Annotated in this window: 47 protein-coding genes and 1 pseudogene (1 of these 48 running past the window's edge); 27 read left to right on the top strand and 21 right to left on the bottom strand. The window is 64.2% G+C overall.

The annotated features are described in order from the left end of the window. Nucleotides 1–94: 94 nt before the first annotated feature. Entirely contained in the window at nucleotides 95–2,926 is a 2,832-nt protein-coding gene (locus U9J33_RS24835; protein WP_132468872.1) for a TonB-dependent receptor plug domain-containing protein, read from the bottom strand. A gap of 224 nt (nucleotides 2,927–3,150) precedes the next feature. Between U9J33_RS24835 and U9J33_RS24830 the strand changes: the two genes are divergently transcribed. The 5 genes and pseudogenes from U9J33_RS24830 to U9J33_RS24810 all read left to right on the top strand — a co-directional run bounded on the left by U9J33_RS24830 (nucleotide 3,151) and on the right by U9J33_RS24810 (nucleotide 10,448). Continuing rightward, complete coding sequence (locus U9J33_RS24830) at nucleotides 3,151–5,115, top strand: isoaspartyl peptidase/L-asparaginase (protein WP_324699541.1); 1,965 nt, start codon at nucleotides 3,151–3,153, stop codon at nucleotides 5,113–5,115. 1 nt (nucleotide 5,116) lies between these two features. After that, nucleotides 5,117–5,560 (top strand): Lrp/AsnC family transcriptional regulator, encoded by a 444-nt coding sequence (locus U9J33_RS24825; RefSeq protein ID WP_054441845.1) that lies wholly within the window; start codon nucleotides 5,117–5,119, stop codon nucleotides 5,558–5,560. Between the two features lie 187 nt (nucleotides 5,561–5,747). Further along, complete coding sequence (locus U9J33_RS24820) at nucleotides 5,748–7,802, top strand: TonB-dependent receptor domain-containing protein (RefSeq protein WP_324699540.1); 2,055 nt, start codon at nucleotides 5,748–5,750, stop codon at nucleotides 7,800–7,802. 116 nt (nucleotides 7,803–7,918) lie between these two features. Then, the gene (locus U9J33_RS24815) at nucleotides 7,919–9,106 is read left to right on the top strand and encodes an acyltransferase family protein (protein ID WP_324699539.1); all 1,188 of its coding nucleotides are present in this window, start codon (nucleotides 7,919–7,921) and stop codon (nucleotides 9,104–9,106) included. A gap of 158 nt (nucleotides 9,107–9,264) precedes the next feature. Continuing rightward, nucleotides 9,265–10,448: pseudogene (locus tag U9J33_RS24810) on the top strand (MFS transporter). Nucleotides 10,449–10,476: 28 nt separating this feature from the next. Here U9J33_RS24810 and U9J33_RS24805 read toward each other — a convergent pair. Further along, nucleotides 10,477–11,481, bottom strand: coding sequence for an MBL fold metallo-hydrolase (locus U9J33_RS24805; RefSeq protein WP_207906100.1), 1,005 nt, complete (start codon nucleotides 11,479–11,481; stop codon nucleotides 10,477–10,479). Nucleotides 11,482–11,581: 100 nt separating this feature from the next. On the opposite strand from U9J33_RS24805, the gene U9J33_RS24800 reads away from it, so the two are divergent. The 4 genes from U9J33_RS24800 (at nucleotide 11,582) to U9J33_RS24785 (ending at nucleotide 17,551) form a co-directional block, all read left to right on the top strand. Beyond that, nucleotides 11,582–13,906, top strand: coding sequence for a TonB-dependent receptor (locus tag U9J33_RS24800; protein ID WP_207906101.1), 2,325 nt, complete (start codon nucleotides 11,582–11,584; stop codon nucleotides 13,904–13,906). A 152-nt stretch (nucleotides 13,907–14,058) separates the two neighbouring features. Continuing rightward, entirely contained in the window at nucleotides 14,059–15,681 is a 1,623-nt protein-coding gene (locus U9J33_RS24795) for an ATP-binding protein (RefSeq protein ID WP_324699538.1), read from the top strand. Then, entirely contained in the window at nucleotides 15,678–16,283 is a 606-nt protein-coding gene (locus U9J33_RS24790) for a response regulator transcription factor (protein WP_054441840.1), read from the top strand. Before U9J33_RS24795 ends, U9J33_RS24790 begins: the two co-directional genes overlap by 4 nt. 128 nt (nucleotides 16,284–16,411) lie before the next feature. Continuing rightward, nucleotides 16,412–17,551, top strand: coding sequence for a hypothetical protein (locus U9J33_RS24785; RefSeq protein ID WP_132468875.1), 1,140 nt, complete (start codon nucleotides 16,412–16,414; stop codon nucleotides 17,549–17,551). Between the two features lie 13 nt (nucleotides 17,552–17,564). Here U9J33_RS24785 and U9J33_RS24780 read toward each other — a convergent pair whose 3' ends face one another. Next, on the bottom strand, nucleotides 17,565–19,757 hold the full coding sequence (locus U9J33_RS24780; protein ID WP_054441838.1) for a putative bifunctional diguanylate cyclase/phosphodiesterase: 2,193 nt from the start codon (nucleotides 19,755–19,757) through the stop codon (nucleotides 17,565–17,567). 411 nt (nucleotides 19,758–20,168) lie between these two features. Here U9J33_RS24780 and U9J33_RS24775 point away from each other — a divergent pair, with 411 nt between their 5' ends. Continuing rightward, entirely contained in the window at nucleotides 20,169–21,191 is a 1,023-nt protein-coding gene (locus U9J33_RS24775; protein ID WP_054441837.1) for a UbiA family prenyltransferase, read from the top strand. Between the two features lie 10 nt (nucleotides 21,192–21,201). Here the strand turns inward: U9J33_RS24775 and U9J33_RS24770 are convergent, their stop codons facing one another. The 5 genes from U9J33_RS24770 to U9J33_RS24750 all read right to left on the bottom strand — a co-directional run bounded on the left by U9J33_RS24770 (nucleotide 21,202) and on the right by U9J33_RS24750 (nucleotide 26,139). After that, the gene (locus U9J33_RS24770) at nucleotides 21,202–22,068 is read right to left on the bottom strand and encodes a sulfotransferase (RefSeq protein ID WP_132468876.1); all 867 of its coding nucleotides are present in this window, start codon (nucleotides 22,066–22,068) and stop codon (nucleotides 21,202–21,204) included. Beyond that, nucleotides 22,065–23,090 (bottom strand): hypothetical protein, encoded by a 1,026-nt coding sequence (locus U9J33_RS24765; RefSeq protein ID WP_054441835.1) that lies wholly within the window; start codon nucleotides 23,088–23,090, stop codon nucleotides 22,065–22,067. The genes U9J33_RS24770 and U9J33_RS24765 overlap by 4 nt, the downstream gene beginning before the upstream one ends. A 32-nt stretch (nucleotides 23,091–23,122) precedes the next feature. Then, the gene (locus U9J33_RS24760; protein WP_221937295.1) at nucleotides 23,123–24,484 is read right to left on the bottom strand and encodes a polysaccharide ABC transporter ATP-binding protein; all 1,362 of its coding nucleotides are present in this window, start codon (nucleotides 24,482–24,484) and stop codon (nucleotides 23,123–23,125) included. Beyond that, the gene (locus tag U9J33_RS24755) at nucleotides 24,391–25,158 is read right to left on the bottom strand and encodes an ABC transporter permease (RefSeq protein WP_054441833.1); all 768 of its coding nucleotides are present in this window, start codon (nucleotides 25,156–25,158) and stop codon (nucleotides 24,391–24,393) included. Before U9J33_RS24755 ends, U9J33_RS24760 begins: the two co-directional genes overlap by 94 nt. 72 nt (nucleotides 25,159–25,230) lie before the next feature. Further along, on the bottom strand, nucleotides 25,231–26,139 hold the full coding sequence (locus tag U9J33_RS24750) for an NAD-dependent epimerase/dehydratase family protein (RefSeq protein ID WP_054441832.1): 909 nt from the start codon (nucleotides 26,137–26,139) through the stop codon (nucleotides 25,231–25,233). A 182-nt stretch (nucleotides 26,140–26,321) separates the two neighbouring features. Between U9J33_RS24750 and U9J33_RS24745 the strand changes: the two genes are divergently transcribed. Together U9J33_RS24745 and U9J33_RS24740 are read left to right on the top strand one after the other, a co-directional pair. Then, entirely contained in the window at nucleotides 26,322–27,527 is a 1,206-nt protein-coding gene (locus tag U9J33_RS24745; RefSeq protein ID WP_054441831.1) for a glycosyltransferase family 4 protein, read from the top strand. Next, complete coding sequence (locus U9J33_RS24740) at nucleotides 27,524–28,636, top strand: glycosyltransferase family 2 protein (RefSeq protein WP_054441830.1); 1,113 nt, start codon at nucleotides 27,524–27,526, stop codon at nucleotides 28,634–28,636. The genes U9J33_RS24745 and U9J33_RS24740 overlap by 4 nt, the downstream gene beginning before the upstream one ends. A 30-nt stretch (nucleotides 28,637–28,666) precedes the next feature. On the opposite strand, the gene U9J33_RS24735 is transcribed toward U9J33_RS24740, so the two are convergent. Further along, nucleotides 28,667–29,470, bottom strand: coding sequence for a hypothetical protein (locus U9J33_RS24735; RefSeq protein ID WP_324699537.1), 804 nt, complete (start codon nucleotides 29,468–29,470; stop codon nucleotides 28,667–28,669). A 221-nt stretch (nucleotides 29,471–29,691) separates the two neighbouring features. Further along, nucleotides 29,692–30,456: a mechanosensitive ion channel family protein gene (locus U9J33_RS24730; protein WP_054441827.1), complete on the bottom strand. Its 765-nt coding sequence runs from the start codon at nucleotides 30,454–30,456 to the stop codon at nucleotides 29,692–29,694. A gap of 95 nt (nucleotides 30,457–30,551) precedes the next feature. Here U9J33_RS24730 and U9J33_RS24725 point away from each other — a divergent pair, with 95 nt between their 5' ends. The 5 genes from U9J33_RS24725 to U9J33_RS24705 are packed head-to-tail and all read left to right on the top strand — an operon-like array spanning nucleotide 30,552 to nucleotide 32,962. After that, entirely contained in the window at nucleotides 30,552–30,734 is a 183-nt protein-coding gene (locus U9J33_RS24725) for a hypothetical protein (RefSeq protein WP_324699536.1), read from the top strand. Beyond that, the gene (gene narI / locus U9J33_RS24720; protein ID WP_185999593.1) at nucleotides 30,734–31,531 is read left to right on the top strand and encodes a respiratory nitrate reductase subunit gamma; all 798 of its coding nucleotides are present in this window, start codon (nucleotides 30,734–30,736) and stop codon (nucleotides 31,529–31,531) included. The genes U9J33_RS24725 and narI overlap by 1 nt, the downstream gene beginning before the upstream one ends. Then, complete coding sequence (locus U9J33_RS24715) at nucleotides 31,528–32,433, top strand: peptidylprolyl isomerase (RefSeq protein WP_324699535.1); 906 nt, start codon at nucleotides 31,528–31,530, stop codon at nucleotides 32,431–32,433. Before narI ends, U9J33_RS24715 begins: the two co-directional genes overlap by 4 nt. 2 nt (nucleotides 32,434–32,435) lie before the next feature. Continuing rightward, nucleotides 32,436–32,759, top strand: coding sequence for a hypothetical protein (locus U9J33_RS24710; RefSeq protein WP_054441825.1), 324 nt, complete (start codon nucleotides 32,436–32,438; stop codon nucleotides 32,757–32,759). 2 nt (nucleotides 32,760–32,761) lie between these two features. Further along, a complete protein-coding gene (locus U9J33_RS24705) occupies nucleotides 32,762–32,962 on the top strand; it encodes a hypothetical protein (protein ID WP_185999592.1) in 201 nt (66 codons plus the stop codon). 69 nt (nucleotides 32,963–33,031) lie between these two features. On the opposite strand, the gene U9J33_RS24700 is transcribed toward U9J33_RS24705, so the two are convergent. The 5 genes from U9J33_RS24700 to U9J33_RS24680 form a co-directional block, all read right to left on the bottom strand. Beyond that, nucleotides 33,032–33,829 (bottom strand): MetQ/NlpA family ABC transporter substrate-binding protein, encoded by a 798-nt coding sequence (locus U9J33_RS24700; RefSeq protein ID WP_054441823.1) that lies wholly within the window; start codon nucleotides 33,827–33,829, stop codon nucleotides 33,032–33,034. 8 nt (nucleotides 33,830–33,837) lie between these two features. Beyond that, entirely contained in the window at nucleotides 33,838–34,503 is a 666-nt protein-coding gene (locus U9J33_RS24695) for a methionine ABC transporter permease (RefSeq protein ID WP_132468882.1), read from the bottom strand. Beyond that, nucleotides 34,500–35,465 carry a methionine ABC transporter ATP-binding protein gene (locus U9J33_RS24690; protein ID WP_054441822.1) on the bottom strand — a complete coding sequence of 322 codons (966 nt, stop codon included), beginning with the start codon at nucleotides 35,463–35,465 and terminating at the stop codon, nucleotides 34,500–34,502. Before U9J33_RS24690 ends, U9J33_RS24695 begins: the two co-directional genes overlap by 4 nt. A 203-nt stretch (nucleotides 35,466–35,668) precedes the next feature. After that, complete coding sequence (def, locus tag U9J33_RS24685) at nucleotides 35,669–36,208, bottom strand: peptide deformylase (protein WP_185999591.1); 540 nt, start codon at nucleotides 36,206–36,208, stop codon at nucleotides 35,669–35,671. 158 nt (nucleotides 36,209–36,366) lie between these two features. Then, the gene (locus U9J33_RS24680; RefSeq protein WP_324699531.1) at nucleotides 36,367–37,296 is read right to left on the bottom strand and encodes a LysR family transcriptional regulator; all 930 of its coding nucleotides are present in this window, start codon (nucleotides 37,294–37,296) and stop codon (nucleotides 36,367–36,369) included. A gap of 76 nt (nucleotides 37,297–37,372) precedes the next feature. Here U9J33_RS24680 and U9J33_RS24675 point away from each other — a divergent pair, with 76 nt between their 5' ends. After that, a complete protein-coding gene (locus U9J33_RS24675; protein ID WP_324699529.1) occupies nucleotides 37,373–38,083 on the top strand; it encodes an SDR family oxidoreductase in 711 nt (236 codons plus the stop codon). A 16-nt stretch (nucleotides 38,084–38,099) separates the two neighbouring features. On the opposite strand, the gene U9J33_RS24670 is transcribed toward U9J33_RS24675, so the two are convergent. From U9J33_RS24670 to U9J33_RS24660, 3 genes are read right to left on the bottom strand one after another with little or no spacing between them, the layout of a single operon-like run. Next, nucleotides 38,100–39,314 (bottom strand): histidine-type phosphatase, encoded by a 1,215-nt coding sequence (locus tag U9J33_RS24670; RefSeq protein WP_132468884.1) that lies wholly within the window; start codon nucleotides 39,312–39,314, stop codon nucleotides 38,100–38,102. Nucleotide 39,315: 1 nt separating this feature from the next. Beyond that, a complete protein-coding gene (locus tag U9J33_RS24665) occupies nucleotides 39,316–40,461 on the bottom strand; it encodes a Ca2+-dependent phosphoinositide-specific phospholipase C (RefSeq protein WP_231636224.1) in 1,146 nt (381 codons plus the stop codon). After that, the gene (locus U9J33_RS24660; RefSeq protein ID WP_243692616.1) at nucleotides 40,461–43,142 is read right to left on the bottom strand and encodes a TonB-dependent receptor; all 2,682 of its coding nucleotides are present in this window, start codon (nucleotides 43,140–43,142) and stop codon (nucleotides 40,461–40,463) included. Before U9J33_RS24660 ends, U9J33_RS24665 begins: the two co-directional genes overlap by 1 nt. Before the next feature lie 54 nt (nucleotides 43,143–43,196). On the opposite strand from U9J33_RS24660, the gene U9J33_RS24655 reads away from it, so the two are divergent. The 9 genes from U9J33_RS24655 (at nucleotide 43,197) to U9J33_RS24615 (ending at nucleotide 50,496) form a co-directional block, all read left to right on the top strand. Beyond that, nucleotides 43,197–43,382, top strand: a complete 186-nt coding sequence (locus U9J33_RS24655; RefSeq protein WP_132468885.1) for a hypothetical protein — start codon at nucleotides 43,197–43,199, stop codon at nucleotides 43,380–43,382. A 65-nt stretch (nucleotides 43,383–43,447) separates the two neighbouring features. Continuing rightward, nucleotides 43,448–43,777, top strand: a complete 330-nt coding sequence (locus U9J33_RS24650; protein ID WP_324699527.1) for a hypothetical protein — start codon at nucleotides 43,448–43,450, stop codon at nucleotides 43,775–43,777. Nucleotides 43,778–43,906: 129 nt separating this feature from the next. Continuing rightward, on the top strand, nucleotides 43,907–44,191 hold the full coding sequence (locus tag U9J33_RS24645) for a hypothetical protein (protein WP_054441819.1): 285 nt from the start codon (nucleotides 43,907–43,909) through the stop codon (nucleotides 44,189–44,191). Further along, nucleotides 44,191–46,689 carry a glycoside hydrolase family 2 TIM barrel-domain containing protein gene (locus tag U9J33_RS24640; RefSeq protein ID WP_324699525.1) on the top strand — a complete coding sequence of 833 codons (2,499 nt, stop codon included), beginning with the start codon at nucleotides 44,191–44,193 and terminating at the stop codon, nucleotides 46,687–46,689. The genes U9J33_RS24645 and U9J33_RS24640 overlap by 1 nt, the downstream gene beginning before the upstream one ends. Nucleotides 46,690–46,829: 140 nt before the next feature. Next, nucleotides 46,830–46,958 (top strand): hypothetical protein, encoded by a 129-nt coding sequence (locus U9J33_RS24635; protein WP_324699524.1) that lies wholly within the window; start codon nucleotides 46,830–46,832, stop codon nucleotides 46,956–46,958. A 7-nt stretch (nucleotides 46,959–46,965) separates the two neighbouring features. After that, complete coding sequence (locus tag U9J33_RS24630) at nucleotides 46,966–47,775, top strand: sterol desaturase family protein (protein WP_324699523.1); 810 nt, start codon at nucleotides 46,966–46,968, stop codon at nucleotides 47,773–47,775. Nucleotides 47,776–48,244: 469 nt separating this feature from the next. Continuing rightward, nucleotides 48,245–49,078 carry a hypothetical protein gene (locus tag U9J33_RS24625; RefSeq protein WP_132468887.1) on the top strand — a complete coding sequence of 278 codons (834 nt, stop codon included), beginning with the start codon at nucleotides 48,245–48,247 and terminating at the stop codon, nucleotides 49,076–49,078. Then, a complete protein-coding gene (locus U9J33_RS24620) occupies nucleotides 49,078–49,791 on the top strand; it encodes a class I SAM-dependent methyltransferase (RefSeq protein ID WP_324699522.1) in 714 nt (237 codons plus the stop codon). Before U9J33_RS24625 ends, U9J33_RS24620 begins: the two co-directional genes overlap by 1 nt. 81 nt (nucleotides 49,792–49,872) lie before the next feature. Then, nucleotides 49,873–50,496, top strand: a complete 624-nt coding sequence (locus U9J33_RS24615) for a TetR/AcrR family transcriptional regulator (RefSeq protein ID WP_082370587.1) — start codon at nucleotides 49,873–49,875, stop codon at nucleotides 50,494–50,496. A gap of 70 nt (nucleotides 50,497–50,566) precedes the next feature. Here U9J33_RS24615 and U9J33_RS24610 read toward each other — a convergent pair whose 3' ends face one another. The 3 genes from U9J33_RS24610 to U9J33_RS24600 all read right to left on the bottom strand — a co-directional run. Further along, nucleotides 50,567–53,071, bottom strand: coding sequence for a TonB-dependent receptor (locus tag U9J33_RS24610; protein WP_324699521.1), 2,505 nt, complete (start codon nucleotides 53,069–53,071; stop codon nucleotides 50,567–50,569). A 136-nt stretch (nucleotides 53,072–53,207) separates the two neighbouring features. Then, nucleotides 53,208–54,785 (bottom strand): cytochrome P450, encoded by a 1,578-nt coding sequence (locus U9J33_RS24605; protein ID WP_324699520.1) that lies wholly within the window; start codon nucleotides 54,783–54,785, stop codon nucleotides 53,208–53,210. 59 nt (nucleotides 54,786–54,844) lie between these two features. Beyond that, a protein-coding gene (locus tag U9J33_RS24600; RefSeq protein ID WP_132468888.1) for a 2Fe-2S iron-sulfur cluster-binding protein crosses the window boundary here: on the bottom strand, nucleotides 54,845–54,868 show its 3' end. 297 nt of this gene lie beyond the right edge of the window; 24 of the gene's 321 nt are visible here — the last part of the coding sequence; its start codon lies off the right edge, out of view — the gene reads right to left on this strand; the stop codon is at nucleotides 54,845–54,847.

The following is a 54,868-nucleotide window of genomic DNA, read 5'->3' as shown; positions in this document are numbered from 1 at the left end:
GCTTTGGACGGGCAACCAGCCCGCCCGGCAGCCGCTTTGGCCCGATATGTTCGCCATTCCGGTGCCTCGCAGGCGTGATTAATGGGTCAGGACCCTAGAAGCCCTTGCCTCCGATCTTCCACGTCATCTCAAGGTAGATGCTGCGGCCCACGCTGTCGAACCAGCTGATGTCGTAATAGGGATAAGCCGCGTAGCTGCGGTCCTTCACGGGGTTGCGATCCAGTACGTTGTTCACCGTCAGCGACCCGCGCAGATGGTCGGTGAAATCGTACTGGATGCTGGTGTTGAACAGGTAGCTCGCCTTGATGTAGGCGTCTTCGTCGTAATTGGGCAGCTTGCCCAGCCGCGTTCCCGAAACGGTCCAGGTAAGCTGTTCGAGGTTCCAGCTTACGCTGGCGGTCGATTTGTCGCGCGGGATGTCATAGCCGCTGTCGTAAGCCAGCTTGTCGATCGAAGCGTCGCCCGGATATTGCCGGAAGCTGTGCTTGAACACGTGGGTGTGCGATCCGGTCAGCGAAAACAGCCCGAAACCGGTGGGCAGGTTCGCGTGGAGTGCCACGTCGATGCCGCTGGTCTTCTCGTGCGCGATGTTGATCGGGTTGATCGAGACGGAATCCAGCTCGCCCTCGTTCACGCCGCTGGCATAGCGCTGCACGCGGGCGATGGCGTCCTGGCAGGTCGGCGAATTGATATCGACCGGGCTGCCCGAATTGGTCTCGCCGATGCGGCAATCGGCCTCGTCGCGCAGGAGCTGGTCGATCGAGAGATCCTGCACCTGGTTCGACAGCGATACGCGGAAATAGTCCACCGAGACGTCGAAACGCGGGCTCGGCTGCCAGACGAAACCGGCGTTGAGCGACTTGCTGGTTTCCGGCTTCAGGCTGCGGTTGCCGTTGCGCTTGGCGACGATGCCTTCGTCCGAGTAGGAGCAATCGCCGATTTCCTCGTCGGGCTCCTCGGTCCGGCAGAGGTAATAGTCGGTCGCTGAAGGGTGGGTATTGCCGGGGCCGGTAAAGACATAGTGCAGGTCCGGCGCGCGGAAGCCCGTACCGTAGGCGGCGCGCAGCAGAAGCGTGCGCATCGGGCGGACTTCCAGCCCGCCGTTGTACGTGAACCGGCCGATGGTGTTGCCGGCAAAGCGATAGCCGTCATAGCGCGCCGCGCCGGAAAGCTGGAGGAAGCTCGTCACCGGCACGCGCAGTTCGCCGCCGATCGCCCAGTGGCTGCGCGAACCGTGCCCGTCGCTGTCCTTGAGGCCATAGTAGTAATCGGTCAGCGCCAGCGGGTCCGGGTTGAGATCGTAGCCCTGCTTTCCACCTTCGGCCACGGCGGCGAAGCCCACCGGCCCGGCGGGCAGTTCGAACAGGCTCGTGCTGGTGAGCGTTGCCTGGAGATTGTCGGTCCAGCTTTTCGGCCGGTAGACCGAATAGGCGGTGATGCTCTCGTACTCGGACTGGGTGAGCGGCGTGTAGAGGCGCGAGGGATCGGCGTTGAAGATCGGATAGCCGCTGTCCTCGTCCGTGCCGATCTGCTCGCCCAGGAACAGCGCATTGGCCTTGGCCGCGATGACTTCGGGAAACTCGACCCTGGCGCGGTATTCGCTGTGATTGAACGAAAGCTCGTAGGACCACTTGTCCGACAGCGCGCCCTTGATGCCCGGCGTCACGCTGAAGGTGGTCTGGCGATTGCGCGTCATGACATTGTGGAAACCGCCGGATTCCTCGGGCGTGAACTGCCGGTACCAGTCATCCAGCCGGTTGTCGTAGGCATTGTAGAAGGTCGTGTCGCTGCTGCCCGAGGAGTCCTGGAAACCCCATTCCAGCACGTCCGGCATGAGCGCCACCTTGCTGATGCCGAACTGGGCATCGACGAACAGCTCCGCCGCGTCGGACAGCTTGAAGCCCGCCGAGGCGAAGCTGTTGAAGCCTTCGCGCCGGGATATGATCGTGCCGTAGCCGATCGAGGTATTGCTGCCGCAGAAGTATCCGGGGCCGTAATCGTCAAGGTCCGGATCATAGGCGCCGTAGCGCGGGCGCGAGGCGTAATAGGTCGAGCCACCGTTGAGATAGGACAGCCCCGCGCACGTCGACGCGCCGGGATCGACATATTCGTCCGCATCGGGATCGTAGCGCAGGAACGTGCGGCGGGCGAGCGGGCTGGCGGTGGTGGGATTGTCCGCCGTGCTGTCCTGGATCCTGCGCTGCGATGCCCAGATCGGACGCTGCAGCAGATACTCCACCCCGCCCACGATGTGGAAACGGTCGTTCGACCAGCCGCTCGTCACGGAAAGGCGGTGCGACATGCCCCCGCCCTGCTCGGTGCGGCCGTGGCGATAGTCTATCGTCGTGCCGTCGGCCTTGTCCTTGAGCTTGAAGTTGATGACGCCCGCCATGGCGTCCGATCCGTAGATAGCCGAGGCGCTGCCGCTCAGGATCTCCACCTGGTCGATCATGCTGACCGGGATGTTCGAGATATCGGTGAAGTTGCTGCGTCCCTGGAACGGCAGCGGGAAATCGGCGATGCGGCGGCCGTTCACCAGAACCAGGGTATGGTTCGGCCCAAGGCCGCGAAGGTCCACCTGCTGCGCGCCGGGCGTGAAGCTGGCGCCGCTGAAGGACTGCTGGCTCTGCGTCTCGCCCCCGTTCTGGGTGACGGCGCGCAGGATGTCGGGCACGCTGGCATAGCCGTTCTCGAGAATGGTGGAGGAACTGATGACGGTGACCGGCGCCGGCCCCTCGGTGGCGACGCGCGGAATGCGCGAGCCGGTAACGACGATGGGCGCCCCCTCCGGTTCGGGAGGTTGCAGGGTTTCCTGCGCCTGCGCGCTCATCGGGGCGCATATCGCCGCACACATCGACACACTCAGGGCCGCGATCCCGCACCCCGATATCCAGACATGACGGCGGCGGTACGAAGCAGAATCCATGAAGCCCCCACGATAGGCGACGGACACGCCCCCTTGCGTGGCCTGACGCTTTCGACACATCAAAGAAACACAATATGAAGAACGGCTCAATCCAGTTTGACATTTTGTTTCTTCATATTGCAGATTAGTGTGCGCAAAATGTCGCATGTCAGACGTCACGGCTTTGCAGGGCAATCACCGCTCTGCCGGGTAAGGCGCGCGGCCGGCAAACCGGAGTTCGCATCTTGAAGTTTCGCGCAAAGCATCGCCCTGTCATGACACTCGCCATGGTCCTGGGCGGGGCGGCACTGGCCGCCGCATCTCCCGCATCGGCGGGACCGGGCTACCGGCACTTCGCGATCGGAGACGTCAACGCGCCCGCCGCCGCGACCCATTCGGGCGGCCTGCTGCTGATGGGCGGCGGAGACCGCAACATCGATGCGATGAAGTGGTTCTTCGCACACGCCGGGCAGGGCCATATCGTGATCCTGCGTGCCTCCTACGGACCGGAGATCGGGGAAGAATTCTACCGTCAGATCGGCGGCATCAGCTCTGCCGAGACTTTCGTCTTCAAGAACCGCAAGGCCGCCTACGATCCCAAGGTCCTGGAAGCGCTGCGCAAGGCCGACGGCATCTTCATCGCCGGCGGCGACCAGTCCAACTATGTGCGGTTCTGGCGCGGCACGCCGGTGGCCGAAGCGCTCGATGCCCATGTCGCCGCCGGAAAGCCGCTGGGCGGAACCAGCGCCGGCCTCGCCATGCTGGGCGAGAAGCTTTACGGCGCGATGGACGGCGGCAGCCTGACCAGCGGCGAGGCTCTGGCGGATCCCTTCGGTCCCGCAAACACGATAGAGGGCGATTTCCTGCACATCGCCGCGTTGAAAGGGATCGTCACCGACACCCATTTCAAGGAGCGTGACCGCCTCGGACGGCTCTTCGCCTTCCTTGCCAAGGCCCAGAAGGAACGCGCGCCGCAGGCCCCGCCGATGTTCGGGCTCGGGGTGGACGAAAGCGCGGCGGTGGCGGTCGAGGCGGACGGAACCGGCCGCATCTATGCCACCTCGCCGGACGGCGGCGCATGGCTGGTAAACGGCGCGGGCCTTCGCGCCGATGCTCGCAACCAGATCGAGACCGGCATCCCGCCGCGCCCCTTCTCCGCCGATCACGTCCGGGTGACCGGCATCGGCGCGGGCTCTGTCGTGCACTTGCCGGCGGGGACGGTGGAGAACCCCACGTTCCAGCGGAACTACGCCGTGCGCGGGGGCAAGGCGGTGGAAGTGCCGCTATGGTCGCTCGCCATTCACGGCGGCGCGGGGATCATCGAACGCGGCTCGCTCTCGCCCGAAAAGGAAAAGGCCTACCGGGCCGGGCTCGATGAAGCCCTGCGCGCCGGGGCCGCCGTGCTGGACAAGGGCGGCGCCTCCCTGGACGCGGTGGCTGCGGCCGTGCGCGTGCTGGAGGACAACCCGCTGTTCAATGCCGGGCGCGGCGCCGTCTTCACCTCGGAAGGGCGCAACGAACTCGATTCCGCGATCATGGACGGCAGTTCCCAGAAGGCCGGCGCCGTGGCCGGCCTCACGCGCACCCGCCATCCGGTGGACGCGGCCCGCGCAGTGATGGATCACAGCCCACACGTGATGCTGATGGGTGCCGGAGCCGACGCTTTCAGCGCGCAGCAGGAGCTGGAGCAGGTCGATCCGTCGTGGTTCCGCACGGAGGAGCGCTGGCAGCAGTTCCTCAAGTGGAAGGGCAACCACCAGGCCGTGCTGGACCGCACGCACCTGTTCGGCACAGTGGGCGCCGTGGCGCTCGACGCGGACGGAAACCTCGCCGCCGCCACCTCCACCGGCGGCATGACCGGCAAGCGCTGGGGCCGGGTCGGGGATTCGCCGATCATCGGTGCGGGCACTTACGCCAAGAACGGCGAATGCGCGGTTTCCGCGACGGGATCGGGCGAATTCTTCATCCGGGAAAGCGCCGCGCGGCAGGTCTGCGACCGGGTCGGCTACCTCGGCCAGCCGCTCGCCGCCGCAGCGCAGGACACCATCATGTCCGTGGGCGCGATCGGCGGCGACGGCGGCCTGATCGCCATGGGGCCGGACGGCGTGCCCGCGTTTGCCATCAACGACCTGGGAATGTATCGTGGCCGCATCGCGGCGGGTTCCGCTGCCGCAACGGCGATCTTCGCGGACGAACGACCGGGAGAATGACGTGCATTCCGGTGGCCGGCTCGATGAAACGGATGACGGATTGCTGGCGCTGCTGCGGCAGGACGCGCGGCAACCGATCGCCCATCTCGCCAAGGAACTGAACATCTCCCGCAGCCAGCTCTATTCCCGGCTGGCAAGGCTGGAGGAAGCCGGCGTGGTGGCCGGCTACACGGTGCGCCTTGGCGAGGCGTTCGCCGCCAGCCGCATCCGCGCGCACATGATGATAAAGACGGTGCCGCGCTGCCACCGCGACGTGGAAAGCGCGCTGGAACAGATCACTCGCGTTCAGGCCGTCCACGCGATCAGCGGCGAATTCGATATCATCGCCATGCTGGAGGCGGACGACAGCCGCCAGCTGAACGACCTGATCGACGATATCGGACTGCTCGACGGGATAGAGCGGACCAGCACCAGCGTGATCCTTGCCACCAAGCTGGAAAGATAGGCTTTTTCGAACTCGGCAGAGAGTTGTGGCGCCGCCCGTTGATACTTATTGCAAATCGTTCGCAACTAACTAAACGGCTCGATCATGTCATCCGCAAGCAGCCTTCCTGTCGCCGCCCAAGGCGGCGATCCGGCGCCGGTTCACGGGCCGGAAGTGCCGTGTCTCCCCGCATGATGAAAGCGCCCCGATGAACGCCCTCTCCTTCCTTGCCGCCGGCGTCGCGGCCGCGATCTTTCCGCCCGACGAAACCCGCACCAGCGAACCGGCAGGACAGGAAACCCCGCCCGCCATCGTCCCGGCGGGACCGGACCCGGTCTACCCGGCCGATTTCTACAAGCCGTTCCAGCCCCAGACCGCGCTCGACATGCTCGAACGGACCCCCGGGTTCCTGCTCAGTGAAGGAACCTCGGTGCGCGGTTTCGGCGGCGGCGCGGGCAATGTCCTGATCGACGGGCAGCGCCCCACGGTGAAGGGCGGCGGCATCACCGAAGTGCTGCGCCGGATCGCCGCTTCGCGGGTGGAGCGCATCGTCCTGCTGCGCGGAAGCGACGCTGCCGAAGCGCAGGGACAGACCCTTGTCGCCAATGTCGTGCTGCGTGTGGACGCGGGGGGCTCCGGGAATGTCTCGGCGACGTTCAGCCACACTTCTGATGGCTTTGTGTCGCCTTCTGTCCGCGCCAGCCACGCACGCCGGATCGCGGGCTGGCAGACCAGCATCGAACTGTCCGGCGAAGTGACGCGCTACCCCGACGAGGGCATCTATTTCGACCGGGATGCCGCAGGAAACCTCAGTTCCACCCGCAAGGAAAGCATATCCGCGAAGGCCCCGGAATATGGCCTTGCCCTGTCCACTTCGGGTGCGCTGGGAGGCGGCACGCTGACTGTGAACCTGCGGCTCAACAAGGAAGGCTACTCCTCCGATCGCGCCATCGACATCTTCGCCGCCGCCGACGAAACGCCGGATTCCCGCCGCGATATCGCCTATGACGAGAAAGGCCGCAGCGGCGAGCTCGGCCTGGACTGGACCCGCCGCATTGGCTCCGGCTGGACCACCAAACTGGTCGGTCTCGGCCGGGCCGAGCGCTTTACCACCGACGAGGATTACGTGGAAGCGGACTATCGCGGGCTGTCCTCGCAGGTCCAGAAACCGATGGAACTGGTCGGACGCGGCACCGTCACGCGTGAGGGCGATCACCCGATACGCCCGGAATTCGGTGCCGAAGTGGCTTACAACCGCCTTTCCAGCCTGCTCAACTACGCAGAGGATACCGGCGGTGGGCTGGTCGCGGTGCCCCTGGCCAATGCGGCCACCCGCGTTTCCGAACTGCGCGGCGAAGCCTTCGCCAACCTCACCGTCAAGCTCTCCCGCAAGCTCAATCTTGAAGCGGGAATAGCGGCCGAAATCTCGCAGATCCGGGTTACGGGAGAAGCGGCGCAGGAACAGACCCTGTCCTATCTCAAGCCCTCTGCCGCACTCGTCTGGTCGCCTTCCGGCAAGACCCAAGTGCGGTTCGGAATGCGGCGCACCGTAGACCAGCTCGACTTCGGCGACTTCGCCGCATCGGTAGACCAGGCCGACGGGCGCCCGCTCGGCGGCAACTCGGGCCTGCGCCCCGCGCGCATCACGCGGGCGCTGGCGCGGATCGACCACCGCTGGGGCGAGGGCGGCGCCATCGCCGTGGAGGCCTATCACCAATGGCATACCGGACTGCTCGGCTATCTCGTCCTGCCAACGGGAGAGGAAGCGCTGGGAACGATCGGAAACGCCCGGCAATGGGGCATCTCCACGCAGGGCACGCTCCCGCTCGACGCCGCGCTCAAGGGCGCGCGCCTGACTCTTGACGGCACCTGGCGCGGCTCGCGGCTACGAGACCCGGTAACCGGCAGAAACCGCGTCATGGACGACATTTCCCCGCGCAGCATCACGGCCGAATTCCGTCACGATGTTCCCGCTTTCAAGTCCTCGTGGGGCGTGAACTGGACCGCGGCGGTACACGGCGATGTCTTCTACACGGGCGAAGTCCTGCGCTGGCGCGATCACGCGCTCTGGGGCGCCTATGTCGAGACAACCGCCATCGCAGGCTTCAAGACGACACTGACGGTCAAGGCGATCAACGGGCAGGACTTTTCCCGCCTGCGCCGCTTCTATTCGCCCAGCCGCGCCGGTTCGTTCAGCGGCAGCGAGCAGCGCGCACAGCGCGAAGGCGCGATCGTCTCGCTCTCGCTCGCCCGAAGCCTCTAGCTCGTAAAAACCTCGCCTCTCAGGCATTGCCCTGACCAAATGGGACATGATCGGCAATTTGGCATCAGCCTTGAGAGTAATTGTCTGACGTGGCGGTTTGCCGCAAAAAAGCATCCATGGGGAATGTCCGTATAGCGTCAGCGCCCGATGGCGCTCTTCTGCACCCGAGCCGCGAACATCATCTGGACGCCGTGCGCGCCTTTCTGATGTTGCTCGGCATTCCTTTTCATGCGGCGCATCCCTTTCGCGATGACGGGCAGTCCTGGATCGTCCTCTCCCGCGACAGATCGCTGCCACTCACGCACCTGATGGAATTCCTGCACTTGTTCCGGATGCAGGGATTTTTCCTGATCGCGGGTTACTTCACCGCGATGCTGCTCCTCAAACGGCAACCGGCAGCCTACCTGCAAAGCCGCCTCGTCCGGCTGCTCCCGCCACTGGCGGCCGGGCTGATCGTGATCGTACCGCTCATGAACCTGGCAGCCGACCTGCAAACCTCCAGCGACGCGGAAACGGCGTTCGCTTTCTGGGCCCGACAGCTTCTGACGATGGGGCGCGAGACGACCGGACACCTCTGGTTCGTCATCGTCCTCATCTATTTTTCCTGCGCCTCCGCGGCCCTCGCCCTCGTGCCCTCGGCCAGAACCTACCGGCTGGACCGCGCAGACAGTCAGGGCGCGCGGTTCTTCACGCTCACGATGATCGCCATCGGCCTGTGCGTGGGGGTATATGAAGTGGCGCTGCTGAAGCTCGGGCCGTTCATTCCCGACCTTCTGCAGAATCCTTTGTCCCTGGGCTTTTCCCTTGAATATGCGCCCTATTTCGCGCTGGGCGCGCTGCTCAACCGAGCACCCGAAATGAACGGAAAATTCAACCGCTTCTCCTGGGCGGTGGCCTTGATCGCCCTCTGCACAGCACTCGTCGCGGTCGGCGCGCCCGAGCTTCCCAAGTATACACGCCCGGTACTGAAAGCCGTCGCGGCCATCTGTCTCATCCAGACCATCATCGCCGGCGCTCGGTCCCTTTTCCACACGGAGTCCAGAAAAGTCCGGGAACTGGTGGATGCGTCCTTTGTCGTCTACCTTCTGCACCTGCCGATCATCATCGCGACTTTCTGGCTGATCGATGCGATGCCGGTGCCTTATCCGCTGCGCTATCTCGCGCTCGCGCTGGCCGCGCTCGTCGTTTCATTCGCAGGCTGGGCCGTGGTGAAACGGTCGCCATGGCTGCTGTTCTTCATGAGCGGCGTCCAGATCAAATCCGCCAAGGCCATCGCGGAACCTGCTGCGCAGAGCCTCCGCTAGCATCCCGCAATGACTAATCCACCTTTGCGCCAGACGCAAAGATTCTTCGCGCTAATCGACGCTACCCGGCCAGTTCGAAAGCGGCCATTTATGCCTCCGACATTCCTGTCGCTCATGCGGGCACTTCGGCCCGAAGGCGGCTTGTCTGAGGACTTTCGATGAAGATGAACCCCGGGCTCCTTGCTCTTTCCGTCGGCGCCTTCGGCATCGGCGTCACCGAATTTGCGCCGATGGGACTTTTGCCGGTCATCGCCGGAGACCTCGGCGTATCGATCCCGACCGCGGGCATACTGGTCAGCGCCTATGCGCTGGGCGTCGTCGTCGGCGCCCCCTTGATGACACTGACCACCGGCCGCATGCCGCGCCGTACCCTGCTGATCGCACTGGCCGGCATCTTCACGCTCGGGAACCTGCTCGCGGCCATGTCGGGCAGCTACGCGATGCTGCTGGGCGCGCGGGTGCTCACCTCCTTCAATCACGGCGCATTCTTCGGCGTCGGCTCGATCGTGGCCGCCAGCCTCGTGCCGCCCCAGCGCCAGGCCGGCGCGGTAGCCGCCATGTTCATGGGTCTCACGATCGCCAATGTGGTGGGCGTGCCGCTGGCCACCTGGGCGGGCGAGCATCTCGGCTGGCGGGCATCCTTCTGGGTATCGCCGTGCTTGGCGCGGCGACGATGGCCGCCCTGCGCCTGACCCTGCCCGCATTGCCCGCGCCGCGCAAAGGAAACGCGCTTGCCGAACTCAAGGTCCTCACCCGCAAGCCGGTGCTCGGCGCGCTGGCCCTGACGGTCGTGGGGTCCAGCGCGATGTTCACCGTGTTCACGTACATCACGCCGATCCTGCACGATGCGACCCATGCCTCACTGGGCTTCGTGACAGCGATGCTGGTGACTTACGGCCTCGGTCTGACCGTGGGCAACTGGCTAGGCGGCAAATTCGCGGACCGCTCGGTCGACCGGACGCTGATCGTGACGCTGGGATCGCTTGCCGCAATCCTCGCCGCGTTCGCGATGACGATGAGCCACGCCGCGCCGACTGCGGTGCTCATCTTCCTCTGGGGCATCGCCAGCTTCGCCCTCGTGCCGCCCCTGCAGGTGAGGGTGATGAAGGCTGCCGCCGACGCTCCCAACCTTGCCTCATCGGTGAACATCGGCGCGTTCAATCTCGGCAACGCGCTCGGCGCCGCGCTGGGCGGCGGCGTCATCTCCCTCGGCCTTGGCTATCCGGCCGTGGCACTGGCTGGCGCGGCGACCTCTGCCGCGGGCCTGATCGCAGTGCTGTTTGCGGCGGCCCGGCCCTCTCCCGAAACCACCGCCGCCTCGACATGCGAAGCCTTGTCCTGAACCGGGAGCCCTGAGGCTCCGACCGGCCTCAGAGCTCCAGGGCTTTACCCTGCTCTGCGAGAATGTAGCGCACGGGGGGCGAGCCGCCTTCGGCCAATTGCCGCATGATGGCTGAAACGGCGGGCTCGGCCCCGTCAATCGAAGGCTTGATGTGACCGATGACGACCGGCAGGCCCTTCAGCCTGTCGGCGCCGCCAGCAGCAGCCGCAAGCCGCCCGAGTTCGGCGCGAAGCCACTTCGGCGTCAGGTGACCGTAAAGTTCGGTATCCTTTCTCGGATCGGGATAGGATGTCTCGACGATGATGGCACGCAGGCGCCCAGCCCTCACCAGCGGCGCGATCGCCTGCCACAGGGCTTCGAGCCGCGCCGAATGCTCCACGGCATCGGGTCCGGTGTCGCCCATGCAGAGCAGCGCGTCCTCGCCGGAGCGGATCAGGAAGGCGGTGGACAGGCTTCCGCCGTGCGAAAGCGGATAGGCCGTCACGCTCAGGCCCGTGTCCCCGACCGGCACCGGCTTTCCGCCTGCGACGAGATCCTCGTAGCGATAACGCCGCAGCATGGGCGGCTGGCCGCGATCGCCCATGTTGGGCCAGGAGCTCCAGTTGAAATAATGCGCTGAAAGCGCGGCGTTGACCTCCGGCAAAGCGAGGATCGGCTTGGCGCTGTCGTCCGGCGAGGCCATGACCAGTCCTGCAACGTGATCGAGATGGGGGTGGGTTATCAGGTAGGCCCCGATCCCTTCGTGAAGCACATCGCTGGCCCGGCTTCCGGCAGGAAATCCACCCTTCGCAATGGCCGCCCTGATGCCCGGCACCAGCGTTCCGGCATCGCAGGCCAGCCCCTTGCGACTTCCGCTTGCCGCAATGAACCAGGCGGTGGTGGCCCCCTCCACGACACCGCCTTCAACGCCAAGCGGAACAAGGTCGAAAGCGGCCTTCGCCGGAGCGGCCGAAACCGGCCCGGACATGGCCGCGACGGCCCCCAGCAAAGTGATGCCAAAACGACACAGGGTGATCACTGTCTTTGTAAACATGGCCATCTCCCTATGGTTTTCTGTGGGCTGGCGAAACATCAATATCGAAATTGTCACATTGCAGGGTTAGAGGCCCGCGCTCGGCAAGGCGGTCAGGTGCGTGGCCATTCCTGCCGACTACGCGCGGTTTTCCGGCGTCAACATCCATACGCACCGGCTTACCGTTAAGGGGTGCAAGATGAAGATGAAGACGTATTGGCTGGCCAGCGTGCCGGCGCTCCTCGCCGGCGCGGCGCCTGCCCTGGCGCAGGACGCAGCCGCCAGGCCTGGTGCCGCCACGGCTGACACCCTGGACGCTTCCGCCGACATCGTCGTCACCGCCCAGCGCCGTCCGGAAAACATCCGCGACGTGCCGATCGCGGTCTCCGTGCTGAGCGGAGACAAGATCAGCGCAGTCTCCGAGGGCGGCGCCGACATTCTCTCGCTCGCCGGCCGCACGCCCAGCCTCTATGTCGAAAGCTCGAACGGCCGCTACGCCCCACGTCTCTACATTCGCGGTCTCGGCAACGTCGATTTCGACTTCAACGCTTCGCAGCCGGTTTCCGTCGTGCTGGACGACGTCGTGCTGGAGAACGTTTACCTCAAGGGCTTCCCGCTCTTCGACCTTGACAGCGTGGAAGTGCTCAAGGGCCCGCAGGGCACCTTGTTCGGCCGCAACACGCCCGCCGGTGTCGTCAAGATGGACACCCGCCGCCCCGGCGACCATGCCGAGGGACAGGCCCAGTTCACTGTGGGCGAACTCGGCACCGTGCGCGGCGAAGTCGGCGTGACGATCCCTGCCACCAGCACCCTGTCGTTCCGTGTCGCCGGCCTCGTCAACCACCGCGAGAACTGGGTGAACAACGCTTACGACGCCTCGTTCACCAAGCCGGGCAAGGACCTTGGCGGGTTCGACGACGTTGCCGGCCGCCTCCACGCCCTGTGGAAGCCGGACGATCGCCTTTCCGTGCTGCTGACCCTCCAGGGCCGCCACTATGAAGGCACCGGCACGCTCAACCGGGCCAACGTGCTGACCACCGGCTCGAACAAGCTGAACGACCGATACGACCGCGACACCGTCTACTACGACGGCGGCCGTAACAACCCGCAGACGCAGGACACCACCTCGCAGGCGCTTCATGTCGATTACGACCTCGGCGGCGCAACGCTGACCGCGATCGTCTCGGCCTATCAGGGCAGCAGCTCGGGCCGCGGCGACATCGACGGCGGCGTGCTCGGCACGACGGAGGGAAGCGGCACCGTACCGTTCCGTTCGGAAACCGGCACCCTGTCGAGCGACCTCGACCAGCAGACCTACGAAATCCGCCTCGCCAGCAATGGCGATACCCGCTTCGGCTGGCAGGTCGGCGCGTTCTACTGGCATGAAAAGTTCGAGCTTATCTCGGCCAGCTGGGACGGCATCGGCGGGATCGATCCGCTGGTCATCTCCGAACTTCGCCAGAAGAGCGACAGCTGGTCGGTCTTCGGCCAGCTCCATTACGACGTAACCGACCGTCTGCGGCTGACCGGCGGTGCCCGCTGGACCCGCGACAAGCGCGACCTCGATGCGGCCCGCACGCTGGGCGCGCCCTTCGCGGATTCGCGTTCGGTCAAGGATGACCAGCCGAGCTGGGACGTCAGCGCGCTTTATCGCTTCAGCCCGCAGGTCAGCCTCTTCGGCCGTATCGCGCACGGTTATCGCGGCCCCTCCATCCAGGGCCGCATCGCCACCTCGAACATCCTGACGACGGCGGATTCCGAAACGATCACGTCCTATGAAGCAGGCATCAAGGCTGCAACGCCGGACAACCGTTTCCGCGTCGACCTGACCGGCTACATCTACGACATCAAGGACCCGCAGTTCACCGCCATCGGCGGACAGGGCAACTTCAACCAGCTCATCAACGCCAAGCGCGGCAAGGGTCGCGGCGTCGAGTTCGAGGCCACCGCCAACCCGGTTCGCGGCCTGCAGTTCAGCGGCGGCGTCTCCTACAACTTCACCAAGATCGACGATCCGGACCTGCTGGTCGCATTCTGCGGAGCCGCCTGCACCGTGCGCGATCCGATCGTGACCGTGGGCACCACACGCCGCGCCTCGATCGACGGGAATCCCTTCCCGCAGGCCCCGCGCTGGCTGTTCAACTTCAACGCCTCCTACACTTACGAGCTGGCGAGCGGCAGCAAGCTCTATGCCCAGACCGACTGGGTCGCGCAGAAGGACTTCAATCTGTTCCTTTACGATGCGACCGAATTCCACGTAGGCACCAACTTCGAAGGTGGTCTGCGTGCAGGCTGGCGTTCGCCGTCCGACGCCGTGGACCTCTTCGTCTTCGCCCGGAACATCACGAACGAATCGAACGTGATCGGCGCAATCGACTTCAACAACCTGACCGCTTTCGTGAACGATCCGCGCGTGATCGGCGGCGGTGTCGGCTTCCGCTTCTGAAGCTGACGCCCGATCGGGATAGACGAGGAAGGCGGGCGGACCACGGTTCGCCCGCCTTCCTCTTTTTTTGACCGATGATATGGACGCGGCCCGTGCGCACCCGGGAAATTTCCGGGTTACGCCGGGCAGGCAGCGGGTGCAGATGGCAAGGGATGCCTCTGAACACCAAGCGCTATTTCATGGCCGAAGCGATGCCTTCTGCTGCCGCACCCGCAAAGGCGCGCCTGTGGTGGCTGGTCGTCTACGGCGCGGGTTTCTGGCTGCTTCACGCCGCCGCCGCGCCATGGGGCGGCACCGGATTCTTCTCACTCTGGTATCCTGCCGCCGGCTGGCGCTTCGCCGCGATATGGCTGGCCGGCGCGGGAGTAGCACCGTGGACAGGCCTGACCGAGCTTGCCGTCGACCTGGCGACCGGAACGATTGACCTGCACGGCCCGCGCCCCCTGCTCGATGCATGGGGCGTGTTGCGGCCATCGATCGCCTATGCCCTCACGATCCATGTCGTTCGCCGCCTGACTGCCGGCTCGCTGAAGTCGGCACAGATGAATCTCGGGATCTCGGCCGTCATCTGCCCCGCCGCGATGGCGTCTCTCACGCTTGCCACTGCCGTGCTATGGCCGGAATTCCAGAAGACGGGCACCGGCGCGGAACTCGTGCTATCCCTCACCGGCCTGACAGTCGGTGACCTGCTCGGCGTGCTCGTGCTCGCGCCGCCGCTGCTCTGGGTTGCAAGCCTGCTTCGCGCTCCCGGCAAATCCTCCCGGCGCGCTTTACCGCTCGCATGGAGACCCTTGGCGGGTCCCCTCATGCAGGACACCGCCATACTTGCGCTCGGCCTCGGCCTGACGTGGCTGCTATGGCAGGCCGGGCTCGGTCTTCAGCCCATGCCGACCCTGCTTGCGGGCGCATGGATCGGCCTTTGCCACGGCCGCGTCGCGGCCTGGCTCGCGATCATCGCCATTCTCGTTCCGGCGCTGCCCTACTCCCTCCAGAACCTGTCGCAGATCGAACGCCTTGAACTGCATCTCGCGCTGGTGGCGATCGTGGTCGTAGCCTGGCTGGCCGGCAGCTTCGCCGATGCCCAGCGCGCCGCTCACGACACGCTGGAGAAGCGCAATCGCCTGCTGTTCCAGGCCGAACGCCTCAAAACGTTGCGTGCCATGTCAGTCGCGGTGATCCACGAGATCAGCCAGCCGCTTTCCACTCTTGCCATCGAAGCCAGCCATCTGCGCGAACGCACGGCCGGGCTCGACGAGGACATTGCCGAAAGCGCCGCCCTTGTGGACCGCAAGGCGCGCACGCTTTCCGATCTCGTGCGCCGCCTGCGCCGCTTCGGCGGAAAGAGCGCCGACGAGCCTTCGCAAGTTCCCGTGCGGCTCCTGCTGAACACCGTGGAACAGATGCTTCGCCCCGAACTGCGCGCGCGAGGATGCCGTCTGGTCTGCGGCGAGATCGACCCCGACCTGATCGTCCATATCCAGGAAATCGAACTGACACAGGCGCTCGTCAACCTCGTGCGCAACGGGATCGCCGCGACTGCGGACAGCGTCGTGCGCATAGACATCGCCGCCGATGCCGACGAACTGGCACTGCACGTCAGCAACCGGAGCCATGCAACGCCCATGCCCTCTGCTTCCGAACATGCCGGCATGGGCGTGGGCCTCATCATCGCGCGCACGATCGTCGAAGCGCACGGCGGATCGCTCCTGCGCACCGACCGCAGTGAAAACGTGTGCTTCACCCTGCGCCTCCCGCTTGCCGGAAACGACACATGACAGCTCCCGCCCGATCCCCCGCTCCGCTGGTTGCCGTGCTCGACGACGATACCGATCTCGCGCATACGGTGGCCCGTCTGCTGGCCCGCCACGGCTTCCCGGCAACGCCGTTCACAGCCCCCGCCGAACTGCTCGCGACCCTGGACAGCCAGCGGTTCGACTGCGTGGTCAGCGATATCCAGATGGGGGAAATGGACGGCTTCGCCTTTGCCGACCGCCTGCGCGCAGCCGACGGCGCCGTGGCGCTTGTCTTCATGACCGCCTGGCCCACGACGTCCCACGCCGTCGACGCGGTGCGCCGCCATGGCGGGCTCGACTATCTCGAAAAGCCGATCGACGAGGAGCGTCTCGTCGGGGCGGTCTGCGAGGGCCTGGCATGGTCCGCCCGCGAGCGCCGGATCGCAAGCGCCACAGCGGAACTCTCCCGCCGGGAACGCGACGTTTTCGACTTGCTGGTGCGCGGACACAGCAACAAGGAGGTCGGCGAGCGACTGGGCATTTCGGCAAGGACAGTGGAGGATCACCGTGCAGCGATCGTGGCCAAGACGAGAACCAATGGCCTTGCCCAACTGATCGCCCTTAACAAGGGAGAAACCATTTAATTGATTGAGTAGACGATTAAATAGGCCGTTACCCCGGGAAGTTCCCGGATCGACCGTCAACGATGGAGGTAGAAAAAGAATATCCGGTCAATCACGCAGCCGCCCTGAATGGCGGAAGGGAGCGTCCGGTGTTTCTATCGCGCATTTTCAACGTCTACGATCTGGTCCGGGCCGAAAGCACGGGAGCGTTTCCAGGCAATCCGACGTCGCTCGACAGTCTCCTGAGAAGCCGCGAAGGCGCGCGCGAGATGGGACTGGGCGGGGCGGGCATCTACGCATTCCTGTTCGAAGACGAACTCCTCCACATCGGCAGCTATGCAGGCCGCCCCGAAGCCCCTTTCGGAGGATGCGCACTGCGCGAGAAGTGGATCATGGAACTCGGCTCGATAACCATGCGTGGGCGGCAGGCCTCGATCCCGCAAAGCCTGCGCGGCGGACTGGAGGCTGCCAATCTCATCCTGCCGCTTTCGGAACTTGCCGATGCCGCAAAGCGGCCCGACCTCCCGGTCTGGCAGTCGCAAGGAATGGAAATCTCCCGCCGCAAGATGATCTGGGCCGTCGCCAACTGGCCGCGGTTGTCCGGGACGATCGAGGCAGTGCTTGCTCGATTCCAGATACTCTACGTCCAGCAAGGCCCCGGCGAGCAGCCGCTACAGGACAACAGCGGCCTGGAACGCTGGCTACAATTGATCGAAACCGACTTGCGCAGGCGTTTCCAGCCGGTGATCGACGGCCCACACCCGCAAGCCGCCGCCCGGGATGCCCCCAGTGACGGCAAAACCATGCGCGCAGCCATCGAAAGCGCGATGGCAGAAGCAGCGCCGCTACTCCATCACCTCGGCTCGCTGCGAGACAGGGACATGGCGATCAGCCGGCACGGCGGCAGGGATGCCCGCGCCCTGTTCCTGAAGGACATGCCCGAGCGCGGCTGCGAATTCGTGTTCGATCTGGAACATGTCTTTCCGGCAATGGGATACCTGATCCACTATGCCGCAGACGGCAGCGAACTCTACATTGCAGATCCCTATGCCGAACGCGGCACACGCCTGATCCTCGCCCTCGAACGCGGCAGCACGGCGAATTTAATCCAGTTGCCCGGCGTGACGGACTTCGCCCGCTCCCGTGACCCGCTCGCCGAAAGGGGGCTACGATATCTCGATGCCTCGGACAATCCGCTCTGGCTGACGCTCGGATGCTCGCCGCGGCCGCAGTCTGCGCAGATGCTGCTGCAAATCTGCGAGGCTTTGAGAAACCCAGTCCTTCAGTAACCGGGGATCGCTTCTAAAGCGTCCCGAAAAGCGGCTCGCCGGTGCGATAGTCGACGATCTCATGCGCGTTATTCTGCAAGGTCACGAGGTTCTGCGCCGTGACACGCGCCGGTGCCGGTTTGCCGAACTGGTAGCCCTGCGCGAAATCGCATCCCCATGCCCGCAATGTCGACGCTTCAGCGATGTCTTCGATGCCTTCCGCCACAACGTCGATGTTCAGCTTGTGGCAGATGTCGATCACGCCGTGAACAAGCGTGGCGCTCCGGTTTTCCAGCAGGCGCCCACCGCGGATGAAGCTCTGATCCAGCTTGAGCCTTTGAATTTCGAACTCCGAGAGGTAGCTGAGCGACGAGTAACCGGTCCCGAAATCGTCAAGCGCCAGGATGTAGCCGCGCTCACGCAGCCCCTGAAGGTTCGCATGGACCGTCGCGGACTTGTTGAGCAGGACGCCTTCGGTGATCTCGAAGCCGATGGAAACCGGCTCGACATTGAAACGCGCCCGGTTGAAATCCACCTGATCGAGCAAGGCGGTATTCTCGAGCTGAAGCGGCGAGAGGTTGATCGAGGTCTTCAGCTTGGGCCAACGGCGACTGTCCTTGAAGGCCTGCTGGATGATCCACGCCCCCAGTTGCGGCATGAGCCCGAGCTTCTCGATCACCGGCACGAAGACGGCGGGCGTGTCCGTGGCCCCGCGCTTCAATCGCAGCAGCGCCTCGACACCGGCGGGCTTCATCGTGCTCAGGCTGATAATCGGCTGATAGAACAGCTCGAACCCTTCGTCCTCGATGGCCTTCTTCATGCGCGCCTCAAGGCCCTTGCGGCTCTTGAAGGCCTCGCCAAGCGCGGGATCGTAAACGACGTGGCTGGCCGGCCCTGCGGACTTTGCAGCACCAAGGGCGATGTCTGCATGCTTCATCAGTTCGCTGGCGGTATGACCATGCTCGGGCGCGGCGGCGATCCCGGCGGAGATCGTTACGGATACCGTCCCGCCATCGCGCGTTCCCCTGCTGATGGCGATGCCGGTTGCACGGGGGCCGAGATCGTGCACGTCGGGATTGCCCACGATGAGCACGGCGAATTCATCGCCATCCAGCCTTGCGACCAGGCAGCGCGAGCCCTGGAATTCGGCAAGCAGCGCCTTGCCGAATTCGCGGATAACGTCATCCCCGGCACGGTGGCCGAGTGCCTCGTTGATGGCGCTGAAATCGTCGGCATCCAGCAGCACCAGCTGGCAGGGCTGGGCTCCCGCGATCTGTTCCAGTTGCTTGATGAACGTAGCCCTGTTTGCCAGCCCGGTTCCGGGATCGAAACTCTCGAGGAAACGTGCTCGCCTGGAATTGTTTACGGCTTCTTCCCTCAGGCTATTGGCGCGCAAGGCGATCATCAGGAACAGGATGAGCACCGCCGCGCCGATCGCCAGCGTTGCGGGGATGACATATCTGCGAATAGCCTCGCCGGGTCTTGCCGGACGCCATACCATGCGCCCCAACGCCGTGCCGTCGGAAGCGGTCAGGGCAACGCTCCGCATCGCGGGGGAAGGCATGGCCCTGGGTCCGATGGCCGCGAAGCCATCGAGCATCAACGTGCTGGCCCAGCGGTTCAGGAGCGGCTCGTCCAGATATGTGACAGTAACCAGCGTCAGCGGTTCACCGGAAGCGGGCAGCCGGGATGCGGCGACAATGGCAGGGACGCCCCGAACGGACCCAAGGTCGGCCATCGCCGGCGCGTCCTTTCGGGTGCCCGCCAAGGCCGGAGGAGCAGAAGGAGAAGCGTCACGAAGAGAGGCCACCAGGCCATTGGTCGCGCTCTGGATTTCCTCCAGATCCTCGGGCTCTGCCCGGCCGGCCTTGGTGTAACCATAGATCGCGCCCGAAGGCGTCATGATCGCGACCGCTTTCGTCGCATCGGCGGCCACGGTAGGCCGCCCCAGTTCGTTGTCCAGCCAGGTCGCCGCTTCATCCGGCCCGAGGTCCGCAATCTGCCGTGCCGGCTCCAGCCGCGCACTGATCGCAGATGCCTGGGCCGACGAGCTCGAAACGATGCGGGCAAGCGCGTTCTGCACTTGCTGCTCCTGCCGCGCCGCTGCGATCCGGTCCATCGACTGCGACGTCACGAACAGTGCGGCTGAACCGCCTATCGTCAAACCGAGGATACCGACAATCGCAACCACGCCGCGGTGTCCCGACAGTTTTTGGCCAAGAAACATGTGCGATCCCTACCTGCTACCTGGGGTACCCGGGCCATTTGGAATGGATTGCATTACGGGGCCTTCCTCTACAAAACGCAACCAGGTGTTATCCTCCGCGCGATGAAATTTCGCAAAGCCGCCGATTACCTTCGTCCAGACTGCAAACGGCCAATCCGTTCCCGCGTCCCCCACTTCCCATTATAGCGACAGGACCGGGCGTCCGGTCCCGCAGATGCAACTTTGAGTTTCAACCGGATGCAAAACGCAAGGCAGCGACGCATCGCGAATTTGGACGGGTCTATCCGGCGCGATCTTTTCGCCATTCCATCAAATATAACAGCACTGTTCCATAACCTTACGTTCCGCTAGATCGAACTCCACTGCTGCGGAGTGTCGTCCTCGGCTTCCGCTGGCGGGGGATGATTGCCAATGCCCAAGGTGTTTGATTCCATAAGGCGAACAACCCGCGCGAGCGACTGGTGGGACTACAAGCTGCTCGTCATCGTCAGCCTGTTCCCGGCAACGCTGATCTGCGCTGGCCAGCCTGTTCTCCCGCATTGGCGCGACGCGATCCTGCTGATCCTGTCGCTCGTGAGCGGCGCAATTTTTGCCAGCATCGTAAACGACCTCTGCGACCGCGAGGAAGACCTGCGCGCAGGCAAAAGCACATTGGCAACGGGGCCTGTCCGCATGCTCGCTGCAGCAATGCTCGTCGCAAGCATCGCCACCGGCGCGGCGTTCCTCTTCGCATGGCGTGACAACCTTCCGCTTTGCATCGCCTATGCCTGCGCCTGGCTCGCATTCCTGGCTTATTCAGTTCCACCGTTCCGTCTGAAGAAGCGCGCAAGCGCGGGCATCATCGTGGTGGCGCTGGGCGAAGCGACCTTGCCGACGCTGGTTGCCCTGTTGCTCGCCTTTCGCAGCGCAGACCTGGCGATCGATCCTGTCTGGCTTGGGGCGGTTGCAGTATGGAGCCTTGCCCACGGGATGCGCGCCATCCTGTGGCACCAGCTGCGCGACCTTGCGGCCGATCAGGTCACCGGCGTGGAGACTTTCGTCGTAAAGCATGGAGCCATGCCCACGAGACGTCTGGCATCCTGGATCGTCATGCCCGCGGAAGTTGCCGGGCTTGCGGTCATGATGGTCAAACTCGGGGGCGTCATTCCTGCCTGTTTCCTGGCGGTTTACGGGATCGTTCTTTGGCTGAGACGTCTGCTGTGGCACAATGTGCCGGTCGTGATAGCGCCGCTGAGCAACCACATCCTGCTTCTTCAGGACTACTATCTGGGCTTTCTTCCTGCGGCCATCTTCCTGAGCGGCGTTCTGCGCCACCCTTCGGACGTGATGGCCTGGGCCGCGTTCCTGCTGCTTTTTCCGAGAGCACCCTTGCGCATCTTCGGGGACCTGATCCGGCTTCTGCGGCAATACTGTAGAGAAGTCGCACTACGGTAGGGAGAGATGGTCAGCCGGTATAAAGCGCCGCGTAGTCCCGATAGCAGGGATCTTCGACCAGCCTTGTTGAACCGGCCAGTATTTCCTGCAGCACAGGATCCGGAAGGTGCAATTCGGTGATGGCGGAAACCGGCACCATCCTGTCGACCAATCGCGCCACATGCGGCCCCAGGCGCGAGTTCGCCATTCGAACATGAAGCAGCGTGAGCGCCTTGCGCAGCTTCCGAGACGGCAGCTTGCGAATGGCATTCGCAATTCTCGGATAGGCGTTCAATTCCGCCTGCGAGAGCCTTACGTTCTCCGCTGCTGCCGAGATCGGCCCCGAAACCACGCCAAGTATCCCTTCGACGACGGCGAGAAAGGCAGCGGGATCGGCGCGCAGGAGTTCATAGGGCAGAACCGTCACGCGCTCGCCGAACAATTCCCGATACCAGGACACCAGCCTGTCATAGTCCATGACAACCGGAATGACCGACTGCGCGGCCGGCGAAGCCAGGAAAGTCTCGAGCTGTTCGTGCCAGCCCATGGCTACGAGCTGCGAATGTGCCGAGCGAATAACCTCTCGCCACCCCCGCGTAATTATCAGGATATGCGCACTCGGGAAAAGAGCGTGCAGGTGATCGCAGACCGCGCGCTGGGCCTGGGCCATTCGAGGCCAGTCTTCAGGCCTGATGGCCGGTACCGAAAGGTCTTCGCAACTCGTGACACGAGCCTTGCCGGCCTCGCCGCAGACCGCCTGCCACGCGAACCCGAGGGGGCCGGCACTGCCGCCAAGATGATAGGGTTCGAACAGGATGTCGGGATGCCGGGAAAACCAGGACTGCAGGTAAGTGGAACCCGTCTTGGGATATCCGACATGCACAAGGTGAACGCTCACCCTTCTCTGCCCGCCAGGGCGCGATCGAGGGCGCTTACGCTCAACGCCGTCGTCATGGCCTCGCTGCCAACGCGCCAGACCTTTTCCGGTGCAGGCGCAAAGTCGAGATACCCCCTCCTCTCGCGAGAGGCGACATAAAGGGGTGCGATAGGCCATTCGCCGGCTGGCTGCTGGGCGAGCAACAGCCGGTCGATCCAGTCTTCATCGATGGGAGCCCCCCAAATCGAGCGAACCAGGATTGCCAGCGCAACATGGATTGCCGGCGCCTCCGGCGAAACCGAGGTCCTGGACAGGATAAGGGAGCGGGCCTCCTCACTCCGGCCGACGAGCGCGCGGGAAAACATGTAAAGTATAAGGAAGGGATCGTTGTAATATCTGTCGCAGCTTGGCTCCCTGCCCCCGCGCAGGATTTCAACCAGCTTGTCGATGACACGGTCGTCGCCTTCGAAGCTCCCGAGCCAGACAAGGACGTTCGCGTTTATTCCCGCATCTACATCGTCCCGCTCGATTCTGCCTGATGCGAAGAGTTGCCTGCTTCGCAGCGGGGCAAACGCCTGCCGCCAGTCGCGACCGATCAGTCGCCAGTGTCGGCGCCCCCTCGACGGCACGATCCAGGTATAGAACATGCCGTGAGGATCGCGGTTCTCAAGCAGGACGGCTCGATTGTCGGACTGACGCCCCAGCTTCCCGAGCGCGGCGGCCCCCAGCGCCGTATCGTCGACGTCCAACGGTACGTATTGCCCGTGATGCCCTTTTTTCCAGTACCGGAAGAACCCTCCCGCTTCGCGCTCCCTCGTCAGGAAGGAGCACGCGCGCTCAAATATGAGGGCTGCCTGCGGGCACTCGGCCAGTACATTGGCGATAAATGCTGTCACGAACACGCAGGGATCGGATACCCTGCGCTCGATCATGTCGCAGGAATGCGCGCTGAACGAAGGGAGTTCGCCGCTCTCAAGCTGGACAGATTCCAGATAGGCAAGGCCCGACCGTATAGCGGACCGCATGGCGGCGGTATCAGACATGAAAATCCTTCTCTTCAGCAGCAGTGCGGCGACTAAGGAAGCACGGCTTCGCCGCTGGCGACGGGTTGCCTCACGGACCCGTTTGCGTCCGGGTCCATCCAGCATGCGTCCATATGGACCAATTGGCCCAACTGCTTCTCGCCATTGGAAAACAGGTCCGCCTCGCCTACGACATCGAAGCGCGATCCACCTCCATCAGGTCCGCCGAGAGGAAGGACTTGCAACGCCACGCTATCGGCCAGGATCGGTCGCAGCAGGAACGTGCCGGCGACCAACGGAAGCGATGCGATTTCGCAGCGCAACGTCGAGCGCCCGGGGGAAAGAATGCGCGCTTCGCGATCGAAGGAGGAACTGATGCAGGTCCAGCCATCCTGCGAGTGGATCGAAAAGCCGCAGAATGCGCTCAGATCCTCGTCGGCTTCCAGTTCCATGACCACTTCTGCCGGCTCCCCGCAGCGCGCGGCTCCGCCCCGGGCATGGTTCAAAGACAAGCGGAGAACACGGAACGGCGCCGCCGCTATCTGGTCCGCCGCACGAATGTCCAGCGGGCGCCGTTCCAGATACTGGCGGACCACGTCACCGACATGTCCCGACGCCACCACCTTCCCCTGGTCCAGCAGGACGGCACGACTGCAGGCCTTCTGCACATGATGGGGCACATGGGAGACCAGCAACAGGGTTCCGCCGCCTGCCATGAACTGTTCGAGATGGCTGATGCACTTGCGCTGGAACGCAAGATCGCCAACGGCCAGGACCTCGTCGATCAGCAGGATTTCCGGCCGCAGCATAACCGCGATGGCATAGGAGAGCCGCGCCTTCATTCCCGCGCTGTAGACCTGCACGATCGTATCGGCGGCCTCCTGCAACTGTGAGAAATCGAGGACCGACGGGATCAGGTTCCTGGCCGCCTTGCGTCCGAGGCCGTGCAACATCGCGACCACGACGATGTTCTCCGCGCCCGTCAACAGCGGGTCGATCCCCGCTCCAAGGTCAAGCAGGCCCACTACCTTGCCCGAAGTCCGCGCCGAACCGTGGTCGGGCTCCAGCAAGCCATAGATGATCTTGAGCAGCGTACTCTTGCCTGCGCCGTTGTGCCCGATGATCGCAAGGCCTTCGCCGCGTCGAACCTGCAGCGACACATCGTCGAGCGCCCAGAATTCGCCCTTCCGAAGCGACGGGTATGGTCGCAGCCACGGAAGCAGACGGGCCAGGGTATCCCGCACGGCATATGCCAGCGATCGCCGCAGGTTCGGGCAGTATTTCTTGCTCAGGTGCCGGACATCGATGGCGTAGATTTCGCTCATCCCATACGCTCGATCAGTTCGGGCTGCGCGATCCGGTAAAACGGAAAAGCCACGGCAAGCGCCAGCACACCGACGACGAGCGGCAACCACAAAGGGTCGGCGACAGATGCACCGACGATCGATGCGCGGGCGGCGTTAATCAGCGGCAGCACGGGGTTGAAGGCTTCCCACCCCGTTGCCGCCAAGGGATAGGCAACCGGCATGACAAAGAACAGCAGCGTGGTCGCCATGGGAAGCGCACGCCCGATATCGTCATAAAGCAGGCCGAGCGGGGTCAACAGCAACCCCAGCCCCAGTCCCAACAGGGCCAATGCCAAAACCGCCAACGGGAGCCAGACGATACTGCCCCCGACATGCACGCCGACCACGGCGCAGAGGATGAGTACCCCGCAGATCCGAACTGCAGCGCTAAGCAGGACGTTCCACAGGCCCGCCAACGTCAATGCCTCATGTGGGAACCGGATGCGGGACACAATCGACCGGTTCTGCGAATGCTGGGCCAGCGGAGCCCCCAGCGCATCGACGAATACCTGCCAGAAGCTCATGCCGGCAAACACGAAGAAGACGTAGGGCATGCCCGGCACGTCGAAATTCAGGTTGCCCCGATTGCGCAGGAATCCTGTAACGAGGCAAGCCACGAGCGCCGGAATGAAAAGCCAGAGATGGCCCAGCAGCGAACGCCGCGCTCTTGCGCGAAGAGACGCCCGGAACAGAGCCGCGCTGAGCCGCAGCACATGCAGCAACCGGTTGAATGAGGCCTTCATTACGAGACTTGCCCAAGGCTCAACGCACGCATTTCCCGAGCCGACTTTCCCAGCACCGGATGCCCTGCCCCGTTACGCAAGCGCGAGCGATGAAGTCTTCGCCTCCGCCTCTTCGAAGAAATTGTCCGCGAGGCGCGCAAAGCCCGTTTCGATGTCTACTTCCGCCTGCCAGCCAAGAAGCTCCTTCGCACGCGACGGATCTCCATAGAACCGGGCGACATCGTAAGTGCGCGAGGGTGCGTTACGCGCGCTGACCGGCTTGCGTGCCACGCGTCCCGCCAGATCGGCAAGCATCTGCAAGGTTGTGCCCCGCCCGGTCAGCAAGTGGATCGGTGGCAGGATTTTCCCTGTCTGCGTCGCCTCGATCAGGGCAACCAGCCCGCGCGCGACGTCATCGACATGCGTGAAGTCGAACATGTTTTCCGGACCGTCAAGGCGAAGCTCTCCGCCCAGTGCCGCGGTATGGGCGAAAGCCGTGACAACGCGGTCTGCATGGTCGCGCGTGCATCCGTAGACATTGGAAAGCCGGACGATATTGGAAACCACGCCGGCCTCCCGCGCCGCAGCGACCATCTGTTCTCCCGCGACCTTGGAACGGGCATAGATGTTCATCGGGCTGAGTTCGGCGTCTTCGTGCACGGGAAGGCTGCCTTGTTCGCCGTAGACCTCGCGGCTGCTGGCAAAGATCATCCACGGACGGGTCTTCTGCCGGATCACGGTATCGACCAGCTTCTGCGTGGCGGCCACGTTGACCTCCTGCGCAAGCTTGGGATCACGCTGCGCCCAAACGACCCGCGAAACGGCTGCGAGATGAAGAACGCCGTCCACGCCCTCCACCGCGGCCTCGAGCGAACGCTCATTACGGGTGTCCTGCCCAGGATCGCGTGCGATATCGAATTGACGGCAGGAAATCCCGCGGTCTGCAAGTGCGCGAATGGTCGCGCGCCCAACGAGGCCTTCCGACCCGGTAATCAAAATCATGAGTTCGCCCCCGAACAGCTGAAATTTCCCCTTAGCAGAAAATCCCGAGACCTGAAGAAATAGTATTGCCTTTTCAACACTTCCGGAAAAATTCACGAATAGGTCGGCGTTCGCTATTTTCCCGGCGCAGAATGCCGTCATGCATCTGGCATCCGCTTTCCCATGCCCCTATGCGATGGCACATGATGAACTCTTCCGCCTCGTCACACATCCCGAAGCCACGAAACATTTGCTTCATCAGCTCGAACCAGGTCTGGGGCGGCAGCGAGGAACTCTGGTACAGGACCGCGCTGACGTTCGCGAAAGGCGGACATCGGGTGTCCGTGTACAAGCCATTCATCGCCGATAGCCGCGAAGCGACAGTCCTGCGCGGTTCCGGCTGCCGCATTCACGATCTCGCCGGCCCCCGCCATGCACCGACCCGGCTGCGCAAGCTCGTAAGCCAGGTCTGGAAAGCTTCGCGATATCTGCAGGATCGCCTGCTGGCCCGGGGCCTGCGCGCATTGCAGCCCGACCTTGTCGTCGTATCGCAAGGGCTCAACTACGACGGCTGGTATGCCGGTGAAGTATGCAGGAAGCTTGGCATTCCCTTCGTCCTGGTCAGCCAGAAAGCCTCCGACCTCTACTGGCCGCACGACCGCATGCATGCCGAACTGCGCGGTGTATTCGGCGCGGCGCAGCGGGCATTCTTCGTCAGCGAACACAACCTCCGGCTCACCGAAGAACAACTGGGAATGGCACTGCCTAACGGCATCCTCGTACGTAATCCCTACAATGCCGACTGGTCCAATCCCCTGCCCTGGCCGAGCGCCGGAGCGGAGGAAAGCGTCCGGCTGGCATGTCTGGCGCGGCTGGATGCCCGCGAAAAGGGCCAGGATCTCCTGCTGCGCGTCCTTGCGATGCCCAAATGGCGCACCCGCGACATTTCCGTGCAGTTCTATGGCTCCGGCCACAACGCAAACGGGCTCAAGGGGATGGCCGCGTACCTCGGGCTCGAAAATGTACAGTTCCCGGGCTACTCGGCGACCCCTGCGAAAATCTGGGAAACGGCGCACGGCCTGATCCTGCCGTCCCGATGCGAGGGACTGCCGCTGTCGCTTGTCGAGGCGATGCTGAGCGGCCGCGTCGCCATCGTTACGGACGTTGCCGGCAACCGGGAGGCCTTGCAGGACGGCGTGTCGGGATTCCTTGCAGAGTCCGCCACCGAAGCCGCGCTCGATGCCGCACTTGAGCGAGCATGGCAGCAGCGTGGATCATGGCCATCCATCGGGCGGCAGGCTGCGGAGGCCGCCAGGAGCCTCGTCAGCCCCGACCCGGTCGGAGAATTCAAGGCAATGCTCGAGGATCTGATTCGCAGCGATCGCCGAGAAAAGGCAGCCAAGGGATGACGGAAACCAGATGCGATCCCGCTGCCGGCTTCGGCGGCGGCAACCCGCTGGTATCGGTGATCGTCCCGGCGTTCAATGCCGAGGCGACCCTTGCCGAAACCCTGGCGGCGGTAACAGGCCAAACGTATACCGGCATCGAAGTCATCGTCGTGGATGACGGTTCTTCGGATGGCACGAACGCCATTGCATCAGGTTTTGCGAACAGGGACGCACGCGTGCGCGTCATTTCCAGCCCGAACAAGGGCGTTGCGGCCGCACGCAACCTCGGCATTTCGAGTGCTTCCGGCAGTTTAATCGCACCGATCGACGCAGATGACCTGTGGCACCCCTCCTATCTCCACAAGCTCGTAGCCGTCCTGACGAGGGCCGATGAACCGGCCGAATGTGCCTTTTCCGGCTTCCGCCTCATCGACGATCGATCGAATATCATCGGCTCGAGCCCGCTTCACCGCATGTGCCACATCGGCCCTTACCGCATGCTCTACCGAAACCTCGTGGGCAACGGCAGCGGCATGGTGTTCAGAAAGGACGCCTGGGTCCGGGCAGGTGGCTACGATTCCGGCCTCAGGGATGCGGGATACGAAGGCTGCGAGGATCATTTGCTGCAGTTGATGTTCTGCGCTCACGCCCCGCTGGGATCGGTGGCAGAGCATCTTGTCGGATATCGTCGGGGACCGGGCACCATGTCGCGCAACCGCGAAAGGATGCTCGGCTCGGACGCGATGATGCGCGACCTGTTCCTCGAGGCCCATCCTGCCGTCAATCCGCCCCGCTGGCTCGATCGCTGGATTTCGGCCCAGCGAGACCTGCTGTTGGCGGAGGCCCGGCTTTCCAGGCGCCGCTTCGCATCTTTCGGCACCTTCATGCTGCGCGCGATGACAAAGGATCCGGTCGCCCTGGCCGTTGCGATTGCGGGAAAATCGCGTTCCACGGTGCGGCGCATTTTCGTGAAGTACGCACCGCCCTCGCAACATTTCCTCTCGATCGATCCGGCCGATGGCGGGGCCGGGATAGGAATACCCGGCCGGACAGGGCTATTCTCCCGACTTCAGGCAGCGCGTTTGAAACGGATCGCCTCGCTGGACGAGGAGTTCCACCACGCCGCCTAGGCGGCCTGGACGCCGCTTGGCACCCCTTCTTCAGAACGAAGCCTGCAAGAGCAGGGCAGGACCGTGCAGCTTGTACCGAACCCGTCCTTCCCACGCGTCCTTTTCGATCCCGACCCTGTAATCGACATAGCGATAGGCGGCGCCGAGATCGATGTTTTCCAGCACCTTGAAATTGACGCCGGCCTGCGCATTGATGAGGCGGCCGTCATAGTCGCCAATCTTCAACGACAGGTAATCGACCCGGCCATTGAGCGTCCACCTGTCCGCAATCCTGTACGTCCCATAGGCACCGATGGTGGGTATGGGAGCCAGGACGTTCTTCTCGCGCCGACGGGCCTGCACGGATGAACCGCCGACCGTCGCCTCCACTTCGAGCGCGACGTCGAAACGGGTTGCATGCAGACCGATCGCAGCCCCGATTTCGAGGTTGCTGCGACTGACGAACGAATATCCGACCGTCACCCGGTAGATATCGCTGTCGAAGCTGCTGCCGAGTTGGGCGGACGCGGGATATGTCACGTCATCGAACTCGATGTCGCGAGCCAGTTGGACCGAGCCCTGCCGCTTCAGCTTGAAGAAATCGAAGCCGACGACGATGCGCCCGAAGCGCGCGCCTGCCGATACCGCTGGCAGGATTTCGTTCTTGTCCATGTCGAGATCGCGTTCGAAATCGATGTCGGATCCGACCGTCTGACTGGTGTTCGCCGTCACGCTGACGTTGGTGTCGATCCGCGGATAATAGGCCTGCACCGCGATCCAATAGTCCTTGTCCAGCGTCTGCGCGGCCGCAGGCGCCGACAGGCACGTGGCAACTACCGCCGCCCCGACCAGCATTGGTCTGCAAAGGGGCGACGAAGACCTCATGAGGGCCAACGAGTTGTCGACTTCTAGGTTCATAGATGCGTCCTGCGGATACGCCCTGCGGCGATTGGGATTGCGAGCAAACCTGGAGGCGGGATGCCGCCCTGAGGGCGCTCCCACGCTTCCCGACCATTGCCCTGCTTGCCGGATGCGGCCCGGCAAGTCCCCGATCATATCCCGCGGCTGCGCCCGATCTAATCAGGGTTTGCCCCCGGTTGGCCATGGGGAAAGTCCCGAGAGGCGCCGGGACTTCTCTCCGACAGATCGATCCGATGAAGCGGCGGTGACGGGGAAACGCCTATAGCGTCAAGCCGGCGCAGCAGTTCGAGCAACAGCCGCTCCTGCCGAACGAAGCCTTCGGCATATGTCGGGCCTTGCAGGTAGCTGTGGATCTGGAAGGTATAGAGCCCTTCCTTGAAACCCAGACAGCGAACCGGGCAAGCCGTTGGAATATAGTCGGGGTCTTCTTCCAGTACCGATCTCAAGGCGGTGAGCACCGCCTCGACACCGGCTACCTGAACATCAAACCCGACGCCGAATATCTGATCCACGAAGAAGCGATCCCGCAGCGTCAGGTTCTCGATCTCTGCATCGGCGAACTGGCTCTTGGGAATGGTAAGAAGCCTACGCTCCCGCGTGCGTATCCGCGTCGAGCGCATTCCCACGTCGACCACGTCGCCGATGCGCCCGTTGACCTTGCAGCGATCGCCGATCCTGACCGGCTTGTCGGCCAGCACCATGATGCTGCCCACCAGATCCTCCACCGCCTTTCTCGCGCCAAGGGCGAGGGCAAGGCCGCCGATGCCCAGTGCAGCAAGACCCGCCGTCACGTCGATGCCGAACGTCGACAGGAACACCGCAACGCCGAGGGCAAGCCGCGCAAGGCGGCCTGTACGCGTGACGAAGTTGACGATGCCGATACGCTGAAGCTCGCCCCGGCTCTGCAGACGCCAGACCACGCCACGTCTTCGCGGCGCTCAGCGAGGGGCTTGAAAAACGGCAATCTCCCTACGCCGCCATTTTCGCGGCGCTCGTCGAACTGGGCGGGCAGCGGATGGACAAGGATGCGCTGGCGGAACGCCAGCGCAGCGAACCGGACGACGATTCCGCCCGCCTCGACGATCAGTGGGAAGAAGCCCCGGTCACGTTCGGCGGTGCCCACGAGATGGGCGACCCTACCGGGGTCACCGCCAAGATCAGGGCCTCCAACCGCCCCGTCGGCAAGGAGCAAGCGTGATGCATGACTTCATCAACCACCTCGCCTTTGGATGGTATCCCTATTTCGCCGTGACCGTCCTTGTCGTGGGCAGCATCCTGCGCTTCGACGCGGACCAGTTCAGCTGGCGATCGCAATCGAGCCAGTTCCTGAGACGCAGGCAGGTGGTGCTGGGTTCGAACCTGTTCCACATGGGCGTCCTCATCCTTCTGGTCGGCCATTTCGTGGGGCTGCTCACGCCGGTCACGGTGATAGACAAGCTGGGCATAAGCCACAGTTTCAAGCAGATCGCCGCCATGCTCGTCGGCGGCGTGGCCGGTGTGGCGGGCTTCGTCGGCTGCTCGCTGCTGCTTCACCGGCGCCTGTTCGATCCCCGCATCCGCAGAAGCTCATCATGGGGCGACATCCTCATGCTGGTCCTGATCTGGTGCCAGTTCATGCTCGGCATCTCGACGACGTTCTGGACCGCGCAGCATCTCGAAGGCGAGGAAATGCTCAAGTTCATGGGCTGGGCGCAGGGGCTCCAGACCTTCAACCCGTCAGCCGCGCACTTGTTGATCGATGTGCCGATGGTCTACAAACTGCACATCATTCTTGGCCTCACGCTTTTCGTCATCACCCCCTTCACCCGCCTCGTCCACGTCTTCAGCGCGCCGATCTGGTACATCTTCCGTCCCGGTTTCCAGATCGTGCGGACCCGCGGCAAACGGTCCGCGAAAGACTACTCGCAGACGCGCGGACACGCGGGAGGCGCTCCCAGCTATGGAGGGCCTACGGTGCTTCGCCAGATGGCCGAAAGCGGACAGGAGGGGTCATGACAAGAACAGCCGACATGATCGACGTGACGAACGTGTCACCGTCGTTCGGCGACATGCCGGGTGCCTGCCAGAGCGGCGGTTGCGGCTGCTCCGGTCCCGCCATACCGCCGCCACCGGCCTTCGGGGACGTCCTTATGACCGGCGTCGAGATCACGCCCGAGGCCATCGCACAGGAAATCCAGCATCACCCCGCCCCCGACCCGCAAACCGCATGGGTCGAGGCCGCCCGCGCACTGGCCGTACGGGAGCTATTGGTCCAGGAGGCCAGGCGCCTCGGTCTCCACCCGGCAAGCCATCCCGATGAAACCGGACGCGCTGAAACCGACGACGAGGCGCTGGTCCGCCTCGTGCTGGAGCAGGAGGTCGCCCCTGAAATCGCCACCGAAGGCGAGCAGCGGCGCTATTATGAAAGCAATCCCCAGCGGTTTCGAACGCCGGACCTGTTCGATGCCGCCCATATCCTGATCGAACCCGAGCGGCAGGACGACGCGGCATGGGATGCCGCCGAAGCCTTCGCACGCTCCATCGCCGCCGCGGTAGGGGACGACCAGACCGCGTTCGCAGAGGCCACACGGACGCACTCGGCCTGCGCGCCGGCCCAGCAGGACGGCTCGCTCGGGCAGATCCGTCGGGGGGAACTGGTCCCGGCGGTCCAGCAGGCGATAGAGGCGCTGAAGAACGGTGAAACCGCTGCCGAGCCTGTTCGCTCGCGCTTCGGCTGGCACGTCGTGCGCCTCAACCGGCACCTGCCCGGACGCACGCTTCCGTTCGATGCGGTGCGCGACAGGATCGGCGACATGCTGGAAGCGCGAAGCTGGTCCATGCTGGCAACACGCTATGTCGCCGCGCTGGCGGCACGCGGCACGGTCGAGGGGATCGTGGTCGGCGCGGTGGAGGACTGACCATGATGCTGGGCGACCTTCTCGGCATGGCGCGGCGATCCGCGGCGAGCATGGAGCGCTACCTTGCCGAAACCGATCCCGATACCTGCACCGATGTCCGCCGCGCCGCCGCCGCGTCCGCCATTTCGGCTACCGAATTCGTGCGCATGGCCGTGGCCGATTTTTCGCGGGCAGCGTCCGAGGAAGACTGGGCCACGATCATGTCCGCCATGCGCGATGGGCCAGATCCCGGGCGGACCTGCCTCCACGCCATCCTGCAATGGCGAATTGCCGCCCCGACCTGCGAAGTTCATACTGGCGGGCAAGCGGGAAACCACGGAGCATGACGATGACCGAACAAGCGAAGGTCGGACAGCCCCTCAACCCTGCCCTGAAGCAGACCGAGGAGCGCGTCCATGCGACCGACGAATGGACGCCTGCGCCCATCGACAGCGTTTCGACAAAGGAACGCAAAGGCGAAGGCTGGCCACTGATCTGGCTGGTGGTAGCCGTGGCCTGCCTGGCGATTACCGCCTACCTCATCATCTGAGCGCGAACTCAAAACCCGAATTCGCGCTCAGGTCCGTGTGATCGGGTCGTGCGCGCTGTGCGATCCCGCTCAGAAGGCGGGAACGACCGCCCCCGAATACTTCTTCTCGATGAAGGCCTTGACCTCCGGCGTGCGCAGCGCGGCAACCAGTTTCGCGACACGCGGATCGCTGCGCGCCTTTTCCGTGCCGACCACGAAGTTGACGTAGGGCGTGTCCTTGCCTTCGATCAGCAAGGCATCGCGCATGGGATTGAGCCCGGCGTCCAGCGCATAATTGGTGTTGATCGTCGCCAGGTCGACCTCTCCGAGCACGCGCGGCAGGGTGGCCGCCTCGATCTCGCGGAACTTCAGGTTCCGGGGATTGGAGACGATATCCCGTGGCGTTGCCGACATGCTCCTGGGATCGCGCAGGGTGATAAGCCCGCCATGCGCCAGAAGCTGAAGCGCGCGCCCGCTGTTGCTCGGTTCGTTGGGTATGGCCACCGTCGCGCCTGCGGGCAGGTCGGCAACCTTCTTCCACTTGCGCGAATAGGCGCCGAACGGCTCGATGTGAATTCCCGCGATCGGTACGAGATGCGTGCCCTTCGCCTTGTTGAACTCATCGAGATAGGGCCCGGTCTGGAAGTAGTTGACGTCTATCCGCCCTTCCGAAACCTGGACATTGGGCTGGACGTAGTCGTTGAACACGCGAACGTCGAGTTGCAGCCCTTGCTTGGCCAGCACCGGCTTCACGAATTCGAGGATTTCGGCATGCGGCACGGCAGTGGCCGCGACCGTCAGCAGGTTGGGATCATCGACCTTCTTGGAAGCGCCGCAACCGGGAAGCAGCAAGGCCGCAAAGGCAGCGATAAGCAGGCGTCGTTGCATGGGAAATCCTATTTGCGGGTAAAGCGGCGGACGAGACGGTCTCCCGCGGCCTGGAGAAACTGGACGAGGACGAGCAGCAGGACGACGGTGACGAACATCACGTCGGTCTGGAAACGCTGGTAACCGAAGCGGATCGCCAGATCGCCCAGCCCTCCCGCGCCCACGGCACCGGCCATCGCGGTGAACGAAATCAGCGTGATGGCCGTGACGGTGACAGCCGCCAGTATCCCCGGCAGGGCTTCAGGCAGGAGCGCGCGGAACACGAGGTCGCGCGTCGTCGCCCCCATCGCCTGCACCGCCTCCACCGTATTGCGATCGACTTCCCGCAGCGCCGTTTCCACGAGGCGCGCGAAGAACGGAGCGGCCCCCACCACCAGCGGCGGGATCGCGCCCGCCACGCCGAGCGAGGTGCCCACCAGCAGGATCGTCAGCGGGATCATCACGATCAGCAGGATGATGAAAGGCACCGATCGCAGCAGGTTGACGGCAAGCGCCAGCGCCCCGTTGCCCCAGCGACTGGCCCAGGGCTGCCCCGGTCCGGTCAGGAACAGCAGCACGCCCAGCGGCAGGCCGAGCAGTACGGTCAGCACCAGCGAGCCGCCCAGCATGGCCAGCGTATCGAGACAGGCCTGGCCGATTTCGCCCCAGTCCACATTGGCGAACAGGTCGTTCATTCGACGTCCCCATGGTTGCGCAGCGCGGCGATGGCAGCGGCGGTGTCGCCGCCGAGAAGGCCCAGTGTGAGCCTGCCGAAACTGCCATGTTTGAGCCGGCCGATGCGGCCATCGAGAATGATGAAGTCCGTGCCCGTCTCACGCGCGATCCTTGTGAGAACGGGGTCGAGGACGGACTGTCCGTGCAGCGTCAGGCGCACGATCGGACCGTCGAACCCAATGGGTGCCTCGTGTTCGCCGTCCTCGTCGATCAGCGCGCGGGTCTCCGCCGCCTGCGGATGAAGGAAAACGTCCGCCACGCTGCCCGTTTCGACCACGCGGCCCGAATGGAGCACCAGCACCCGGTCGCACACCTGGCGGACCACTTCCATCTCATGCGTAATGAGCACGATCGTCAGGCCAAGCTCGCGGTTGAGGTCGGCGATGAGGGCAAGGATGCTGCGTGTCGTCTCGGGATCGAGGGCGCTGGTCGCCTCGTCGCACAGCAGGATATCGGGATCGGTGGTCAGCGCCCGCGCGATTCCGACGCGCTGCTTCTGGCCGCCGGAAAGCTGGGCCGGATACTTGTCGCCATGCTCCGCAAGCCCCACCCGCTCCAGCAAGGCCGGCACTTTCGCGGCGATCTCCGAGGCGGAGGCGCCTGCGATACGCAGCGGCAGGGCGACGTTGTCAGCCACCGTGCGCGACGAGAGCAGCCCAAAGTTCTGGAAAATCATCCCCACGCGCCTGCGCAACGACCGCAATTGCGGCGGCCCCAGAACCGCAACGTCGATGCCGTCCACCAGCACGCGTCCGGCGCTTGGCCGTTCGAGGCCGTTCAGCAGCCTCACCAGCGTGGACTTGCCCGCGCCGGACCGGCCGATGATGCCGAACACCTCGCCCCGGCCGATCTCCAGATCGACATCGGCAAGCGCGGCATGGGTGCCGCCGTATGCCTTGTGAACGCCTTCAAGCCGGATCATGCGGCACGCACCTTTCCGCCGGATCGCCGCATCGCTTCGCGATACCGCAGGGCCCGCGCGGGGTGGTGATGGAACTGGAATATATCGATCATGGCTCCGAACCGGAAAAACTCGTGAATTGCTGAGCGCTGGGGGAAGCGGCGGTTAGCGGAACCGGGCCGGACTATCCAGACCTGCCTGCCCGCACACCCGCATCGGGGAAATCAACCGGCCTCCAGAGAGGCCAGCGAACTGCCGGGAAACAGGGCATCGATAAAGCCGAACTTCGTCATGTCGCGTATGCGCCGGGGATAGAGCACGCCGTTCAGATGATCGAATTCGTGCTGGAACACGCGGGCGTGGAAGCCCCGCGCTTCCCGTTCCAGCACGGTGCCGTCCTCCAGCGTTCCGCCATAGCGGATATGCGTGGCGCGCGGCACCAGCCCGCGCATGCCGGGAACCGAAAGGCACCCCTCCCAGCCGTCTTCCGTCTCTTCCGTCAGCACTTCAAGGCTGGGATTGATAAGCGTGGTGGCCGGGACCGGGGCTTCGCCGGGATAACGCGCGCTTGCCTCGAAGCCGAAGATCATGACGCGAAGGTCCACACCCACTTGCGGCGCCGCCAGCCCGACCCCGCCAGCCGCGTGCATGGTCTCGTACATGTCGGCCACGAGCGCGCCCACCTCCGGCGCGGCGATGTCCTCCACCGCACGCGCGGGCTTTAGCAGGCGCGGATCGCCCATCTTCAGTATTTCGAGGATCATCCGTCACATCCTTGCGCAAACGGCGGGTGTGCGCCGCTCGCCGATCTGCCTAGTTAATCTCAACCAAATCACTAGACAATAAGAGTCGTACTCCCGGAAGCAAAACTTTGCGGCCTGCCGCTCCGGGTGCTTCCCTTATGCGCCCGTACACACAAGGATCATACCAGCAATCCCTCGGCGATGGCGCCTCTTGCCGCATTGACGATAGCATCGATCGACGCGCGCAGGCGCGGCAGCATGACGGGCGCCGTGATCCATAGCGCATGAACAGGCAGATGTCCGGCCACATGCGTTTCCAGCACGGAGACGAGTTCGCCCCGCGCGATCTCCTCCCGGACTAGCCAGCAGGGCACCAGTCCGAGCCCCTGCCCGGCCCGGATGGCAGCGAGCGTCAGCAGGCTGCCGTCAAGCAACAGCCCCGCCTGTGGCTCGAACGCCAAACGGTCGCCGTCACCCGACCGCAATTGCCATGGCACCGCGCGGCCGTTGCGCCCGGCGGCGATCAAGGCATGCTGCGAGAGATCGCCGATATGGACCGGCTTGCCACGCTTCGCGATATATTCGGCAGCGCCGCACAGCACGACCCGCTGCACACCCAGCCTCCGTGCCGTCACGCCCGGCAGGTCGGGGAGCTCGCCGATGCGGACGGCAAGGTCGGTCCTCTCCCCGGGGAGGTCTGCCAAGGCCGTGGAAGTCGAGATGTCGAAGCGGAGGCCCGGCCATGTTTCGCGCAGGGCGAACAGCGCCGGAGCAACGATCTGCGTGCCGAACAGGGGCGGCAGGCTGATCCGTACCAGGCCCGCCGGTTCCGATGCCAGCGCCGCCAGTTCCGCTTCCACCCGGTCTATCCGGCCGCGCGCCGCCTCGCACGCCTCCCGGTAGACTGCAGCCTCCGCCGTCAGGGCAAGGCTGCGCGTCGTGCGATGGAACAGCCTGACCTGCAGGCGGGCTTCCAGTCTGGCCACCGCTTTGGCAACGGCAGATGCGGAGAGCCCCAGCCTGGGGGCAGCCGCCGCGAAGCTACCCGCCGCGCATACCGCCAGGAACACGCTGATATCGTCGCCGGACTGACGGGGGCCGCTCGGCATTTCAGGATTTCAATTCGTGAATGAGGCGAAATTTCTTCATTTCCCGAGATGTACATGCCTGAATATCGTCCTTTCCATGAACAATGAACGGACTTACGCCATAGTTGGCGGTACATCGGGGATCGGCTTTGCCGTTGCGGAAATGCTGGTCGGACGCGGCGACCGGGTGCTGATCGGCGGCCGATCGGCGGAACGACTGTCGGCGGCTCTATCGCGGCTGGGCGATCGTGCATCCGGCCGCCTTGTCGATACCACCGACCGCGCATCGATCAACGCCTTCTTCGCCGGATCCCCGGTGCTGGCCGGGCTGTTCACGCCCGCGGCCACGTACAGCACCGGCCCGTTCCAGGATGGCATGCACGATACGAGCGAGGCACTTTTCGCAGGAAAGTTCTGGGGCCAGTACTGGACGGTGTTCGAAGCCCTACCCCGGCTGCGCACCGATGCCGCGGTGGTCCTGAAGTCCGGTGCGGCCTCGGCCCGGCCGATCGGGGCTCCGGCCTATGCGGCCTGCAATTCCGCGCTGGAAGGGCTCGCGCGCGGGCTGGCCATCGAACTGTCGCCGATCCGGGTCAATTGCCTCTCCCCCGGCACCACCGACAGCGAACTCTGGCGCGAACGGCCCGCCGCCCAGCGCGAAACCGCTTATGCGCAGTGGCGGCAGCTCTGCCTCGTACGGCGCCCGGCCCATGTCGACGAGCAGGCCCAGGCCGCCCTGTTCCTGCTGGACAACGCGAACATGACCGGCAGCACGCTTTACTGCGATGGCGGCTATACGCTGCGCTGACCAAGCGGCGAAGCGCTCAGGACGCCCCCGGCGCAAGCCTGCCGCCGAGCGCCGACACGAATGCGGCATAGGGGCAAAGCTCCGTTCCGCAGGCCGGAAGCACGAGAGGCGTCAACGATACATCGCCGCGCAGCGCCCGCAGGGCGGCCGGGGGCTGCGTTCGGTAGGACACGCGCACGAACCGTTCGCCCGTCCGCCGGTCATGAAGCCGCTCGATCAGGATGGCCCCGCCGGGCGGCACGTCGTTCGTGGCATAGCCACTGGCCGACAGGTCCACATCCAGCGCAGCCGCCAGCGCGGTCACGTTGGTGTCGTGGCCCATCAGGACCTCGAAATCGGGGCCACGCTCCAGATTGTCCAGTATCCGCCGGCCCAGCGCGCTCGCCTGGTGGGAGGCCATGTAAGGCGGCCGGGTGAAGACGGTGAACAAGTCTGCATGGAGGCGGCCGAGCCGTTCCAGCCCCTTTTCGTCGATCCGCCCCCAGCCTACCTGATCGGCGGGCATTCCTTCGAGATACTGGAGCAGCAGCACTTGCGCGATGCCCGATGCACTGCGGATCTGGCCTGACAGCGCAATATCGTGGCCATCGCCGCCCGGTGCGACTGCCGGGGCGCCGGGAGGCAGGCAGTCGCCCCCGCAGCCCAGCACCGTGTCGAGCAAGGCGAGTTCCGCCCGGTCCCGCTTGACGAGCGCCGCCATCCCGCCCGTGGCACGCTCGATATCGGCCACCGCCGCCGAAGCGTCGAACGCGGTGGCACGCGCGCGAAGCGGCTCGAAGATCGGGTCCACCTCTCCCGCCGCGCGGTGCGCCACTTCAAGCCCGCACCCTTGCGCGAACCCGTGCGCATAGGCCTCGCCGCTGGCGATCGCGCGGGGCGAGGTGTTGGCCGTGATCGCGACCTTGCCGGGCTTCGGGCAACCCGCCCTATCCAGCAGGCCGCGCCTTGCCAGAAGCTGCCGGTCTGCCCGCGCCACGATTTCCAGCGCCCGTTCGCCATGAGGCGTAACCACGCTTTCCGCCACGCTCCATGCCGGCCACGGCGCCGCCGTGCGGGTGCCCGCAGGCACCTCGCCGTCCAGAGGCGCACGGATACCGTGCCGCATCACCATGACCGCCTTGTCCGGCACCAGTTCGCGCGCAGCCACCGACTGGCCCGGAAACACGGCGATGAGCGGAACCGTGCCGACCGCCAGCACGGTCAGCGCCAGCAGGTTGCGCCAGGTCGCCATGTCAGGGCTTCACGGTGCAGGAAGCGGCCACGCGAACCGGATTGCAGCGCGCCATGACGCCGCCGGGCAGAGTGACCGAGAAACCGAGGCCGAGCGGATCGGGGGCACCGGGGTAATAGTCCGTGCTGACGGCCTGCGCCCCGCTTTCCCCGGCGGCGTGGGCCTTGGCCAGATCGTGCGCCCTCGCCTCCACGGTGTTCGCGTCGCTGCGGGTGCGCACGATAACGCCCGATTTCACCCATTCGCGGATTCTTGCGCCGTCGGCCACCGGGTCCTGCACGATCTGGATCGCGCTTTCCGCCTCGCCATCGGGATACCAGCCGAACATGGCCCGGCCCCGCAGCGAGGGATGCCCGCGGCGATAGACCTCGGAAACGGCCGGACGCACATCGAGCAGGATGTAGATCCGCCCGCGCGCAGCCTCCAGGGTCGGCCAGCCCTTCGACTTCACGGCTTCGGCCAGACTGCCGGCCTTGCCGCGAACCTCGTCCGGCGCGATGAGCCGCTGGCCGGGAAGCGCCTTGCGGATTTCCCGGTCCAGATCATCGAGCAGCTTCGCATCGTCGAGCGGCAACGGAGCCGTCACGTCATGCGAATTCGGCGTGTCGGCGGCATTGATGGTGATCATGATCGGCAGATGGCCGGGATGGGCGCGCGACCATGCATCGACCTCGCCAAGGCAGCGGATCAGGGTGACGCATGTGGCACGGTAGTCCACATCGGGAATGTGCAGGACCTTGAAGCCCGGCTTAAGCATGGCTGCCCGGTCGAACCCGCTGGCGCCGCCTGCCGCCAGCAGCTTCTCTCCCTTGGGATCGGCATATCGCCCGCCTTCGGGGTCGGCGAAGATGTCGATCTCCAATTGACGCACGCCGGCGTCGAGCTGCTCCGCAAGCGGCAGGTGGTAGTAATCCAGCGCTCCGGCGAGACGCGCGTCCCGCTGGCGGATGCCTTCCATCACTTCCGCCGGAATGCGCGCCTTGAAGCTGTTGTGCGAACCCACGACCTGAATGTCGTTCATTCGCAGGTCGGCGGCTGCAGGCGCTTGGGAGGCGGGAGCCGCGCCGGAACCGGCGGCCGGTGGGGAAGCCATGGCTCCCCCGCCCAGACCCAGCCCGATGGCGGCCAGAACAATCGCGCCGCGCATCAGAATTCAGCCCGCGCGCCGAACAGGATCGTCGTGCCGTAATCGTTGATCTCGCCGAAGCGCAGCGGGCTGTCGTTGTAGGTGTACTGACGCGCGCCGGCGATGTTGATCGCCTCCAGGCTCAGCGTCACGTTGTCGGTCAGGCGATAGGCCACCGAACCGTCAAGCGATCCGAAGGCGGCGGTGTAGGTCGGGGCCTGCGTGGTGCTGCCCGTCCCGGAGAGATAACGGTCGCGCCAGACGTAGGAAAGCCGGGTCGAGATCGGCCCCTTTTCGTAGAAGCCCACCACGTTGAAGCTGTTCTTCGAAAGGCCGATCATCTCGTCCTTGATGGTGCGAGAGCCCGCCGTGTAGTCCGCCTGAACGGAAGTGCGGGTGTAGGAAGCCTGCAGGCCGAGCCCGTCGAAAGGCTGCGGCAGGAAGGTGAAGACCTGATGATAGGCCGCCTCGAAACCGTAGACCTTGGCATCGCCGCCGTTGACCTGCGTGCTGAGCTGCACGGTGCCGCGCCCCGGGATCTCGATGGGCACGTTCTGCTGGGTGATGTAGTCGTCCATCGACTTGTAGAACACCGCGCCGGTCAGCGAGCCCGACTTGTTGAAGTACCACTCCAGCGAGCCGTCGAACTGCGTGGCCAGGAACGGCACGAGATCGGGGTTGCCGCCGCTTGCCGTGGGAGCATCGGTAGAGACGGTGATGCGCGGCGCGCTGTCGGTCACGTTGGGACGGGTCAGGACACGGCTTGCGCTCAGGCGGCCGACGAGATTGCCGGACAGTTCGGCGCGCAAGTTGAAGCTGGGCAGGACGTTGTTGAAGGTCTTGGGGTAGCTGACCGGCGTGGTCACGCTGCCGGACCGCAAGTTGCCGCTCGCCACCTGATCGGTGTGCACGTAACGCGCGCCGATGTTGCCGGTGATCGGGATCGAACCCAGCGTGAAGGCGTAATCCGCACGGGCGTAAGCGCTCCAGATCTTTTCGGTGGTGCGGAACGATGCGGCGAGATCCGAAGCGGTAAGCGCCGAATTCTCGACATCCGAAGTGAAGAACGCGTCGAGATAGGCCTGCGTTACCGGCACCAGGAAGCTGCGCGGGATATTGCCGCCGAGACCTTCGAGATAGTTGTCGAAGGGCAGTTGCTCATAAGCGCCGGAACCGAGGCTGGAGAGCGGGGTGCCCGCTGCCGGATTCACCAGGAAGTCGCGGCGGGAATAGTCGCGCTTGCGGAACTGATATTCGCCGCCAACGGCCAGCTTCGAGATGAAGCCTTCGAAATCGTGCGCCACGTCGGCGCGCGTGTAGAAGTTCCAGTCCTTGCTGTTCTTGGGCGCGATGTTGAACTGGTAGAGCTGGTAGTTCGCCGGGTTGGTGGCATCGACCGTGGTGTTGAAGGTGGGCACGTTCTTGTAGCCGCCGGTCGCGTCATAAGTCAGCGGCGCGAAGAACATCGCACGGCTGCGCACGGTGCCGACATCGTAGCTCGGGTGATAGCTGTGCGCGAAGGACCAGTTCACATTGCCCGAAACGTGCCAGGCATCGTGGTTCCAGGTCTGGCGCAGGCCGACATTGATGAGATCGTGACGGTTGAGGCTGTACTCGCGCGAGGCCATGAAGCGCACGTCGTTGATCGTCGCCTTCACCACGGTATCGCCGTCCAGCACCACGCTGTCGGGGTCGATGGTCGGCCGGTGCCCGGCCACGCTGGTATCGTCCGGGAAGATGTCGAGGCCGAACTCGTCATAGGCCACGTCCAGACGGGTGGCGAGGACGTTGAGCGTCGTTTCCAGCTCCGGGTTGGGGCGCCACTGCATGGAAAGCATGCCGGAGATGCGCTCGCGCTTTTCCGTCTCCACGGTCGGGCGGGTGCGGGTCGGCAGGTAGTAGCCTTCGCCCAGTGCGGAAGCGAAGCGGTCCTTGTACCAGCCGAAGTTCATGAAGCGGTCGTTGCGGACGTCCTTGGCCCAGTACTGGCCGCCGACGAGCACGCCGAAGGTATCGTCCTTGTTGACCCAGCTCGTGATGAGGGTGGCGTTCGGCTTAACCTTGTCGGTCTGGGTGGTGTAGGTGCCGCGCAGGTTGAGCGTGGTCTTGGTGCCGACGTCGAACGGCTCGAAGGTCTTGACGTTGATGTTGCCGCCCAGCGCGCCCTCGGTCATGTCGGGGGTCGGCGTCTTGACGACGTCGATGCTGGAGGTGAACTCGGCCGGGAGCATCTCGAAGCGGAACTGGCGACCGGCGGCGCCGCCGTTCTCGATCACTTCGTTTACCGCCACCGGGCTGCCGTTCAGCAGCGTGTTCTGGAACTGCGGGCCAAGGCCGCGAACGCTGACATACATGCCCTCGCCGCGCGGGCGGGTGATGGCCACGCCCGTCACCAGCTGAAGCGCTTCGGCCACGTTCTGGGTGGGGAACTTGCCGATATCGGTCGAATTGATCGAGTCGACGCCGTAAGCGGCATTGCGCTTGGCTTCGGTCGCCGCGCTCAGGCTGCGCGCATAGCTGCCGGTAACGACGATATCCTCACCGTTCACGCCGTCCGGTCCCGTCTCGGCAGAAGCGTCGGAAGGCGCCGGAGCCGGCGTTGGCGCGGCCTGGGGCGCGGATTGGGCCATTGCAGAAACGCTCGCGCAGGCGAGCAGAAGGGTCGACGCTGACGATGCCAGCGCACGCTTGTTGAAACGCATTGAGGTGCTCCCCGGATACAAACGATTGTGTTCGGTGCGCCCTAGGAAGCGCAGATGACGATTCCGGGTCGTGGCGATGACGGTTCGGTGAATATTGAAAATATTGCGAAATATTTCCCCGGAATTGCAGGAAGGCGGATCCTGCGCATGACCCTTGCCGGAAACCCCCGCCGGGAATCAGGCAGCGCAAAAATGCTTGGCAATGTCTGCGTGATTTATATATACGACGTGTACATTTAGAGCGCGATCCGGGCGAGGGCTCTGCCCCGGAAAAACGGCGCCGCAGTGGAGAAGGATAGGAAATCATGCGCACTCAGCTGTTTATCGCACTGCTTGCCGCCACCGCCGCGTCTGGCGCGAATGCACAGGCCCCGGCGGCGGCGACCATCGCCACGGCAAAGGCCGCAACTCCGCGATACACGACACAAGACACCGATATCGGAACCCTTCTCGACGATCCCGAAGCCAGGACCGTTCTTGAGAAGTACCTTCCCGAAATCGTCAAGAGCGACCAGATCGCCATGGCGCGCGGCATGACATTGCGCGCCATCCAGCAGTATTCGGCAGACCAGATCACCGACGCCAAACTGGCGGCGATCGACGCCGATCTCGCGAAGCTACCTCCGAAAAAGTGATGGGCTGACAAGGCTTCCGGCCATTTTGTCCACGCCGCCCAGGTCGGCGTGCCGCGCTTGCGCGCCGGCTCCCGCGCGCGCCGCTTTCCCAAACCGTGCATTCCGCAAGAAAGGTCAGGACCAACGACCATGGACGCTCCGCTCTATCCGCCCGCACAGCAGTTCACGCCGCCGCGCCGGCTCCCGCGTTTGCTCGGCACGAAAGACACCGCCATCGCCGATCTGAAGGCGATCCCGGAAGCCTGGGCCATCATCCTGGCGGAAATCCCCAACGTCGAGGCGCGCATCGGCAACGACATGATAAAGCCGCACCTCGGCAACTTCTCGTTCCGGTCGCTCGTGCAGTTCGGGGTGGTCAAACCCGACATGCTCGACCGTGTAGATGTTAAGCTCAAGACATTGGGGGAGCGGTGATGGAACGCGGCTTCCTTACCACCGGCAGGCGCAACGTGCTGGCCATAGCCGCCGCAACCGCCGTAAGCGGCGCGGCCTTCGCAGCCCCTGCGGCAAGTGCGCGCAGCCCGGCACCCGCAAACCATGGCGGGCGCCGCCAGCCTTTCGACGACGACTGGCGCTTCCGGCTGGGTGAGATGGACGGCGCCCAAAGCAAGGCGTTCGACGATACCGACTGGCGCCGGGTGGACCTGCCCCACGACTGGAGCGTGGAGGACCTGCCGGGACAACTTCCCGGCACCGTGATCGGCCCGTTCGACAAACGCTCGATCGGCAAGACCGCAACCGGCTTCACCAATGGCGGCGAAGGCTGGTACCGCAAGCACTTCCGCGCCGATGCCTACCCGGCCGGCGCAAGCGTCGAGATTGTCTTCGACGGGGCCTATCTGGAAACGGACGTCTGGCTGAACGGCAGGCAAGTTGGCGGCAGCGTGGCGGGATATGCCCCGTTCGCGCTTGACCTCACGCCCTTCCTGGACCGCACCGGCGATAACGTGGTGGCCGTGCGGGTACGAAACCTCGGCCGGAACAGCCGCTGGTACTCAGGTTCGGGCCTTTACCGCTCGGTGGAGTTCGACATTGTCCCGTCCGCCTCGCGGCTCGTCCGCTGGGGTGTGGCGGCCTGGACGAGCAAGCTCGAAAACGGCCGTGCGGTGGTGGATGTGTCGAGCGAAGTCGTCGCTCCGGAAAGCGGCGATATCCTCCGCACCCGGCTCGTCGAACCGGATGGCCGCGTCGTCGCCGAAGCCAGCGCTCCTGCTGCGGCAGCGATGCGGCAGACCCTGGAGGTTCGCGGCCCTCGCCTCTGGTCGGCGGCCAGCCCCGAACTCTATTCGCTGGAAACCGAACTCGTCCGGAACGGTTCCGTGCTGGACCGCATCGTCCAGCCTTACGGCATCCGCATCATAGCCTTCGACGCGCGGACCGGCATGACCGTCAACGGCCAACAGGTGAAGCTCAAGGGCGGCTGCCTCCACCATGACAACGGCCTGCTCGGCGCCTGTGCCTTTCCCGATGCCGACGAACGCCGGCTGCGGCTGCTCAAGGCGCGCGGCTTCAACGCCATCCGATCCTCGCACAACCCCGCGTCCCGCAGCCTGAGGGAGGCGTGCGACCGGCTCGGCATGTACCTGATCGAGGAAGCGTTCGATGCCTGGCACGTCGCCAAGGAGCCGCAGGACTTCGCGCAGCAGTTCCCGGCACACTGGTCGGAAGTCATCGATGCGATGGTCCGCACGGCCCGGAACAACCCGTCCGTCATCATGTGGAGCATCGGCAACGAGATCCCGTTCCGGTCAACGGAAGAAGGGGTGGAGTGGCAATGGAAACTGGCCAATGCCGTCAGGCGGCTCGATCCGACAAGGCCGGTCACGGCCGGACTGAACGGGGTTCTTGGCGCTGAACTGATCGCCGCCCCCGAAACCGCGCGCGCGGGCAGAGGCGGCAAGACCGACAATGCATCGACCGTGTTTCTCGACGTGCCCGGCTACAACTACCGCCTCGAAGATATCGAGGCCGAGGAGGGCGTGCACCCGGAACGCGTGGTCTATGCTTCCGAGACCTTCGCTCGCGATGTCTACGACTATCAGGCCTTGCAGGAGAAGGCGCCCTACTTCCTTGGCGAATTCCTGTGGACCGCGATGGATTATCTCGGAGAAGCCGGGATCGGCGCCAACGCGAGGCTGAAGAACGGCAACTATCCGATCTACCTCCCCTCCTTCCCCTGGGTGAACGCCTGGTGCGGCGACATCGACCTGATCGGCCAGCAGAAGGCGTCCTCTCTGGCGCGCGATGTGGTGTGGGGCATCAGCGATCTGGAAATGGCGGTGCAGCGCCCTGGCCCTGACGGGACATTCGAATATGTCTCCGGCTGGGGCTGGTCCGACGAATTGGCGAGCTGGACCTGGCCCGGCGCCGAGGGGCGCCCGCTCGGTGTGCGGGTTCACGCCGCCGGAGACAGGGTCGAATTGCGACTGGACGGAAAGCTGGCCGCCTCCCGGGAACTCGGTCCGACCGACCGGCGGCGGGCCGAGTTCGAGGTGCCCTATGCCCCCGGAAAGCTGGAAGCGATCGCATATCGCAACGGCAAGCCGATTGCGCGCAAGGTGCTGGAAACGGTGGGCCCTGCCGCGCGCGTTCGCGTTGTGCCGGAACGCCGCGAAGCCGGAGCCGCCCGAAATGCCCTCAGCTACTTGCGGGTGGACATCACCGACGCGCAGGGCCGTGTCCTGCCCGACGACCGCCGACGCATCGATCTTTTGATCGAGGGACCGGCAACCCTGGCCGCTTTCGGCAGTGCCAATCCGCAGGCAACCGGCTCCTTCCAGTCGTCAAGCGCGGAGTGCTACCGCGGGCAGGCGCTGCTCATCCTGCGAGGGAGCGGCAAGCCGGGCCGGGTGCGCATAAAGGCGAAATGCGAAGGACTGGCGGAGGGTGGAATTGCCTTCGACTTATCCTGAAATCCAAGCCGAAACACGTTCGCCTTTGCCAGTTCGCGATGCGCGAACTGGCAAAATGCCGGTTTTCCGGGAGATTTATGGGGCAATTCCCTCCGTAACGTAATCCTGCTTGCCGGCCAGTCGCGAACTGACATCCGGACATGGCCATGTCCGCCTCGGACCCGAAGATGGAGAAACCCATGAACACCCGGATGCCCAGCCGCTCGGCTTATGCCCTTCCCTTTGCTCTGGCGGCGCATATCGTCGCCTTTGCCCTCGTTCTTTCCTGAGGCACCGATGTTCAAGTCCTTCATCAGCGGCGAACAGGCCCTGAATTTCTGGCTGGCGGCTTTCGTGGTGACCGGCATAGTCGCCGGCATCGCGTCAGGCTTCTTCAAGGCACGCAAGATCCAGCCCAGAGGCTTCAAGTGGAAGATCTTCCGCAACGAGGCGCTGATTGCCGTCGTCACCCTGGCCATATCCGGCAAGATCATCGGCGTGGCGACCGGCTGGGCCAAGACCCACGGATGGATCACGTTCGATCCGACACCGGCGGCATGGTGGACCATCGCGCTGGAATATGTGCTCTACTTCTTCCTGTTCGACACCTATTTCTACTGGCTCCATCGCTGGATGCACAAGGAACCGGTCTATAGCTGGGTCCACAAGCTCCATCACAAATCGACTTCGCCGAACCTGCTGACAACGCTTTCGGTCAACCCGCTGGAATCGATCATCAATGGCGGGTTCGTCCCGCTGTTTCTGGCCGCCTTCACTGTCCATGACGCGACAATGGCGCTGATCCTGCCAACGAACATCATCATGGGGCTCTACGTCCACTCCGGCTACGAGTTCCTCCCCCGCTGGTGGAACCGGACCTGGGCCACGAAGTGGTTCATCTCGGCAACATTCCACGATCAGCACCACCGCTATTTCACGGGCAATTTCGGTGGCTACACAACGATATGGGACCGTCTGTGCGGCACCATGCGCAAGAAGTACGAGAGCGATTTCGAAGCCATCAAGGACCGCACCGCCGCCGCGCGCGCGGCCCGAGGCGAAAGCGCCGGACGGGCGGGTCCCGTGACGGCGGAACTGGCGGACTGATCACCAAGCGGCAGGCGCAGGGGACGCCGTTTTCGATGTCTCGAGCGACGGCGTTTCCCATGCCTCGCTGCCGGCACATTCGAAGTCATGACGCCGGGGCTGAGAGAAGGATCCCAGCGCGATTGCCGGGCACATCGCCCTCTGCGCCAGTTCAGGCTGGAGGGCGAATCGTAAATCATCGGCCACCTCCGGATCGACTTAAGAAAAATTCAATATAATTTCTTCGCCCTCATTATTAAAAAATCTCGCCATAACATGGATATAGGCCGAAACAGCGGCCCCTAATCGGTTCAGTACCTCCGGGAATTTTCTTTTCTGTCATAAGAATTTCTCAATTCCATGCCGGGTTGACCGCATCCACATTCTCTACCAATTTGGTTGAGTTGATCTTCCTTGGGGGCGAGGCAGGTTATCGAGGAGCCCGGGCACAGCCGCGGGCGAAATCTTCAGCGCTGAGGATGTGAAGGCGATGAACCTGCCCACCCCCCAATTGGCGATTCCCCCCGTTGCACACGATCCGGCATTCCCCGGCGCCGAGCGGCAGGTCGAATTCGTCGGCCCGCCCGGCGTGGGAAAGTCCGCGATCTACCATGCCGCACGCGCGCGTCTTGGGCGGCAGGCCATCTATCGCACAGTGCAGGAAGGCAGGCTGCTGGCCGCCACGGCAAGCCTGGATCAGGTCAGCCCGATCCGGCGCATCTCCTACCTTTCCGCGTTCCAGTTGCCACGCGTGGGGGATGTTTTTGCAAGGCGGCTGGCAGCGATCTCTTCGGAGGACTCGTTCCGCCAGATGCTGCATATCCACGGGGCCTTCCTGGAGTGTTGCATCGAGATGGCGCGAACCGGCTTCGGCGATGCCTTTGCCCGGTTCGCCAGACTGCCGATCATGCTGGAGCAGCTGCGCGACCTCCATCTCTGGAACCGCCTGCCCGCCGACGTGCAGATCCTCCAACAGGATGCGCTCGTCCAGAAAGGCTGGGCCAGCCCGCCGTCATTGCGGGAGGCCTACTTTTCCTCCGTACCGAAGCCCGGTGCGGTCGTGCTCGTGGCGGCGCGCCCCGGCGTCATAGTCGAACGTCTGCGCAACAGGGGGCGCAGGATCAGCGCCCATGCTGGTCTCGACGACAACGAGCTTCATACCGCCACGGTTGACGCCGCCGAAGCCTTCGCTCTCGCCGCCGAGCATTTGCGGCGGCGCGGCGTTCCCGTCCTCGAGGTGAACGGCGAGGATCAGTTATCCGACGCCGCCGAACAGGTCGCACAATTCTTGCGGATCAGAATTCCTCAGCAGGAGATCGGTTGATGGATTTTCAGACACTGAGCAGCGCATATACCGGTGCCACCGCCACAGGATACGATGCCCGCCGGGCACCCACAGCCAAATGGGTAAGCGAGGATAGCGCCGTCCGCGAGCTTTTGCGCGCCGTCCGGAGCGGAGCCACTGTTACCGACATGCCGGTGGGGACCGGGCGCTTTCTCAAGCTCTATCACGAACGCGGCTTCAAGGTGGTCGGGCGCGACATTTCGCCGGACATGCTGAGAGCGGCACGCGTCAAGCTGGACGATGCGGACGGACTGGACTGCACGCTCGAGCTTGCCGACATTCGCGCCATCCCGGATGCGGACGGCACTTACGACTGCGCCCTGAGCATCCGTTTCCTCAACTGGATGGACGCGCGCGGGCTTGAGGAAGTTCTGCGGGAACTCCGGCGGGTTTCGAAACGCCACCTGATCGTGGGCATCCGCCATCAGGTTCCCATCGGTGAGTTGCTGTTGCACGGCCCGAACGGCTTTCGCCGGCTGATCGTGGGCAGACTGCTCGGCCTGCGGCGGTTTGCACGGCGCCTGCTCCGGCACCCCCGCGCCAATGATCCGCATACGATCCAGCACAGGAAGGATGTCGTCCTGGGAACGTTCGATGCGTTGAAGCTCGGCATCGATGCGATGATACTCGTCGAGCATGGCCGCGACGGGACGGACTACTGCTTCTATCGCCTGACCAAAGATACCTCATGAGCCGTTTCGGGCACCATCGACCGGCCCGCCTTTTCGCTGTTCGCTTGCGCAGCCAGTCGCTTTTGCGTCAAAGACGAGGCGATGGCCGATACCGACAAACCGAATCGTAAGAAAAGCGACGCTGTATCGCATAAAATCGAGCCACTGGCGTCATCGAGGTCTAAGCATGCCCGCGCCTTGCGATCCGCGCGCGCCTTGCAGGAGGCCATGCTCGCGCTCCTGCAGCGAAAGCCGTTCGATCAGATCACCGTCCGTGACATTTGCGCCGAAGCGCAAGTTCACTACGCCACATTCTTCCGCCACCATCAGACCAAGGAAGGCCTGCTCGACGCCATCGCCAAGGACGAGATCGCGCACCTCAACCAGTTGACCTTGTCCATCCGCGACGCGGAAGACTACGAGGCGGGTTTCCGGGCGCTTTGCTCATATGTCGATGAGCACCGTTCGCTCTGGTCGATCCTCCTCAACGGCGGTGCGGGCAGCGCCATGCGCGAGGAATGGCTACGCGTATCAAGGATCGTCGCGCAGAACGAAACGCCGCTTAATGCGTGGCTGCCGCCGGATCTGGGCACCATATGCGCAGCCTCCCTGATTGCCGAAACGCTGGCATGGTGGGTCGGCCAGCCGGAGGGGACCTATAGTGTGCCGGAAGTGGCCAGGATCCTGTTCCGGCTGCTTTCCACCTCGATCATGGCTCCCGACTGACGCCGTTTCGAAGCGGCATCGCCAAACCTCCCCGAAGTCCCGCAGGTCGGGACTTCGGGAGCAGATATCCTCAGCGGGAACCGAACGCCACGCGGAACGTCACGCCGAATTCGCGCGGCGCGGTAACGGTCACGCCCGTGTAGCGGCTGTTGTAGACGGTGGATCCGATGCCCGTAACGCTGAAGGCCGGCGGCGCCAGATAGACGTCGGTCACAGCCGTGAACTGGGCCAGGTCATCCTGGGTCAGCAGCTTGTTCGTATCGAACAGGTTCTTGGCATAGACGGTGACTTCCCAGCCTCCATCGGCCGCGCGCAAACCGCCATAGAGGTTGAACAGGCCATATGCCCCGACATCGTCGAAGCGGTTGTTGGGATCGGTCTTCGACTTGCCTCGCCAGCTCAGCAGCCCGCGCACATAGGCGTCCATGTCATGTCCGACCGGCTGGTTGTACTCCGCGCGCAGAACGCCGGTCCACTGCGGCTGGAATGTCGCGCTTTGTCCGCCGCCCGGACACACCGCCACGCGCTCGGCGCCGTAAGCCTGCTGCATCTGCGCGAGCGTCGGGGTCACGCTGTCGGGAAGTCCGTCCGAACCGACGGCACCCGTCTGGTTGTTCAGCGCGTCGGTACAGGCCAGCAGCGCATTGCCTATCGTGCTCCGGGCATAATTGACGGTAGCGCCGACACTGAACTGCGAGGTTGGAGTGAAAGCGAGCTCCGCCTCCACCCCGTTCACCTTCACCGGCACCGCGCTCACGAAGTTGAAGTTGCCGATAGTGGGCGCACCGGCCGAATTGATGTTGATATAAGCAATGCCTGCCCCGCCCGAACGGTAGGGGTAGTTCTTGTATTTCTGGTGATAGGCCGTGAGGTTGAATGTCAGCTTGTGATCGAACCAGTCCGATTTCACGCCGATCTCATAGGACTTCGAGCTTTCCGGCGGCAGCGCGACATGGGCGACTTCGTTCGGCGTGTAATCGGCATGCGTGAAATTGCCGATCGCGACGACAGGCGGACGCCAGGAACTGCCGGTCGCCGCATAGACCATGAGCCCCGGCGTGAAGCGGTGCTTGATGCTCGCGCTGTAGATCGTGGTGTTCTCCTTCACGTCCGACTGCGTGCCGTTCTGGCGCGTACACGATCCGGCCTCGTACAACTGCGGGGTGCAGCCGATAAACAGGCCATCGCGGAAGTCCGTGAAGTGGATTCGGCGCAGGCCTCCGGACAGTTCGGTCGCATCGCCCAGATGAAGCGTCACGTTCCCGAAGAACGATTCCTCCTTCGGCATGCCTTTGGGAAGATAGATCGGCGTGTCCGTCACGCTGGGCGGCGCAATCGGAATGCCGGGGCCTGCCAGCCGCAACTGCGTGATGCTGCTCTCGTTCAGGATCGTGCGGGACGGAACCGCATATTGGAAATAGCCCACGACATAGTCGAACAGGCCCCCGATCCGGTCGAGGTTCTGCAGGCGAACCTCGTGGCTGGACGTCGTGCCGCGCGTGTCGGCCTCCTGCCCGATCGCAAGGTCGGGGAAGAAATTGGCGAGGTCGCGCACCCCGAAGCTGCGGTAATGCTGCGCCGTGCGCGATCCTACGTAGACCAGGCGCTGGCCGAGAATGTCGGCCTCGGCGTTCCAGTTGTAGAACCGGAATTTCTGCGAAACAGTGCTCGGCCGGGATTGAACCGAAAGATAATCGCCTATCCCGATGTCGCCGTAGTCCGGTGCGCCGGCCGATGGGGTGTAATCGGGATTGAACGCCGCTACCGAACGCACCTGGTCGAAACGCAAGGCATCGTTCTGCATTCCCTCATAGAGAAAGCCGAAGCGTAGCCATTGGGTCGGCTCGAAGCGAACGGTCGCGCGGATCGCATTGGTTTCGCTGCGCGGCTTCACATCGCTGTTGATGCTGCTGACGCGGTTCAGCCGGTCGAACTTGTGCAGTCCGGCCACGCGAACGCCCAGCATGTCGCCTATCACCGGAATGTTCAGGGCACCGTTGATGTTGGCCGCCGATCCCGATCCGAATGTACCGGAAACATAACCGCCCGGCTCGACGAGATCCGGCAGCCTGGTGGTTGCCGTGATGGAACCCGAAGGCGTAGACCGGCCGCGCAGAGTACCTTGCGGCCCCCGCAGGACCTCGATCTGGCCGACATCGTACATCGTCTGGAAAACGAAACTCGACGGGACCGGGGCATCGTTGCGATAGTACTGGATGGTGCCGTTTTCGGCACTGACATTCACGTCGTGATTGACGCCTCGGATCGATGACGACGTGCCGATGCCATTGGCATTGGGCGTCAGTTGAAGGCCGGGGACGACTGAGCCGATATCCGTGAAACTGCGAATGTTCAGCTTGTCTATCGTGTCGGCCGTCACGGCGTTCACGACAAGCGGCACGTCCTGCAGGCTCTCGTCGCGACGGCGGGCCTGGACGATGATCTCATTGGTCAGCGACAGCGCTGCATTCGCCTCGCCCGTTGCCGCCGGTTCGGTCTGTTGCCGGGCAAGTGCCGGCGTTGACATTGCAAGCAGGCTGGCGCCCGCGAGCGTGAGAGCCCGTTCCCTACGCATCGAATCCCCTTCCCTTCTGTTTTTTATATTACGCATTTCGTGCGATACTGTATCGCATTGGTCAATCTGTTTTCATAAATTGGATTGACCATTCCCTTCGCCCCGTGCGTCCGGCGAGGCGAAGGGAAACGGTGCATCAGCCGGTCGGCAGTGCCGCCAGGTCGAGGTCAACGGCATCCAGCGCTTCGTTGGTAAACTGGCCGGGCGCGAACTTCTGGATGGCGCGCAGCGTCATCGATTTCGCCATGCCGATCCGCTTGTCTGCCGTGATCCCCGGAAAATGCGCATCGAGCACCGCCTTGGCTGCCTCGTCCTTGAGCAGCACTGCCAGTCTGGTCCGGGCCGTGGAGTAACCCGCCGGAGCGACCGGTGACGGCGACGCCTCGACCGCAGGGGTCTCCCCGAGGATCGAAGGCTGCGCCGCGTTGAGATCGACGCCGTCTGCCGGGGTCAGTTTCAGATGCAGTTCCGCCAGCCCGCGAATGATGAAGCTCGGCTCGAAGTCGAGCTTTCGCGCACCGCGCGGCCCATGAACCGCGGGATCGAGGTCGATATCCGACGTGTACCTGAGCAGCTTCTCGAGAATGATCCGCACCTCGACACGCGCCAGTGGAGCGCCCGCACAGGTATGCGCGCTCCGCCCGAATGCGACATGCTCCCTGATCTTCGGGCGATTTAGCCTGAATTCCTGGGGATCTTCCCAACGCGCCGGATCGCGATTGGCCGCCGCGATCGCCAGCATGATCTTCGTTCCGGCAGGAACCTCGAGATCGCCGATCTTCGTGTCCTTGCGCGCCAGGCGCGCGGTCTGCTTGGTGGATCCTTCCAGCCGCAGCACTTCCTCGATCAGGGCCGGGATCAGCGCGGGGTCGGCACGGAGCCGGTCCTGAAGGCCGGGCTGATCGACTATGAAGCGCATCGCATTGCCCAGCAGCTTGGCGCTGGTGTCCTGCCCCGCCCCGAACATGAACATGCCCAGTTTGACGATGGCCATCTCTTCCGGAAGAGTCCCATCGGGGTAACGGGCGTTCGCCAGCTCGGAAAGGATGTCCTCGGTCGGATTGGCGCGGCGATCGGAAACGTATTGGGCGAAGTAGCCGCCCATGATCACGAAAGGATGGTCCTCGGCGTCAAGATCGAGTTCGCCGTCCAGATTTCCGGGGGGCGGCGCGTTCTCGATGATCTCGATGAAGCGCTGGCGATCCTCGGCGGGGATACCCAGAAGATCGGCAATGACCAGCGTGACGAACGGGGTCGCGATCGCCCGGACCAGTTCGACACTGCCGTTCGCCACCGCATCGCGCGCCAGTTCGTCGGAGAAGGCCTGGATGAATGCCTCGTTCGCCTTCAGGCGCGAAGGCGTGAACAGGCGGTTGACCAGCGACCGCAACTGAAGATGGGCATTGTCGTCCAGGTTGACGAGCAGGTCGCCGCCGTGGAAAGCCTCGCGGTGCGCCTCGATCTCGGCGGTGATATCGCAGCCCCGGGGTGTGAACGGCAAGGGCGCCGAGGCGCCCTGAAGCCCGATGATCGCCGAGAAATCCTCGGAATTGCGCATGATTTCGAGGGTCTCCTCGAACCCCGTGACGATCAGGTAATCCTTGCCCTTGGGTCTGTAGATCCCGCCCTTCCCGCGCACGGCCTCGAAATAGGCGTAGGGATCGACAAGGATTTCATGGTCGGTGAAATAGTCCCGATCGGCCAGTTCAGTCATCTATCCTGCTCCTGTTCCTTGCGCGGGTGCGTTGCCCGGCAAGCGAGTGTTTCGGTGTTTCAGTCTTCGGGGGCGATCCTCAC

It is taken from the genome of Novosphingobium sp. RL4 (assembly GCF_035658495.1).
Taxonomy (GTDB): domain Bacteria; phylum Pseudomonadota; class Alphaproteobacteria; order Sphingomonadales; family Sphingomonadaceae; genus Novosphingobium.
The sequence above is the reverse complement of the archived record's forward strand: the minus strand, read 5'-3'. Positions and strand labels throughout refer to the sequence as shown.

Coding starts and splice junctions, on each gene's coding strand:
- U9J33_RS24835 (WP_132468872.1), bottom strand. CDS start 2,926: ATGGATTCTGCTTCGTACCGCCGCCGTCATGTCTGGATATCGGGGTGC.
- U9J33_RS24820 (WP_324699540.1), top strand. CDS start 5,748: ATGAACGCCCTCTCCTTCCTTGCCGCCGGCGTCGCGGCCGCGATCTTT.
- U9J33_RS24815 (WP_324699539.1), top strand. CDS start 7,919: ATGGGGAATGTCCGTATAGCGTCAGCGCCCGATGGCGCTCTTCTGCAC.
- U9J33_RS24805 (WP_207906100.1), bottom strand. CDS start 11,481: ATGTTTACAAAGACAGTGATCACCCTGTGTCGTTTTGGCATCACTTTG.
- U9J33_RS24795 (WP_324699538.1), top strand. CDS start 14,059: ATGCCTCTGAACACCAAGCGCTATTTCATGGCCGAAGCGATGCCTTCT.
- U9J33_RS24790 (WP_054441840.1), top strand. CDS start 15,678: ATGACAGCTCCCGCCCGATCCCCCGCTCCGCTGGTTGCCGTGCTCGAC.
- U9J33_RS24780 (WP_054441838.1), bottom strand. CDS start 19,757: ATGTTTCTTGGCCAAAAACTGTCGGGACACCGCGGCGTGGTTGCGATT.
- U9J33_RS24775 (WP_054441837.1), top strand. CDS start 20,169: ATGCCCAAGGTGTTTGATTCCATAAGGCGAACAACCCGCGCGAGCGAC.
- U9J33_RS24765 (WP_054441835.1), bottom strand. CDS start 23,090: ATGTCTGATACCGCCGCCATGCGGTCCGCTATACGGTCGGGCCTTGCC.
- U9J33_RS24755 (WP_054441833.1), bottom strand. CDS start 25,158: ATGAAGGCCTCATTCAACCGGTTGCTGCATGTGCTGCGGCTCAGCGCG.
- U9J33_RS24750 (WP_054441832.1), bottom strand. CDS start 26,139: ATGATTTTGATTACCGGGTCGGAAGGCCTCGTTGGGCGCGCGACCATT.
- U9J33_RS24745 (WP_054441831.1), top strand. CDS start 26,322: ATGATGAACTCTTCCGCCTCGTCACACATCCCGAAGCCACGAAACATT.
- U9J33_RS24740 (WP_054441830.1), top strand. CDS start 27,524: ATGACGGAAACCAGATGCGATCCCGCTGCCGGCTTCGGCGGCGGCAAC.
- U9J33_RS24735 (WP_324699537.1), bottom strand. CDS start 29,470: ATGCTGGTCGGGGCGGCGGTAGTTGCCACGTGCCTGTCGGCGCCTGCG.
- U9J33_RS24725 (WP_324699536.1), top strand. CDS start 30,552: ATGGACAAGGATGCGCTGGCGGAACGCCAGCGCAGCGAACCGGACGAC.
- narI (WP_185999593.1), top strand. CDS start 30,734: ATGCATGACTTCATCAACCACCTCGCCTTTGGATGGTATCCCTATTTC.
- U9J33_RS24715 (WP_324699535.1), top strand. CDS start 31,528: ATGACAAGAACAGCCGACATGATCGACGTGACGAACGTGTCACCGTCG.
- U9J33_RS24710 (WP_054441825.1), top strand. CDS start 32,436: ATGATGCTGGGCGACCTTCTCGGCATGGCGCGGCGATCCGCGGCGAGC.
- U9J33_RS24705 (WP_185999592.1), top strand. CDS start 32,762: ATGACCGAACAAGCGAAGGTCGGACAGCCCCTCAACCCTGCCCTGAAG.
- U9J33_RS24700 (WP_054441823.1), bottom strand. CDS start 33,829: ATGCAACGACGCCTGCTTATCGCTGCCTTTGCGGCCTTGCTGCTTCCC.
- U9J33_RS24695 (WP_132468882.1), bottom strand. CDS start 34,503: ATGAACGACCTGTTCGCCAATGTGGACTGGGGCGAAATCGGCCAGGCC.
- U9J33_RS24690 (WP_054441822.1), bottom strand. CDS start 35,465: ATGATCCGGCTTGAAGGCGTTCACAAGGCATACGGCGGCACCCATGCC.
- def (WP_185999591.1), bottom strand. CDS start 36,208: ATGATCCTCGAAATACTGAAGATGGGCGATCCGCGCCTGCTAAAGCCC.
- U9J33_RS24680 (WP_324699531.1), bottom strand. CDS start 37,296: ATGCCGAGCGGCCCCCGTCAGTCCGGCGACGATATCAGCGTGTTCCTG.
- U9J33_RS24675 (WP_324699529.1), top strand. CDS start 37,373: ATGAACAATGAACGGACTTACGCCATAGTTGGCGGTACATCGGGGATC.
- U9J33_RS24670 (WP_132468884.1), bottom strand. CDS start 39,314: ATGGCGACCTGGCGCAACCTGCTGGCGCTGACCGTGCTGGCGGTCGGC.
- U9J33_RS24665 (WP_231636224.1), bottom strand. CDS start 40,461: ATGCGCGGCGCGATTGTTCTGGCCGCCATCGGGCTGGGTCTGGGCGGG.
- U9J33_RS24660 (WP_243692616.1), bottom strand. CDS start 43,142: ATGCGTTTCAACAAGCGTGCGCTGGCATCGTCAGCGTCGACCCTTCTG.
- U9J33_RS24655 (WP_132468885.1), top strand. CDS start 43,197: ATGACGATTCCGGGTCGTGGCGATGACGGTTCGGTGAATATTGAAAAT.
- U9J33_RS24650 (WP_324699527.1), top strand. CDS start 43,448: ATGCGCACTCAGCTGTTTATCGCACTGCTTGCCGCCACCGCCGCGTCT.
- U9J33_RS24645 (WP_054441819.1), top strand. CDS start 43,907: ATGGACGCTCCGCTCTATCCGCCCGCACAGCAGTTCACGCCGCCGCGC.
- U9J33_RS24640 (WP_324699525.1), top strand. CDS start 44,191: ATGGAACGCGGCTTCCTTACCACCGGCAGGCGCAACGTGCTGGCCATA.
- U9J33_RS24635 (WP_324699524.1), top strand. CDS start 46,830: ATGGCCATGTCCGCCTCGGACCCGAAGATGGAGAAACCCATGAACACC.
- U9J33_RS24630 (WP_324699523.1), top strand. CDS start 46,966: ATGTTCAAGTCCTTCATCAGCGGCGAACAGGCCCTGAATTTCTGGCTG.
- U9J33_RS24625 (WP_132468887.1), top strand. CDS start 48,245: ATGAACCTGCCCACCCCCCAATTGGCGATTCCCCCCGTTGCACACGAT.
- U9J33_RS24620 (WP_324699522.1), top strand. CDS start 49,078: ATGGATTTTCAGACACTGAGCAGCGCATATACCGGTGCCACCGCCACA.
- U9J33_RS24615 (WP_082370587.1), top strand. CDS start 49,873: ATGGCCGATACCGACAAACCGAATCGTAAGAAAAGCGACGCTGTATCG.
- U9J33_RS24610 (WP_324699521.1), bottom strand. CDS start 53,071: ATGCGTAGGGAACGGGCTCTCACGCTCGCGGGCGCCAGCCTGCTTGCA.
- U9J33_RS24605 (WP_324699520.1), bottom strand. CDS start 54,785: ATGACTGAACTGGCCGATCGGGACTATTTCACCGACCATGAAATCCTT.